At 64.2% G+C, this 48353-nt stretch carries 32 protein-coding genes (1 of these 32 only partly in view); 11 read left to right on the top strand and 21 right to left on the bottom strand.

Annotated elements, in window-relative coordinates:
• Nucleotides 1-59: the 5' end (the start) of an amino acid permease gene (locus ABDW57_RS24770; RefSeq protein WP_343732803.1), read on the bottom strand. 1333 nt of this gene lie to the left of the window's left edge; the window shows 59 of its 1392 coding nt (coding positions 1-59); it begins with the start codon at nt 57-59; its stop codon lies beyond the left edge, outside the window.
• 108 nt (nt 60-167) lie between these two features.
• Nucleotides 168-1328: a sugar diacid recognition domain-containing protein gene (locus ABDW57_RS24775; RefSeq protein ID WP_343732804.1), complete on the bottom strand. Its 1161-nt coding sequence runs from the start codon at nt 1326-1328 to the stop codon at nt 168-170.
• A gap of 127 nt (nt 1329-1455) precedes the next feature.
• Here ABDW57_RS24775 and ABDW57_RS24780 point away from each other — a divergent pair, with 127 nt between their 5' ends.
• The 3 genes from ABDW57_RS24780 to ABDW57_RS24790 are packed head-to-tail and all read left to right on the top strand — an operon-like array spanning nt 1456 to nt 6369.
• Nucleotides 1456-2748: an MFS transporter gene (locus tag ABDW57_RS24780; protein WP_343732805.1), complete on the top strand. Its 1293-nt coding sequence runs from the start codon at nt 1456-1458 to the stop codon at nt 2746-2748.
• 9 nt (nt 2749-2757) lie between these two features.
• Nucleotides 2758-3903, top strand: a complete 1146-nt coding sequence (locus ABDW57_RS24785) for a glycerate kinase (protein ID WP_343732806.1) — start codon at nt 2758-2760, stop codon at nt 3901-3903.
• Nucleotides 3904-3939: 36 nt separating this feature from the next.
• Entirely contained in the window at nt 3940-6369 is a 2430-nt protein-coding gene (locus ABDW57_RS24790; protein WP_343732807.1) for a response regulator, read from the top strand.
• Here the strand turns inward: ABDW57_RS24790 and ABDW57_RS24795 are convergent.
• The 4 genes from ABDW57_RS24795 to ABDW57_RS24810 all read right to left on the bottom strand — a co-directional run bounded on the left by ABDW57_RS24795 (nt 6358) and on the right by ABDW57_RS24810 (nt 11414).
• Nucleotides 6358-8415, bottom strand: a complete 2058-nt coding sequence (locus ABDW57_RS24795) for a beta-galactosidase (RefSeq protein WP_343732808.1) — start codon at nt 8413-8415, stop codon at nt 6358-6360. The two genes, ABDW57_RS24790 and ABDW57_RS24795, sit on opposite strands and share 12 nt — an antisense overlap.
• A 147-nt stretch (nt 8416-8562) precedes the next feature.
• Nucleotides 8563-9699, bottom strand: coding sequence for an AraC family transcriptional regulator (locus ABDW57_RS24800; protein ID WP_343732809.1), 1137 nt, complete (start codon nt 9697-9699; stop codon nt 8563-8565).
• Nucleotides 9689-9814: a hypothetical protein gene (locus tag ABDW57_RS24805; RefSeq protein ID WP_343732810.1), complete on the bottom strand. Its 126-nt coding sequence runs from the start codon at nt 9812-9814 to the stop codon at nt 9689-9691. Before ABDW57_RS24805 ends, ABDW57_RS24800 begins: the two co-directional genes overlap by 11 nt.
• A 49-nt stretch (nt 9815-9863) precedes the next feature.
• Complete coding sequence (locus ABDW57_RS24810) at nt 9864-11414, bottom strand: alpha-L-fucosidase (protein WP_343732811.1); 1551 nt, start codon at nt 11412-11414, stop codon at nt 9864-9866.
• 223 nt (nt 11415-11637) lie between these two features.
• On the opposite strand from ABDW57_RS24810, the gene ABDW57_RS24815 reads away from it, so the two are divergent.
• The 4 genes from ABDW57_RS24815 to ABDW57_RS24830 all read left to right on the top strand — a co-directional run bounded on the left by ABDW57_RS24815 (nt 11638) and on the right by ABDW57_RS24830 (nt 19143).
• A complete protein-coding gene (locus ABDW57_RS24815) occupies nt 11638-12150 on the top strand; it encodes a sigma-70 family RNA polymerase sigma factor (RefSeq protein WP_343732812.1) in 513 nt (170 codons plus the stop codon).
• Nucleotides 12147-13085 (top strand): DUF4880 domain-containing protein, encoded by a 939-nt coding sequence (locus tag ABDW57_RS24820; RefSeq protein WP_343732813.1) that lies wholly within the window; start codon nt 12147-12149, stop codon nt 13083-13085. The genes ABDW57_RS24815 and ABDW57_RS24820 overlap by 4 nt, the downstream gene beginning before the upstream one ends.
• A 95-nt stretch (nt 13086-13180) precedes the next feature.
• Nucleotides 13181-15769 carry a TonB-dependent receptor gene (locus ABDW57_RS24825; RefSeq protein WP_343732814.1) on the top strand — a complete coding sequence of 863 codons (2589 nt, stop codon included), beginning with the start codon at nt 13181-13183 and terminating at the stop codon, nt 15767-15769.
• An 11-nt stretch (nt 15770-15780) separates the two neighbouring features.
• Nucleotides 15781-19143 carry a DUF6250 domain-containing protein gene (locus ABDW57_RS24830; protein ID WP_343732815.1) on the top strand — a complete coding sequence of 1121 codons (3363 nt, stop codon included), beginning with the start codon at nt 15781-15783 and terminating at the stop codon, nt 19141-19143.
• Here the strand turns inward: ABDW57_RS24830 and ABDW57_RS24835 are convergent.
• The 10 genes from ABDW57_RS24835 to ABDW57_RS24880 all read right to left on the bottom strand — a co-directional run bounded on the left by ABDW57_RS24835 (nt 19140) and on the right by ABDW57_RS24880 (nt 36468).
• Complete coding sequence (locus ABDW57_RS24835) at nt 19140-20054, bottom strand: diguanylate cyclase (RefSeq protein WP_343732816.1); 915 nt, start codon at nt 20052-20054, stop codon at nt 19140-19142. The two genes, ABDW57_RS24830 and ABDW57_RS24835, sit on opposite strands and share 4 nt — an antisense overlap.
• The gene (locus tag ABDW57_RS24840) at nt 20051-23122 is read right to left on the bottom strand and encodes an ATP-binding protein (RefSeq protein WP_343732817.1); all 3072 of its coding nucleotides are present in this window, start codon (nt 23120-23122) and stop codon (nt 20051-20053) included. Before ABDW57_RS24840 ends, ABDW57_RS24835 begins: the two co-directional genes overlap by 4 nt.
• 4 nt (nt 23123-23126) lie before the next feature.
• Nucleotides 23127-25343, bottom strand: coding sequence for a TonB-dependent receptor (locus ABDW57_RS24845; protein ID WP_343732818.1), 2217 nt, complete (start codon nt 25341-25343; stop codon nt 23127-23129).
• A 110-nt stretch (nt 25344-25453) separates the two neighbouring features.
• Nucleotides 25454-26020 (bottom strand): TspO/MBR family protein, encoded by a 567-nt coding sequence (locus tag ABDW57_RS24850; RefSeq protein WP_343732819.1) that lies wholly within the window; start codon nt 26018-26020, stop codon nt 25454-25456.
• Between the two features lie 22 nt (nt 26021-26042).
• On the bottom strand, nt 26043-29066 hold the full coding sequence (locus ABDW57_RS24855; protein WP_343732820.1) for a two-component regulator propeller domain-containing protein: 3024 nt from the start codon (nt 29064-29066) through the stop codon (nt 26043-26045).
• A 1-nt stretch (nt 29067) separates the two neighbouring features.
• The gene (locus ABDW57_RS24860; protein WP_343732821.1) at nt 29068-32073 is read right to left on the bottom strand and encodes a triple tyrosine motif-containing protein; all 3006 of its coding nucleotides are present in this window, start codon (nt 32071-32073) and stop codon (nt 29068-29070) included.
• 68 nt (nt 32074-32141) lie between these two features.
• Nucleotides 32142-33476 carry an amino acid permease gene (locus ABDW57_RS24865; protein ID WP_343732822.1) on the bottom strand — a complete coding sequence of 445 codons (1335 nt, stop codon included), beginning with the start codon at nt 33474-33476 and terminating at the stop codon, nt 32142-32144.
• Between the two features lie 41 nt (nt 33477-33517).
• Complete coding sequence (locus tag ABDW57_RS24870) at nt 33518-34873, bottom strand: amidohydrolase family protein (protein ID WP_343732823.1); 1356 nt, start codon at nt 34871-34873, stop codon at nt 33518-33520.
• 1 nt (nt 34874) lies between these two features.
• Nucleotides 34875-36011, bottom strand: coding sequence for a membrane dipeptidase (locus ABDW57_RS24875; RefSeq protein ID WP_343732824.1), 1137 nt, complete (start codon nt 36009-36011; stop codon nt 34875-34877).
• Nucleotides 36012-36021: 10 nt separating this feature from the next.
• Nucleotides 36022-36468, bottom strand: a complete 447-nt coding sequence (locus ABDW57_RS24880) for a RidA family protein (RefSeq protein WP_343732825.1) — start codon at nt 36466-36468, stop codon at nt 36022-36024.
• Between the two features lie 87 nt (nt 36469-36555).
• Here ABDW57_RS24880 and ABDW57_RS24885 point away from each other — a divergent pair, with 87 nt between their 5' ends.
• The 4 genes from ABDW57_RS24885 to ABDW57_RS24900 all read left to right on the top strand — a co-directional run bounded on the left by ABDW57_RS24885 (nt 36556) and on the right by ABDW57_RS24900 (nt 41886).
• The gene (locus tag ABDW57_RS24885; protein ID WP_343732826.1) at nt 36556-37251 is read left to right on the top strand and encodes a helix-turn-helix transcriptional regulator; all 696 of its coding nucleotides are present in this window, start codon (nt 36556-36558) and stop codon (nt 37249-37251) included.
• A gap of 42 nt (nt 37252-37293) precedes the next feature.
• Entirely contained in the window at nt 37294-38514 is a 1221-nt protein-coding gene (locus ABDW57_RS24890) for a cyanophycinase (RefSeq protein ID WP_343732827.1), read from the top strand.
• A gap of 70 nt (nt 38515-38584) precedes the next feature.
• Complete coding sequence (locus ABDW57_RS24895; protein WP_343732828.1) at nt 38585-39484, top strand: MurR/RpiR family transcriptional regulator; 900 nt, start codon at nt 38585-38587, stop codon at nt 39482-39484.
• A 95-nt stretch (nt 39485-39579) separates the two neighbouring features.
• Nucleotides 39580-41886 (top strand): GH92 family glycosyl hydrolase, encoded by a 2307-nt coding sequence (locus tag ABDW57_RS24900; RefSeq protein ID WP_343732829.1) that lies wholly within the window; start codon nt 39580-39582, stop codon nt 41884-41886.
• A gap of 3 nt (nt 41887-41889) precedes the next feature.
• On the opposite strand, the gene ABDW57_RS24905 is transcribed toward ABDW57_RS24900, so the two are convergent.
• The 5 genes from ABDW57_RS24905 to ABDW57_RS24925 form a co-directional block, all read right to left on the bottom strand.
• Nucleotides 41890-42267 (bottom strand): glyoxalase superfamily protein, encoded by a 378-nt coding sequence (locus tag ABDW57_RS24905; protein WP_343732830.1) that lies wholly within the window; start codon nt 42265-42267, stop codon nt 41890-41892.
• 46 nt (nt 42268-42313) lie between these two features.
• Complete coding sequence (gene ppk2, locus ABDW57_RS24910) at nt 42314-43228, bottom strand: polyphosphate kinase 2 (protein WP_343732836.1); 915 nt, start codon at nt 43226-43228, stop codon at nt 42314-42316.
• A 49-nt stretch (nt 43229-43277) separates the two neighbouring features.
• A complete protein-coding gene (locus ABDW57_RS24915; RefSeq protein WP_343732831.1) occupies nt 43278-44639 on the bottom strand; it encodes a wax ester/triacylglycerol synthase family O-acyltransferase in 1362 nt (453 codons plus the stop codon).
• Nucleotides 44636-46168, bottom strand: coding sequence for a fatty acyl-CoA reductase (locus ABDW57_RS24920; RefSeq protein WP_343732832.1), 1533 nt, complete (start codon nt 46166-46168; stop codon nt 44636-44638). The genes ABDW57_RS24915 and ABDW57_RS24920 overlap by 4 nt, the downstream gene beginning before the upstream one ends.
• A 161-nt stretch (nt 46169-46329) precedes the next feature.
• Nucleotides 46330-48114, bottom strand: a complete 1785-nt coding sequence (locus tag ABDW57_RS24925) for a thiamine pyrophosphate-requiring protein (protein WP_343732833.1) — start codon at nt 48112-48114, stop codon at nt 46330-46332.
• Nucleotides 48115-48353: the final 239 nt, after the last annotated feature.

A 48353-nucleotide genomic window follows, 5' to 3' on the forward strand; every position in this document is an offset into this window, starting at 1 on the left:
CCCGGTTTGCGGGCTGTGGCGATCATCTCATCCAGATTCTTGGTTCGAAAAATGCTCAAAATGGCTCCAATTTTATTGTGGTTATCGTGATTCCCGACAACACCTTGTGGGCGTCGAAAGTCGGGCGACCGCAAATAATACAATATGGGGCAGCCAACGTTGCCGATTTATTCCTCAAAGATGCCGGGATAGGCCGAAGGTTGTTTCGTTTTTGTCACGGAATTTTCGATCGCCAGCAACGAGGAGACGTACAGCCGGAAGCGGTCTTCCAGCCGCCCCAGGTCCAGGCCCGTGATCTCGCCGATGCGGCGCAGGCGGTAATCCAGGGTGTTGCGGTGGATGTGCAGCGCCTCGGCGGTGGCGGCGGGGTGGCCGTCGTGGGCGAACCAGACGTCCAGCGTGCGCTGCAGCAGCGCCTTGTTCTTGCCCAATTTTGCCATGGGCGCACGCAGCTGGGCCGCCTGCCAACCGGTGTTCAGGCCGGAGAGCAGTACAGGCAGGGCGTGGTCATAGTAACTGTACAGGTACTTGCCCGGTGCCCGCTGACGGCCGACGCGCGCCGCCGTCCGCGCACTGTAGTACGAAGTGGCCACACTGTCCGGGCCTTGCAGCGTGATGCCCATGGTGAGCGTATGCGGCTGCGGGCAGACCGCCCGCACCTTGGCGGCCAGTGCCTGCAGCTGTTTATCGTTGCCGGGGCCGGGGGCGTCGTAAAAGTCCAGTATGGCCAGTTCCCGCGGGCCGGTGGCCGCCGTCAGCGCCGCCGGCAGGCGCGCTTGCAGCCGCAGTTGCAAGGCATGCAGGTCGGCGCCGTCTTCCAGTTCAAGCAGATATACCGCATGCATGCGCTCAAACCGCACACCCAGGCGGTGCGCCCATGCGGCCATATCGGCTGAATTGGCTTGTCCGCTGTTGATCAGGTTAAGCACGAAAGCCTCACGGTAGCGCGAATCGCGTTGCAGCTCGCCGGCCAATTGCGCCTGTTCGAGGATCATCTCGGCGGTCAGCCGCACCAGTTCGCCGAACTGGCGCACCTCGTCCGGGGCGCCGCTCAGGCCTACCGCGCCGCACAATTGACCATGCACCGTCAGCGGCAGGTTGATCCCTGGCTGGGCACCGTGCATGTTACGGGCGCCGGCCTGGTCGATTTCGATGGTCAGCTTCTTGGCCAGCGCCAGCAGCGCGCCCGCATGCAGCTCGCCTATGCGCGCCGGATTGCCGCTGGCGATGATGCTGCCGTTGGCGTCCATGACGTTGACGTTGTAGGGAATGATGCGCATGGTCCGCGTAACGATGTCCTGCGCCAGTTCTGTGCTTAAAATGTTCATACCCGGTATTTTAGGGCATTTGCACAAGAATTGCGGCACATGAGCCGCCACATTCAGGCATCTGGCCAATGATTTTTCGGGATGGATTCCAGATAATCGCCCCATCATAAAAACACTGGAGACTTGCATGAGCACTTCCATCCTGGACGGCGCCTACAAAAAAGCCGGCTGGCACCTGATTCCCTTCATTTTCGTCTGCTACCTGTTCAACTATCTGGACCGCGTCAACGTCGGTTTTGCCAAGCTGGAGATGCTCGATGCGCTCAAATTGAGCAATACGGTCTATGGCCTGGGCGCGGGTATTTTCTTCATCGGCTATGTGCTGAGCGGCGTTCCCAGTAACCTGATCCTGCATAAAATCGGCGCGCGCCGCTGGATCTCGGTGATGATGGTCGCGTGGGGCAGCCTGTCGGCCTGCATGCTGTTCGTGACCACGCCGACCTCGTTCTACGCGCTGCGCTTCTTCACCGGCGTGGCGGAAGCGGGCTTCTTCCCCGGCATGGTGCTGTACTTTACGCACTGGTTCCCGACCCAGAAGCGCGGCCAGGTGATGGCGCTGTTCATGTCGGCGATTCCCATCTCCGGCCTGATTGGCGGCCCGCTGTCCGGCTGGATGCTGTCGCACTTCTCGGCCGGGCAAGGCGGCATGGCCGGCTGGCAGTGGCTGTTCCTGCTGCAAGGCCTGCCGACCGTGCTGCTGGGCGTGGGCGTGTACTTTTACCTGAATGACGGCATTGCCCAGGCCCGGTGGCTGAGCAGTGATGAAAAATCCGCCATGCAGGCCGCGTTGGCAGCCGACGAGCAGCAGCGCGCCGCCACCAGCACCGCCGGTGATTCCTTTGGCGCCGTGCTGCGCAACGGCAGCGTATGGATGCTGGGCGTGATCTACTTCTGCATCCAGATGGGCGTGTACGCGATCAATTTCTGGCTGCCGTCCATCATCAAGTCGCTCGGCTTCGAGAGCGCGGTGACGGTGGGCTGGCTGAGCGCCGTGCCCTATCTGCTGGCAGCTGTGTTCATGGTGTGGGCCGGCCGCTCGGCCGACCAGCGCAGCGAGCGCCGCTTCCACGTGTCGCTGCCGATGGTGATGGGCCTGGTGGGTCTGCTGATGGCGGCCAACTTCTCCAGCAATGCGCTGGTCGTGATGGTCGGCTTGAGCATGGCGACCATGGGGGCATTGGCGGCGCTGGCGCAATTCTGGTCGCTGCCGGCGGCCTTCCTTGGCAGCGCGGCGGCGGCTGGCGGCCTGGCGCTGATTAACTCGCTGGGCCAGATCGCCGGTTTCGTCAGCCCCTTCCTGGTCGGCTGGATCAAGGACGCGACGCAAAGCACCGACATGGCGCTGTATATTTTGTCCAGCGTACTGCTGCTTGGTGCGATACTGGTGCTGCGCATTCCCGCCAAACTGGTCAACCGATAAGAGCAAGCGATGAAAATAGTCATAGCGCCCGATTCGTTCAAGGAGAGCCTGACGGCGATGGCCGTCGCCGACGAGATCGAAGCCGGCTTCCGCGAAATCTTCCCGCACGCCGAATACCGCAAGCTGCCGGTGGCGGATGGCGGTGAAGGCACGGTGCAAGCCATGGTCGACGCCAGCTGCGGCAAGCTGGTGGCGCTGGAGGTGAGCGGCCCGCTGGGCGAGCCGGCAGCGGCCTTCTACGGCCTGATGGGCGACGGCCAGACCGCGGTGATCGAGATGGCCGCGGCCAGCGGGTTGGAACTGGTGGCGCCTTCGCAGCGCAATCCGCTGCGCACCACCAGCTACGGCACCGGACAGCTGATACGCAATGCGCTGGATGCCGGCGCACGCCGCTTCGTGCTGGGCGTGGGCGGCAGCGCCACCAACGACGGCGGCGCCGGCATGCTGCAGGCGCTGGGCGGACGCCTGCTCGATGCCGCCGGCGCGGACCTGCCGGCGGGTGGGGGCGCGCTGGACAAGCTGGCGCGCATCGACTTGTCCGGCCTCGACGTGCGCATCGCGGATTGTGTGTTCGATGTCGCCTGCGATGTCAGCAACCCGCTGGTCGGGCCGCAGGGCGCTTCCGCCATCTTCGGTCCGCAGAAAGGCGCGACGCCGCGGATGGTGGCGCAACTGGACGACAACCTGCGCCGCTATGCCGACGTCATTGCCCGTGATCTGGGCAGGCAGGTGGCGGACGTGCCGGGCGCCGGTGCCGGTGGCGGCATCGGCGCGGCCATGATGGTGTTCCTGGGCGGCCGCCTGCGGCCGGGCAGCGAGATCGTCGCCGACGCCGTCGGCCTGGATGCGGCGGTGGCCGATGCGGATCTGGTCATCACCGGCGAGGGCCGCATTGATGGTCAGACCGTCCATGGCAAAACTCCGGTCGGCGTGGCGCGCGTGGCGCAACGCCACGGCAAGCCGGTGATCGCCATCGGCGGCTCGCTGGGTACGGCCGCCGCCGAGGTGCATGCGCATGGCATTGCCGCGGTCTTCGGCTCGGTCAGCCGTCCCTGCACGGTGGACGAGGCGCTGGCGGCGGCGGCGGTCAATGTGCGCAACGCCGCGCGCAACATCGCCGCCACATTAAGGTTGGGGGCCGGACTGGGCTTGTGATAGAGTTGTTTCCGATGTAACTACGGGACCGACTTCATGGCGCGACGCAGTATGCCGTCGATTAAGGTGCAAATCTATACCCTGGTGTGGGCTTGCGCCTTGCCGTCCATCGTGGGATTCTCGCTGCTCACTGCCCATTTCATCGATCGCGAACGCGAGCAGATCAAGCTTGATACGCTGATTACCGCCCGTGCGCTGATCCAGGCGGTGGACCGCGATCTCAATACTGGCATCAGCGTGGCGCAGGCGCTGTCCCAATCGCCCAGTCTGGACAAGGGCGACTTTGCCGCCTTCCACGCCGAAGCCAGCAAGGCTCTGCGTCCCGAATTCCCCGGTTTTAATTTCGTCCTCAGCAACCGCGATTCGGTGCAATTGCTGAATACTGCGCGCCCGTATGGGCCGCTGCTGCCTGATCCCGGCAGTGCGCAGCGCATCCGCAAGGTATTCGACACCGGCAAACCGGTCATCTCCGACGTGTTCATTGGCGGCGCGCTAAAACGGCCGCTGGTGGCCATCCATGCGCCGGTGCTGCGCGACGGTAAAGTCATCTACTGCATATCGACTGCCTTCGTGCCGGAGCGGCTGGGGCAGACGCTGAAAGAACAACGCCTGCCGCCGGATCGCGTGGTGGCGGTATTTGATGCGCAGGGCGTGATCGTGGCGCGCTCGCTGGACCCGGAACACTCGGTCGGCAAAAAAGGCGCGCCGTCGCTGCTGGCGCAGATGCCGGCCCGGATGGAAGCCGCGGTGGAAGCCACCACGCTGGAGGGCTTGCCGGTGTATTCGATGTACAGCCGCTCGCCCAGCAGCGGCTGGGCGGTGGTGATCGGCGTGCCGCGCAGCGTGGTGTGGTCGGAGATGCTGGCGTCCGTCAAATGGATCGGCCTGGGCGTGATGGCGCTGCTGCTGGCCGGCTTTTGTGTGGCCTGGGTTTATGCCCGCAGCATAGGTCGTTCAGTCGAGCAGGCCAACGCCGCCAAGGACGCCTTTGTAGCCAACATGAGCCATGAGTTGCGCACGCCGATGAACGCGGTGCTGGGCATGGCGCATTTGCTGGGCACCACCAGCCTGTCGCCGGAGCAGAGCCGTTACCTGGAGATGATACGGGCTTCCGGCCAGTCGCTGCTGGGTATTCTGAACGACATCCTGGACTTCTCCAAGATGCAGGCAGGGAAGGTGGAACTGCACCCGGTGCGCTTCCGGCTCGATGAGGTCATGCATTCGCTGGCGGCCATCATGAGCGTCAGCGCCGGTGAGAAGGAGCTGGAGTTGTGCATGGCGGTGGAACCCGACGTGCCGCGCGTGCTGATAGGCGACGCCTTGCGGCTGCAGCAGATTCTGGTCAACCTGGCCGGCAATGCGATTAAATTCACCGAGAAGGGCGAGGTGTCGGTGCTGGTACAGCGCATGACCAGCGCGCCGCTCACCTTGCGCTTCTGCGTGCGCGATACCGGCATAGGCATGAGTGAAGACCAGCTGGCGCGGTTGTTCAGTCCCTTCACGCAGGGCGATCTGTCGTTCACGCGCCGCTTCGGCGGCACCGGGCTGGGATTGACCATCTCGAAAAACCTGATCGAGATGCTGGGCGGCGCCATCCAGGTGCAGAGCGAGCCTGGCAAAGGCAGTGAGTTTCGCTTTACGCTGGCATTCACGGCGGCCGAGGAGGGCGACGTGCCGCACGCCAGCAACGCGCTGCACGTGCTGGTGGTGGACGACAACCGCACCAGCCGCACCTTTATCAGCAAGACGGTGCGCTCGTGGAACTGGACCAGCGACCGCGCCGCGTCCGGAGAGGAAGCGCTGGCCCGGCTGCGCACCGGCACCCGCTACGATGTGGTGCTGGTCGACAGTCTGATGCCGGGCATGGACGGCATGGCCACCATGCGCGCCATCCGCGAGCTGGCCGACGTGCCGGTGATCTTCCTGGTCAACGCCTACGCGCGCGGAAAGCTGATGCAGGAAATGGCCGAGGCCAGCGCCGCCGCCTTTCTTACCAAGCCAGTCACCGCATCCAGCCTGTTCGACGCGGTGCAAACCGCGCTGGCGCCAATTGCGAAGGACGAGGGCGGAGCTGCCGCGCTGGCCGCGCCGGCGCTTGGCGGCGTGCGCGTCCTGCTGGTGGAGGACAATCCGATCAATCAGAATGTCGCGCGCGGCATACTGGAACAGGCGCAGGCCGTGGTCACCGTGGCCGACAATGGCCAGGTGGCGCTCGACCTGCTGCGCAACCAGCGCTACGACCTGGTGCTGATGGACGTGCAGATGCCGGTGATGGACGGCTTCACCGCCACTCGCAAGATCCGCACCGAGCTGGGACTGACGCTGCCCATCATCGCCATGACGGCCGGTGTGATGGAGTCTGAGCGCGAACAGTGCACCAGCGCCGGCATGAACGATTTCATCGCCAAGCCGATCGACGTGGAGCAGATGTTCGCCACTCTGGCGCGCTACATATCAAGGCTGTAGCAGCTCCACACCGTAAGGTTCCAGCACCAGCGTATCCTGCCAGGTTTTGCCGCCAATGACGCCGTTGCTCTTGCCCGCCAGCGGGATCTGCTGCTGCCTGGTGGTGGTGTTGACATACAAGGTGCGGCCCTGCACCTGGCGCGCATACACCCCTTCCGGCGTGACCGGGCCCGGTGTGATACCGAGTTGCTGGTACAGCTGGCGGTACAGCGCCTGCATCACCGGGCGCTGCGGCGCCGTGGCCACGTAGATGGCCTGACCGCGGCCATAACGGTTCAGCGTGATGGCGGGCGGCGCACCATCGGCATTGCTCAGCCGGGCCAGCACCGAGGCGGTGGATGGCTCCAGCACTTCGTAGAAATTGGTGCTGGTGGCCAGCTTCTGACCGTTGAACGCCACTTCCAGCGGCGCGGCGGCGTTATAGAATTCGCTGGTGCGCAGGCCGAACACGTCACTCAGGCCGCCGGGCAGGGCGGTGTTGAACCACTGGCCATGTTCATTGATCTTGGCCGAGAATGCCGACATCACGACAGTGCCGCCGCCTTCAACATAGCGGCGCAGGGCGCTGGCGCTGCGCGGATCCATCACCAGCCCGGCGGGCACCACGACCAGTTTGTAGCGCTGCAGGTCTTCCTGGCCGATATTGATGACGGCGGCGTCGATATTGTCGTTGAAGACCGGCGCGAACGCGTTGTGCAACTGGTCCATGTACGGGATGGTGAAGTAGGCACGCATGGTGTTGGACGGGCCGGGCGGGGTCGAGGCGTTGCGGCTGTCGAACGAGTACGCGAACGCGACTTCCGGCTTGGTGTAACGCGGGAAGCCCATGTCCTGCAGGCGCTGGAATTCCTTGGCGATGGTACCGAACTCGCCCAGCTTCCAGGATGGCTTGTCATCATGGTCCAGCAGGCCCATCAGCATTTGCTCTTCGCCGCCGAGATGGGAGTTGAAGGTCCAGGCCATCACCGCCTGTGATCCCAGCAGCAGCCCCAGGTGGGCCCACATGCGCGCGCGCCCTTTGGTGCCGTAGTAGCCGCCGCCGCCGGCGGTAAATTCGTTAAACCAGATCGGCGTCTCCAGCGCGCCCTTCATCATCAGGGCTTCAAAGCCGGAGCCTACCGGTTCCGCCGGGTAAAAGCCCATGGCGCCGTAGTTGGTGTACTGGCGATAGCTGGACAGGTAATCAAAACCCTTGCGCGGCGCGCTGTCCCACAGGTTGGAAATGGCCGGCTTGTCGGGCGCGTAGCGGGCGCGCACCCGCTCCAGGTCCTTCAGCACGGCGATGGTGTTGTCCGACCAGAAGCGGCGCAGGTCGAGGTTGCGCTCGGCCGGGCCGGGGCCGTCGGCGTACGGCAGTTCCACTTCGTCCCAATTGCTCAGACGACGTGACCAGCGCTGCGTGGCCCAGGCCTGGTTGAGTGCGTCCAGGCTGCCATATTTGCGTTTCAGCCAGTTGATGAAGCGGCTGCGGTCGGCCTTGGAGTAGGACATGAAGGTGTTGCCGATTTCGTTATCGAAACCGATCGCGAATACGGCAGGATGGTGGGCATAGCGCTTGACCAGCTGCTCGGCCAGGCGCACGGCCAGACGGCGGTAGTCGGGATCGCTGATGTCCAGCATGTAGCGTTCGGCCGGCTGCACCACCGCGCCCTGGGCATTCACCAGATTGACGCCGGGGTATTTGCGATGCAGCCACAGCGGCGCCGGCGCGCCGGGAATATCGACAATCACCTTGATGCCGTTCTCGTGCATCTGGTCGAGGATGCGCTCGAACGGCGCCAGCGAGAACTTGCCGTCCTCCGGCTCAAAATAATCCCACGACAGGTCGCCCATGCGCACCACGTTAAAGCCGGCCTGCTTCATCAGGGCGATATCGTTGCGGATCTGCTCGGGCGTGCGGTCGACCGGCTGGTAGCAGGTGCCGACGAACAGCTGGCCGGGGCCAGGCCAGGCGCGTTGCACAGGGTTGGGATCGGCGGCGGCCGGCAGCGGGCCGGCGCTGGACAGCAGGGCCAGGGCGCAAGCCACGGCAGCTGGAATTCTCATAGATTGACTCCTTTGTATGTTTTATACGCGTTATGCGTCATCCCGTTGGATGTGCGTAAGCGTATGCGGGTGACATACGGAGCAGTAGCCTCGGTGGGGCAATTTTTATCAAAATGCCTGAAAATGGCATGATTTTGCCTGGAATTGTTAGTCCGTGGTGGCCGTTTCCGGCGCCGGTTCCGCGCCGTCGCCCGGCGGCACGGTCAGGCTGCGGAAGGCCTTCGGCGTGCAGCCATATTCATCCTTGAACAGCTTGTTGAAGTAGGAGACGTTGGCATAGCCGACCGAATAGGCGATTTCCGCCACCGTGGCGCTGCCGCGATCGGCCAACAGCCGCGCGGCCTCGGTCAGGCGCAATTTGTTCAGATAGGTGCTGAAGGTCAGGCCCAGCTCCGCCTTGAGCAATTCGTTGACTTTCTTGCGGTTGACCCCGGTTTCGGCCACAACTGCTTCAAGATCCAGTTCGGTATTGGCGTAGTTGGTGGCGATAAACCGCAGCACGGCGGCTTTTTCCTTGTCGCGGTAAGGTTCCAGCGTCAGCTGGCGGTAAGCCATGAAGGGCAGATCCTGTTTGAGCTGACTATTCAGGCTGGCCACCAGCGCGCGCGAATGGGCGATGAACAGCCAGACGGCAAAGCCCAGGCCGCTGGCCATCAGCCAGACCGCCAGCGCGGCGATATAGCGATAATCGCGGCCGTTCAGCGACAATTCGGTGATTTCCGCGTACGAGTCGACATTGCGCGGGCTCTGGGAACTGGTGCCGAAGCCGATTTTCGGCACGTGGTCCAGCTTGAAGGTCTGACGGGCGATATCCCGCTTCAGCAGGTCAAACCACCATTGCGGAATGCTCAGGTGGGCCAGGCTCAGCTTGTTGCGCACGCCTTGCTCGGTACAGGCGAAGTAGGTCACCGGGGTGGGATAGGTCAGCAGATTGCCGCGCTGGGAGAATTGCTCGTCCAGGGTGGGGATGTTCATGGTCAGGGAATTGGCCGGTTTGCACTTGGCCACCAGTTCGACCGAACTGTATCGGGTCAGGTCCACCAGGGTGGGGGCGCCGGCGCTGTCGACGAAATGCAGGTCGGTGGAGGCGTAACTGTCGCGGTCGGCCAGGTTGAAATCAAAGCGCAGGCGGTCGTCCGCCACCTGCACCTTGGTGTGCGGGTTGCGGCCCTCCGCCGTGGTGGGTAGGCGCCAGGGCAGCGGTTCGGCCTGCGCCGGCAGCAGCGGTGTACGCAGATTGCTTTGGTAAATGCAAATACACGCGACCAGGGCATCAACAAGCAATAACAGTATCAAAGCCGTCAAGGCTTTCTTGTAAAACTTTTGCATAACGCGGATCGGTAAATTGTTTTGCTGCAACGCAGCGCAGACGCACATGCATACCGTGCGTTGGCATCATAACAGCTAGCCGCGTCTTCCCAGCACAACAATTACCGTGCGGCGTCCCTTCAGGGATTGGCGGCGCGGACAGGCGGTGACAATTCGATTTTGAAGGCAGCCGCCTGCGTGGCCGGCAGGGGCTGGGGCAGCTTGACCACCAGCGCGTCGTCGCGCTGGGTCCAGGTCAGCGCCGCCTTGTGGCCCAGCAGCCGGACCGACTGGATCGGCGCGCCGGCGTACCTCGCTTTTTTGCCAAGCGACTGGATCACCACTTCGGCGCTTGGCTGGCCCAGGGTGATGGCGTACACCGCGTTGCCCTTGGCGGTGAAGCGGATGTCCTGCGCCGTGTATGCACCGTTCTCGTTCATGGCGCCGCCGGCGTGCTGGGTCGGCCCCTCACCGTACACCTTCCACGGCCGGGTGCCATAGATCGCCTCGCCATTGACACCGATCCAGACCGCCATCTCGTCCAGGAATTTGCGCGATTCTGGCGGCAGGCTGCCATCCGCATACTGCACCACGTTGAGCAGCAGATTGCCATTCTTGCTGACGATATCGGCCAGCATGTAAATCACCTCGGCGGTGGACTTGTACTTGTAGCCATCGCTGTAGAACCAGTCGCCGATCGAGGTATCGGTCTGCCATGGCTGCGGGTGAATGCCGCTCAACACGCCGCGTTCCACGTCGAGGACGCCGGCATCGGAGAAGTCACCGGAGCCCTGGCTCTTGTGCGTGTAGACGGCGTTCAGGCGGCCGTTGTGGGCAGCCAGATTGCCGTTGTAGTAGTTGGCGATCAGCGTGCGGCCGACGGCGCCGAACGGCAGGCCGCCGTCGGTGTATAGCAGGTCGGGCTGGTAGCTATCGAGCAGGTCGCTGATGCGCTTGAACCATTCCTCATGCCAGGCCGGGCTGGTGGCGTACCAGTTATCCAGGTTGTCATGCAGGCCCTCGTCATGGGCCGGATGGTACAGTTCCTGATAGGCGGGATTGGCGCCGTCATACGGCACACCGGCCAGCGGCCCGCTCTTGTCCTGGCCATGGCTGGTGGCCAGCCAGCCGTAGCTGGCGCCCAGGTGCTCGGACACGCCAAACGCCAGGCCGCGCTTGCGCGCCGCCTGCTGCCAGACGCCGACGATGTCGCGGTGCGGTCCCATATTGACCGCGTTCCAGCTGTGATAGCGAGAATTCCACAGGTCGAAGTTATCGTGGTGGACCGCCATGCTGACGAAGTATTTCGCGCCCGCCTTGGCGTACAACGCCATCAGCGCATCCGGATCGAAACGCTCCGCATGCCACAAGGGGATGATGTCCTTGTAGCCGGTTTGGGATGGGTGGCCATAGTGCTGCAGATGGTGCTGATATTGCGGATGTCCCTCGATATACATGTTGCGCGCATACCAGTCGCCGGCGCGCGGCACCGCCTGCGGCCCCCAATGCGACCAGATGCCGAATTTGGCATCACGGAACCATTCTGGCACCTGGTACTGCTTGAACGACGCGGTCTCGCTGGTGAAAGGACCCGGCCGCAAAGGCGCGACATAAGCGTCTGCGGAGAATGCGGGCGGCGTGCAGGTCAGCAGGGCAGTGAATATCCAGCGTCGAAGGGGACGAGGCGCCATCGGTCGGTCTCCGTTATCGGTATGGGCAACCAGACGATGATAACGCGGGCAGCGCGCTTCGCGACGGGCTTGAGAAATACTGTTCGCGCACTCGGTAAATTTCATAAGCAGCGATAACCTGCGCACGGCGATTGATATCGCTTCCGATATGGCGGTTTTTTCTAACAAGCTTATTTGGAATTGTTCGTTTTATTGCGCGGTCGGCCAGCTTATATTGGCGGCCATGCGTACCGTATCTTTTGCCACCTCAGCGCGCGACCAGTTACTCGGCAGCGAATTCCGCCGCAGTTACGGCTGGCTGACGACCAGCGTCCATCGCCTGGTTGGCTCGCGCTGCGACGCGGAAGATCTGGCCGCATCGGCGTTCACCGAGCTGGCGGGCATGGAGGATGTCAGCCATGTCCGGCAGCCACGTGCGCTGCTGACCACTATCGCACGCCGCCTGACGTATGAATTCTGGCGCCGCCGCGACCTGGAACGCGCCTATCTTGAACAGTTGGCGCTGGCGCCGGAGTTTTACGACGCGTCGGCGGAAGAGATCTGTGTCGCCGTCGACGAATTGATGCGCATCGACGCCGCGCTGCAAGGCTTGAGCGCCAAGGCACGTGAAGCCTTCATTCTCAGCCAGTTCGAGGAACTGACCTACGCGGAGATCGCTCAGCGCCTGGGCGTTTCGGTCAGCATGGTGCGCAAGTATCTGACGCAGGCGCTGACTGCCTGTTATGCAATTGCATGAAGCTGGGCGCAGCCGAGCAGCAGGCGATCATGTGGGAAGTGCGCCTGCGTGAAGGAGATGTCGGCGCCAAGATGCTGAATGAGTTCGACCGCTGGCGCTTGGCGGAAGCAGCCAATGAACAGGCGTGGAACGCTCTGCAGCAGCGCCTGTCGCGCATCGGCGGCGCCCGAGTGCGTGACGTCTCGGCTGTGGTGCACGCCTTGCGAACGCCGGCCATTGAGCGCCGTCGCGCGTTGCGGGCCGCCTTCGGTCTGCTGGCGCTGGGATGCGGAACTTGGGGCTTGCGCGAAGGCGTGCATGGCCTGGGCCTGGATGCGGATTGGCGCAGCGCTGTCGGCCAACGTGGTGCGGGCGCGCTGGCCGACGGCACGCCATTGGTGTATGACGCCAATAGCCGCATTTATCTGGCGGGGAGCAGTGCCGTGCCCGTGCTGGACCTGCAGCAGGGACAATTGCTGGTGAAGTCATGGCCGCAGCGCCAGGGCGTGCTAGGCGTGACAACCGCGCACGGCACGGTGGTCACGGAGGGCGCGGAGTTCAGCGTTGGCCGGCTGCTGAAGCGCAGCGTGATTGCGGTCAGTTCCGGCGTGGCGCTGTTGCGGCCCAACTATGGCCCCGCAGTGCGGGTGCCCGCCGGCGAGACATTCTACTTCGGTCCGCGCGGAGCGCAGGCTTGTGAACTGTCGTTTAACGCCGTCAGCGCCTGGACGCGCGGCGTTTGTGTGGCCGACCGCATGCCGCTGGCGGAACTGCTGGAGATCTTCGGCCGTTATCGCAAGGGATTGTTGCGGGTGAGCGGAGCGGCGGCGGCCATGGAGGTCAGCGGTGTGTTTCGCCTGGACGATATCGAGCGCGCCCTGTTGCAGGTGGTGGATATTTTGCCGCTGCGTGTGCAGCGCTACGGCGGCTATCTGACCGTCTTGAGCGCCATCTAAAAAAATTCTCGGTTTGTGGTGACGCTTTTCGATTCTCGCTGCACATGGGTAGTGAAGCGCCTTGATCGAGGCGCCATAACCTTGTGAGGCACGTTTTGCAAAAACCACAGCACATCCTGGCCATCCTGGCCGTAACACAGTTACTCGCCTTGCCGGCAGCGCTGGCGCAGGACGCCACCCGTCATCAATACCAGCTGGCCGGAGCGCCACTCGACAAGACTTTGCTGCGCATTGCCGCCGAGAGCGGCGTGGCGCTAGCCTATGATCCCAAGCTGCTGGAATCGGTGCGCTCGGCGCCGGTCAATGGCAATTACAGCGCCACCGAGGCGATTACCCGCGCGCTGGAAGGCACGGGCTTTGAGCTGGTGAGTGCGGGCGGCGGGCGCACATTGACCGTACGGCGCGCCCTGACCGTGCCTGCCGTGGCACGTCCCGCCGTGCAGGCGGTGATGACACCGGCGGCGCTGCGCACGCCGGCGCTTGCCGTTGCCGCCGCCGAGGCGCCGAACAACGAGGTCCTGGCGCGCGTGACTGTCAGTGCCGCCAAGCGTGCAGCACCGGGACAGGATACCGATGACGTGCAGCGCGCGCCGACGGCTTCGTATCGTGTCAGCGGCGAGCAGTTGGAACAACAGAACCTGACCACGCTGGAAGATCTGCAGCAACTGGTACCAGGGCTGGTTATCCAGAGCACCGATCCTTCCGATACGCAGATTACCATCCGTGGCATTGGCGACGGAGGCGGTCAGGCCAGCGGCGACCAGAATATCGGCATGCCCAGCAGCGTGGCGATTTATGTCGACAACGTATATCTGCCGCGCGCCGGCATGTTGAGCAGCGGCTTGGGCGATATCGAGTATGCGGAAGTATTGAGCGGCGCGCAGGGCACGACCTTTGGCGCCAACGCCACCGGCGGCGTGGTGAATATCCACACCCGCGCCCCCAGCTTTACGCCAGAGGCTTCAGCCTCGCTGTCGTATGGCCAGCACGGGTACACGCGCGGCCGCGCCCTGTTGTCTGGCGCCTTGTCCGGGAGCTGGGCTGGCCGTCTTAACCTCGTGTACACCAATAACGATGGCCCGGTGACCAATCTCCGTAACGGCAACAAGGTTGCCGGTGTCACCAGCACCGGCGCGCGTGGCCAGCTGTTGTGCAAGCGCGGCGATCATTTTGACTTGCGCCTGAGCGCCGACATTAACGTCACCAATAGCGAGCCGACGCCGGTGCTGTTGGCCACCAATGTGTTCAGTGGCGTGGACGGCTTCCTCAAGCATTCGGCGGGGGTCGGCAACCACGTTGTGTACGGGCCGAACGTGGACCTGGATGACGAAAACAATGTGCACGTGAAGCAGGGCGGCGTATCGGCGGAGGCCAACTGGCGTTTCGACAGCGGCTACAAACTGCGTTCCGTGACCTCGTATCGCTTCTTCCGCTCGGACCCGAGCGTGGCCGATGGCCTGAGCGTGGGCGTGTATAACAATACCGGTACACGCGTGATCGACCGCAGCTGGTCGCAGGACCTGCGGCTGGATTCGCCGGTTGGGGAGGTCTTTGATTACGCGATTGGCCTGACGTATCTGGGCCAGCATCTGGATACGCTGGCACATACGCGCTACACCAACAACAAGCTGGCTGGCATTTATCTTGATTCGGCCAGCTACAACGGCCTGGATGTGATCCGTGTCGGCCAGGTGCACGACTATATGGCGTCGCCGTATGCGCAGGGCACCTGGCACTTTGCGCCGACCTGGGATGTAACGGCCGGGGTGCGCGCCAACTACCAGGAGAAGGGCGGCTGGTTCGTGCGCTATAACCGCGCGGCTTTCAATTCGGGTTATCTGCAGGAATATCACGTCCTGCCGTCGGCAACGCTGGTGCTGAAGCACGAACTGTCAAGCGCCTGGAATGCCTATCTGGCCGGTTCGTACGGCGAAAAGTCTGGCGGCCTGAATATTTCGGCCGGCGCGGCCAAGGCAGCCGGCTACGACACACTGCTGATCAAACCTGAAAAGACCAAGAGTGTGGAGCTGGGGATCAAGGGGGCGCTGCTGGATAACAAGGTCCGGCTTGCCGCTGATCTGTTCCAGACCGAGATTACCGACTTCCAGACGCAAGGCTACAACCCGGACGACCAGCAGACTTACCTGATGAATGCCGGCAGCTTCCGTTCGCGCGGCGCCGAGGCGACCGTCGCGGCGACCCTGGCCAAAGGTTGGGACCTGAACCTGGCGGGCATCTACAATGCGGCGAATTACACCGACTACGAGAATGCGCGCTGCCCGGCGGAGGTGACTTTGTCGCCAAAGCCGCCGGCATCGTGCAATCTGACCGGCCAGCGCGTGTTCAATGCGCCGCGCACCACCTGGAACGTCAGCACCCGTTATGCGTGGCGCAGCGACAGCGGTCTGGAAAACTTTGTCAGCGCCCGGTATTCGTATCGCGGCTGGATGTACGGCACGGTGGACAACTCGCGCCTGACGCGAGTGGAGGGCTATGGCCTGGCTTCTTTCTCGGCCGGCACTGGCGGGCGACTGGCTCAGGGCGATTGGACCGCGTCACTGTGGGTGAACAACGCTTTTGACAAGCAGTATTACCGTCGCGTGGGCGCCGGCGACTACGGTTCGGTGTGGGCATGGCTGGGCGAGGCGCGCACCGTCGGCGCAACGCTGGCGTACAAATACTAAGGAGCGGGGCGATGAGTGGAACGCTCGACAGGCGGCAGTTCTTCAAGCTGGCGGCGCTGCTGACGGGCGGTGTGGCGTCGGCTTCTGCGGATGCCGGCAACGCGCCGGCCAAAAGCGGCTTGCAGGAAGATGCCGGTGCTGGCGGAACGCGCTTGCATTGGCTGGATGGCCTGCCCGCGGATTTCAAGGGCACGACCTGGGGCGTGCCGTGGTCACAGGGGCGCGTTCCGGCGGACGCCGCGTTTGAATTGCTGCCAGTGGACCCGGGGCAGGGTGGTGCACTGGAAGTGCAGTCATGGCCGCTGGCGTACTGGCCGGACGGCACGCTGAAATGGTCCGCCCATGCGCTGCCGCCGGCCTTCCCCGGAGCCGCTCCTGCGACCGGCTACGAACTCCAGCCGCGCATCAAGGACGTTCCTCCACGGGCGCCCATTACCGGAGCCGGCAACGCCGCGGCAACCGAGGCGACCCGACGCGGGCTGCTGGCGGAGCTGCGGGCGGACGCTATCGTCGTCGATACGGGGCCGATGCGGTGCACGCTGGCGCGCACGGGGGGGATTCTGGTCAGCGCCGCCCTGCGCGATGGCAAACCGCTATTGAAAGACGGTAGCCTGGTACTGCTGGTCGATGGCGCGGCCGACGCTGAAAGCAGCGCCGCTACCCGCCGCGCCTATCAAAGCGTCATCGAATCAAGCACGCTGGAGCAAAATGGCACGCAGCGCGCGGTCGTGCGGGTCACCGGCACGCATCGCCATGTAGACGGCCAGACCCTGCTGCCGTTTACCGTACGCCTGTACTTCTACCAGAACTCTGATGCGATCCGCATCGTCCATACGCTGGTTTATGATGCCGATCCGGCCCAGGCGTTCATACGAGGCGTCGGACTGCGTTTTGGCGTGCCGTTGACGGCGCCATTGTACGACCGCCACATCCGCTTTGCCGGCGCCAACGGCGGCGTGTTCGCGGAAGCCGTGCAGGGCTTGACCGGTCTGCGGCGGGATGCCGGCGCCGCCGCCGGGGCGCAACTGCAGGGCAAAGCCGTCCAAGCTGCCGCCATTCCCGCCAACGTCAGCAAAAATCTGCGCTACGTGCCGACCTTCGGCAGCTACACCCTGCTGCAGGCGCACCCGGACGGCTACAGCATCAGCAAACGCACCGGCAAGAGGCAAGGCGCCGTCCATGCGGCCAGCGGCCAGCGCGCCGCAGGCACGGGCTACCTGGGCACGCCGGAAGGCGGCGTCGCCTTCGGCATCCGCAACTTCTGGCAAAGCTATCCCGGCCAGATCGACATTCTGGACGCCGAGACCAGCCAGGCCACCGTGACGCTGTGGTTGTGGGCGCCCAAGGCACAGGCCATGGATCTGCGCTTCTACCACGACGGCCTGGGCGAGACCGATCACGCCAGACAGCGCGATGCGCTGGATATCACCTACGAGGACTATGAGCCGGAATTCGGCACACCGTACGGCGTCGCCCGCACCAGCGAACTGGAACTGCAGCTGATGCCGGCCACGCCCAGCCACGTGCAGATGGCGGCGATCAGCCAGCGCATGCAAACCCCGCCACTGCTGACCGCATCGCCTCAGCGTCTTTACAGCGCCGGCATCTTCAGCGAATACTGGCATCCAGCGGCCAGCCAATCTACCAAGATCGATAAACAACTGGCATGGGTGTTCGACTTCTATCGCAATCAGGTGGAGGAGCGCCGCTGGTACGGCTATTGGGATTACGGTGATGTGATGCACACCTACGACGCACAGCGTCACATGTGGCGCTACGACGTCGGCGGCTACGCGTGGGATAACTCGGAACTGAGCACCGAGATCTGGCTTTGGCACTACTACCTGCGCAGCGGCCGCGCCGATGCCTACCGCATGGCCGAAGCCATGACGCGCCATACCGGCGAAGTTGATGTCCACCACATCGGCCCATACAGCCCGCTGGGCACGCGCCACGGCGTGCAGCACTGGGGCGACAGCGCCAAGCAGCTGCGCGTATCCACCGCCATTAACCGCCGCTTCCTTTACTACCTGAGTGCGGATGAGCGTGTGGGTGATCTGCTGCGCGAACAGGTGGATGCTGTTGATCGTCTGCGCACCGTGATCCCGGGCCGCAAGATCGGCCAGAAGCCGCCCGCCACCGAAGCGGACACCCACGCCAGCGTGGCATTCGGCACGGACTGGGGCGCCGTGGCAGCCGCGTGGTATACGGAATGGGAACGCACTGGCCAGGCGCAGTACCGCGACAAGCTGTTGAACAGCATGGCCAGCATCGCCGCCCAGCCGCTTGGCTTCTTCGCCGGAGGCGGCATCATGGATCTGCGCAGCGGCGCCTACCTGCCCAACCCCGATGCAAAGATCAATGTCTCGCACCTGAGCGCTGTCTTTGGCCTGCCGGAAATCGCCAGCGAGTTGATACGCACCGTGCCGCAACCGGCCTTCCGCGAAGCGTGGCTGCGTTACTGCCGGCTGTACAACGCCACGCCGGAGCAGCACAAGGCGGAGCTGGGCCAGGATCTGGGCAAACTCAATCTGGGCCAAGGCCACGCGCGTCTGCTGGCTTACGATGCGCTTCAGCAGATGGACGGTGACGGGCTGGCGCGCGCATGGCGGCAGTTCCGGGAAGGCGGCGCAGGCTTGCGCGACAAGGATCTGGCAGCGCGTCGCGTCAAGCCGCCGCTGGTGCTGAACGAGGTGGAGGAAGCGCCATCCCTATCGACCAACGCGGTAGCGCAATGGGGACTGGGTGCGATCGGCATGCTGGCCCTGGAGGCCCAGGCTGCGGACAAAGCGCTGGTCAGTGACAATTTCGCGCGCTTTGATCCGCGCGTGTGGGCGGTGGAGGCGGAAGCCGGCAGCGCGGCCGGCGCCGCATACGTGGATCACGGCGCGCTGGTGCTGGACGCCAGGCGTGGGCTTACCGTCTGGCTGCGGCGTCAATTGATCGGCCATTACGAGATCAGCTTCACCCGCACCGTGCTGGCGGATGCGCGCTTGTCGGACCTGAACTTCTTCTGGGAGGCGCAACTGCCGGCTGGCTTCACGCAGTCCGGCAAGCTGGAAGACTACGACAGGCTGCGCCTGTTCTATGCCGGCATCGGCGGCAATACCAACAGCACCACGCGCTTCCGCTACTACGATGGGAGCGGCGAACGCAAACTACTGCAGGAGTACACTGCGTCGGCATACCTGCTGAAGGCCGGGCGCCCGTACCGCATCCGCATCGCGGTCGATGCGCGCGGCACACGCCTGTATGTGGACGACCGGGAGATTTTCACTGCGCCCGGTCCGCTGCTGGGCGGTGGTTACTTCGGCTTCCGCACCACTCAGTCTCGCCACAAGGTGGAGCGTTTCATGGTGCAACGCCTGGCTTAAGCCACCAGGCGCCACTCCACGCGGTTGCGGCCGGACTTCTTGGCGTGATACAGCAGGTTGTCGGCCGCGGTGAACAGCTCGGCGCTGGATTCGGCCGCCGCGCTGTTCAGCGTTGCGCCGCCGGCACTGACCGTGAGCATCGGCGCCACGGCGGAGGCTTCGTGCGGAATCTGCAGGTCGGCTATCGCGCCGCAGATGCAGGCCACTACCTGCTGCGCCTGCGCCGCCTCGGTATCCGGAAGCAGCAGCACCATTTCCTCGCCGCCGTAGCGCGCGGCCAGGTCGGCCGGGCGCCGCAGGCCGGAAGCGGCGGTGCGGGCCACGGCGCGCAAGGCGCGGTCGCCGGCCGGGTGGCCATAGTGGTCGTTGTACTGCTTGAAGGCGTCGATATCCAGCAATGCCAGCGACAGTGGACGCCCGCTGCGGCGGCTGCGCTGCCATTCGGCCTCGTAGACTTCGTCGAATCGGCGGCGGTTGGCCAGCTCGGTCAGTCCGTCCACGTGCGCCAGATGTTCCAGCATGCGGCGCTGGCGCACCATCTGCAGGTGCATGGCCACGCGCGCCATCACCACCGTTTCGTTGAACGGTTTGGAGATGTAGTCGGCCGCGCCCATCTTCAGGCCATTGGCTTCATCTTCCGGGCGCCCCAGGCCGGAGATGAAGATGACGGTGATGTGCGCAGTTTGCGCATCGGCGCGCAGGCGGCGCAGCACTTCATAGCCATCCATGTCCGGCATTACCACATCCAGCAGGATCAGATCGGGCAGGTGGCGCAGCGCGCGTTCCAGGGTTTGCTCGCCGTTCCTGGCCAGCAGTACGGTGTGCTCGGGCTTGAGCAGTTCGGCCAGCACCTGCCGGTTGACGATGTCGTCGTCGGCCACGAGCACTTTTTGGGTTCCGGCGAAGTTCATGAGCTTATTTCCAGTTCGTTGTTCAGCGCCCGCGCCAGCGCGCCCAGCGGCGCCAGCGCGGCCTGATATTCGATGTCGTCGACGGCGCGCTGGATCTGTGCCAGCAGGTCGGCATGGCGTAAGACCGCCGGCAGCGCGCGCAGTTCCGTCAGCACGTCTTCGGCGCGGGCGTCGTCGCTGCGCAGGTAGGCTTCCAGGCGTGTGATCAGCAGGCGGGCGTCGCTGTCGCGGTAGCGCACCGGCGCCGGTGGCTCGCCCAGTTGCGCCAGTCCGTTGACCACCACCTCCAGGCCGTCGGCCAGCTCGCCGGCCAGCAGGGCGATCCGGTCCAGGCGGTCGTTGCGCATGGCGTGTTCCAGCGCCTGCGCCTGCGACGCCAGATGGAAGGCGCCGATGTAGGCGGCAGTCGATTTCAGGTTGTGGGTCAGGCTGTACAGCACCTCGTGCCTGCCGCTGGCGACAGCGTCGCGCACGATCCGCACCGCCGGCTTGTACTCCTGCAGGAAGCCGCGGATGCGTTTGTCCAGGCGGCCGCGCTGGCGGTCCACGCTGTCCAGCGCCAGTTGCCAGTCGACGCCAGGTATCGACGGCAGCGGCGAGGTATGGCCGGCATAATCGATCGGCGGCGGCGCCATCTGCAGGGCAGCGCTGGCCTGCGCGCGGCGCGCGGCCAGGCGCGATGGCGGTATCCATTTGATCAGGGTGCGGAACAGCTGCTCCGGCACGATCGGCTTGGTGACATGATCGTTCATGCCGGCCGCGATGCTCTTGTCGCGGTCACCGGCCATGGCATAGGCTGTCATGGCGACGATCGGCAGGTGCTTGCAGCGCTCCATGGCGCGGATGCGGCGGGTGGCGGTGAGGCCATCCATTTCGCGCATCTGCACATCCATCAGCACCAGATCGTAGTCGGTTTCCTCGACCATGCGCAGCGCTTCGCCGCCATGCTCCGCCACATCGATCTGCATGCGCGCGGCGGCCAGGAAGTCCAGCGCCACTTCGCGGTTGTTGGCGTTGTCCTCCACCAGCAGGATGCGGGCGCCGTCCAGCGCCGACAGGTCGCGCATGGCCAGGCCGGCGTTGTCCGAGCGGCGCAGTTCGCGCGCCGGCTGCTGCGGCGTCAGCGGCCAGTCGACCGGCGCGGCGCCATACTCCGCGATGCCAAGGCGGACGATGAAGCTGAAGCGGCTGCCAATGCCTGGTGTGCTCATCACCTGGATGTCGCCGCCCATCAGCTCCACCAGCTGGCGCGAGATGCTCAGCCCCAGTCCTGTGCCGCCGTATTTGCGGGTGGTGGTGGCGCCAGCCTGGTGGAACGACTGGAACAGGCTCGCCACCTGCGACGGCCGCATGCCGATGCCGGTGTCGCTGACCGAGAAGCGCAGCGCCACAGTGTCCGCGGTCTTGTCCATCAGCTCGACCGCGACGATGATTTCGCCGCGCTCGGTGAACTTGACGGCATTGCTGGTCAGGTTGATCAGCACCTGGCTCAGTCGCAAGGGGTCGCCGATCAGGCGCGCCGGCACGTTGCCGTCCACCCGCATCTTCAGCTCCACCCGCGCCGCATCGGACTTGATGACGGTAAGGCTGGATAAATGGTCCAGCATTTCCTGCAGGTCGAACGGCGCCGATTCCAGCCGCAGCTTGCCCGCCTCGATCTTGGAAAAGTCCAGGATGTCGTTGATGACCGCCAGCAGGTGCTCGCCGGCCCCCAGGATCTTGCCCAGGTAGTTTTGCAGCTTGGGGCTGGGCTCGGTCATCAGCGCCAGGCGGCTCATGCCGATGATGGCGTTCATCGGCGTGCGGATTTCGTGGCTCATGTGGGCCAGGAATTCGGATTTGGTACGGGTGGCTTCTTCCGCGCGCAGCATGGCGGTTTGCATGGCCTTGGTGCGCAGGCCGAGAATGCGGGTGAACAGCAGCATGTCGATCATGTTCCCGAACTGCAGCGCATGCATGGTCCAGAAGTTGGCATCGACTTTGCCGCTGATAACCTGGCTGAGGATCGCCGACGAGGTGAAGCTGATGCCCCAGCCGGCCAGGAAGTAGATGCCGACCGCGTCGCCGCGGCGGGTGCGGAAGTAAGCGCCCGGCAGGCCAAGCAGCATCGGCATCACGCCCAGCGTGCTGACGATGACGACCAGCGTGTCCACGCTCATGATGTCGCAGGCGTAGGCCAGCGCGCTGACCACGCACAGCGCGGCGCCGCCTTTCATCAGGCGGCTGAAGATCAGGTCCTTGCCGGTGCGGGCCAGGGCCTGTTCGACAAACAGATAGGCGCCGCAGGAAGCGGCCAGCGCAAAAATGCCGCCGGCATGGATGCTCATCCAGGCATTGGCCTTCCACAGATACTGATTACCGAGCCCGAAAAACTCGACCGAAAACAACGTCGTGCCCAGCACCATCAAGGCGAACTTGCCGAACAGCGGTTCGCGCAGCGTGATCCATTGCGCAAGGCTGTACAGCAGCAGGCACAGACTGAGGCCGGTGAGCACACCTTGCAGTGTTTGCTCATTGAGGGCGGCGCCATGGAAGTTGGCCGGGCGCGCCAGCTTGATCGGCAGGATCATGGCGCCGATGTTTTCCACGCGTAGCAGGATCACATGCTCGGCGCCGGGCGTCAGGTGCAGCAGCGCCGCCGGCACGCGGCTGCGCGCCGCGCCGTCGGCATCGGGCTGCAGGTTGCCGATCACCTGGTGCTGGGCGAGCTTGCCGTCGGTGGCGACGTAAACGTCGACCCGGTTCAGCACCGCGTAGTCGATGCTCAGTATCCATTCGCCGTCGCTGTCGGACGACACCGCAACCGGGATGCGCAGCCACATCACGTCCTTGTGCACGCCCAGCGTGGCATAGGCGGAGTTGGGCACGCTGTAATGCTCCACCGCGGCCAGCGCCGTTTCCGGCGGCAGCTTGCCGTCGGCGTCGGCCATGACCCTGACCGCCGGCCACACTTCGACATCCTGCTGCTGCGCGCCCAGCACCAGCGGTCCGGCGCTGGCGCCAGCCCAACCCGGCGCCAGCAGCAGTGCAAGAATGAATAACAGGTAGCGGGTCAGGTGGCTCAGCATGGCGTCAGAAGCGGTAGTCCAGTCGCAGGTCCACGGTGCGCGGATCGCTCGGCGCCAGCATGCCGAAGCTGTCAATATTGACCGGATGGACCTTGTTTTCAATATTCGTCACGCGCGCGGTCAGGCTCCATGCGGCACCCTGCGGGCGATAGCGCAAGGTGGCGTCGGTCTGGGTGTAGGCCGGCACGCGATATTGCAGCAGCTGCGCCGGCACGGCAATGATGTAGGAAGCGCTGCGGCGCGCGCTGACGCCGGCCGCCAACGGGCCAAAGCTGCGCTCATAACCCAGCGTCAGCGTGCTGGCTGGCGCGCGGTCCAGCTTATTGCCGGCCCAGTCATGCACGCTATCCGGGCTGTAACGCACGTAGTGCGCGTCCAGCAGCGACAGCGCGTAGTGGATGCGGTCGCGCGTGGTCGGCGCGAACTGGCCCTCCGCCTCCAGGCCCTTGACGCTGGCCTCACCGGCATTGCTGGTGACGAAGCGCGGGGCGCCGGCCACAATGGCAACGCTGGACAGCTGCAGGTTGTTGTAGTCGTATTTGAATACGGCCAGGTTCAGGTTGGCCTTGTTGTCCCAGAAGCGGGTCTTTACGCCAGCCTCGTAGGAACGCACCGTTTCCGGCTGATAGATCAGGGCGGCCGCCGGCACTGCCAGCGCGGCCGGGCAGCTCAGGCCCAGTTGCGTCGAGCCTTCACGGCAGCCGTCGTTGAAGCCGCCGGCCTTGTAGCCGGTCGATACGGAACCATATGCCAGCGTGGCCGGTGCCAGATCGTAGTCGAGACCCAGACGCCAGGTGGTCTGGTGGGTGCGCATGGCGGCGTCGTTCAGCAGCTTGAAATCGGTGGCCGGATTGAAGGCTGCCGCCTGCTGGAAGTTGGTGGAGCCGATGCGCGACTTGTCGTCGTTGGTCGCGCGTGCGCCGGCGGTGGCGCGCAGCTTGTCGCTGACGCGGTAAGTGGCCTGGCCAAACACCGCTTTGCTGGTGGAGATGGTCGGACCGTGGTCGAACACATAGTACGGCGGCAGGCCAAGCAGGTCCAGGTCGCGGAAGGCGTACAACTGCTTCGACTCTTCGCGGAAGTAGTACAGGCCCGCCTGGGCGCTGAGCGGACCGTCGCCGTTGGTGGCAAGCCGCAGCTCATGCGAACTCTGCGTGTAATCGCCAAGGAAGCTTTCACGTACGTTCAGTGCCAGCGTGGGCTGCACGCGATAGTAGAAGTTGGCTAGCTGGTCGTGGTCGTAGTTGCGGTGCGAGCCGAGGTAGTACAGCGTGGCCGCGCCGACATCCAGCGTCAGGTCGGCGCTGATGCCGGAGGTGTTCTTGTAGCTATGGGCCTGCACCGGCGGCGCGATGGCGGCGTTCGGCGCGACAAAGCTGTAGGTCAGCTGCGCGTTCGTGCTGCTGCCGTAAGGTACCGGACTGCCGTTGGCGACGCCGCGGTAGAAATTGGTGTCCGGGACGTAGCTGTCGTTGTTGTCATCCACCTTGCTGCGGTCGTAGCGCAGCACCAGCGTGGCGTCGCGCGTGATCTTCAGCTTGGCCGACAGGCGGGCCGATACATCGTCGCGGTCCTTGCCCAGTGCACGGCCGTTGTGCAGGCCATTGATCAGGTAACTGTCATGCTGATTCCACGACATGGCGGCGCGCAGCGACAGCATGTCGCTCACCGGCAGATTGACCATGCCGCTGACTTTGCGGCTATTGTAGTTGCCGATTTCGGCGGCGATCCACGCTTCGAAGCGGTTGACCGGCGCTTTCGAAATCACGCTCACCACGCCGGCGGTGGTGTTACGGCCGTACAGCGTACCTTGCGGACCGCGCAGCACTTCCACCCGCTCCAGATCGTAGAAGCTGAGGTTTTGCGTTTGCGGCCGGGCGATGTAGATCCCGTCCAGCAGGAAGGCGGCGGAAGGGTCGCCTTTTTCCGTTGTGTCGGCATTCGAGATGCCGCGCACGGTGATGCGCAGGCCGTCGGTGGCGTAATCCAGCTCCACGTTGGGCACGCGCGCGCCGATGGCGCCCGGCGTGTCGATGCCGGCGGTGGTCAGCTGATCGCCGGTCAGGGTGGTCATGGAGACCGGGGTTTTCGATTCCAGCGACGGCGAGCGCTGGGCCGTGACTGTAACTTCCTGTAGCTGTGCGCGTGCCGCTTCAGTGAACAGCAGCGACATCAACAGGACCAGCAGTTTTGGAGTGGCGGAAGCCGGAGCTTTCATCATTGTTATTTTTAAAACGACAGTTGCGTTTAAGATGCAAAGCCAAAGAGTGTAGCAGGTTGGCCCGCATCTTAGTAGTTGATAAAGCAACTACCTGTCTAAAAACATCACACTCAGAGCAGCGCCGGATTCCTTTGCCAGATGGCGTAGCAGAGGCAGGTGGCAAACGTCACCCAGCCTATGTAGGGAAGCAACAACAGTCCGGCCCAGCGGTCGCGCCGCCAGAACGCGCGGATGGTGGCCGCGATCAGGACCCACAGCAGCACAATCTCGGCAAACGACCAGGCGCCGAGGTGCCAGGCAAAGAACAACCAGGTCCACAAGGCGTTGACTGCCAGTTGCACGACGTAGAGCGTGAGCTCGGCGCGCGCCGGCCCGGCGACGCGCTGCACGCGCCATGCTGCCACCGCCATCAGCAGATACAGCGCGGTCCAGGCGGGACCGAACAGCCATGCGGGCGGCGCCCAGTCCGGGCGATCGAGCTGCTGGTAGAACTCCGGCGCCTGCGAGGAGGCGTAGCCGCCGATGGCGGCAAAGATAAACGTCAGCACCAGCCAGCCGGCGAGGGCCGGAAGCTGCAGCGGGCGATGCGGGGTGGTGGCGTGCGCGGTCATGGCGTGCTCTCCTGGGCAATGGTGGCTCCATGATGTAGTGGTCGCCGGAGCGGGTCTGTGCGGCACGCCACCCAGCGAGCCGCGCTGATTATGGCTTGCGACGTTGCCACCAGCGGCGGGTGTCCGCGTAGGCCACGCGCGCCGGCACGCTGAGCGTGATGGACACGCCGCCGGACGCCGCCGCGCCGATTTCCAGCTTGCCGCCGGCGCGTGCGGCGCGTTCGCGCATGCCGGTCAGGCCGTAATGCTTTTGCCTTGGCGCGGCGTCCGCTGCAATGCCGATGCCATCGTCCTCGATCTGCAGCGTGAACTGTTCGACGTCGTAGATCACGCGGGTTTGCACCTGGGTGGCGCTGGCGTGGTGGAAGGCGTTGCGCAGCGCTTCGCGGGCGATTTCGCAGGCTTCTTCCGCCACCGTCGGCTGCAGCTTGCGGCGCTGGCCGGAAACGGCGATGCTGAAACCGATGGCGGGATGTTCCGCCTTCAGCTGGCGGCCTGCTTCGGCGGCCGCGCTTTCCAGGTCGTCGACGCGGCCGGTGCGCAATTCATACACCTGGTCGCGGCCTTCGACAATCGTCTCGTTGGCCTGGTCGAGGATGGGCGCCAGCTTGTCGCGCGCATCTGGCGGCAGCTTGTGCGAGACGGTGTCCAGCCGCAGGATCAGCGCCTGCACGCTTTGCAGGAAGGTGTCGTGCAAGGTGCGGGCGATGCGTTCGCGTTCGGCCATGCGCACCGTTAGCTGTTCGGCCACGCGCCGGGTCGCAACCCGCATGCGGTAGAGGTACAGCAGGTAAAGCAGGGCGGCGGCGGCCAGCGCGCACAAGGCCTTGAACCAGATGGTCTGCACGAATTTGGGCGCGATCTCGAACTCCAGCATGGCTTCCTGCTGGCCAGGCACGCCGTCTTCGTTGAAGGCGCGTACGCGGAAGGTATAACTGCCTGGCGCCACGTTGGTGTAATACGCCTCGCGCCGGCCGCCGGCTTCCTGCCAGTCCTCATTCAGGTCGGATAGCTGGTACTGAAAGCGCATGGCTTCCGGCTTGCGCAGACCGGGAGCGGTGAAGTGGATGCTGAAGTTTTGCGAGCCGGGCGCCAGGCGCAGGCCGGGCGCGGCCTTGTGGTGCTGGTCGCCGATATCCAGACTGAGGATTTGCGGCGTCGGCGCGATGCGGTTGCGGCGGATCTGGCTGGGCACCAGACGCAGCACGGCGGAGGTGGTCATGAACCACATCTGGCCGGAGGGATCGGTGTAGACGCTGGGCAGGCGATTGTCCAGCATGGCCTGGCCTTCGTAACCGTCCAGTTTCCCCAGCAGCTCGTACGCCAGCGGGGTATCCGGCCGCTCAAGCGCTGCCTGCCAGGCGGCGCGCCGCACATGCACCACGCCTTGGGCGCCGTTCAGCCAGCGGTCGCCATCGGCGCTGACCGCAACGCCGGAGATATTGTGCAGCACCTCCGCCGGTTGCGCTTTGAGCTTGCGGAAGCCCTGACCGGTGGATACCGCCAGCCCCTGATCGCCGCCCGCCAGCACGTCTTCGCCGGCATGGATCATGGAGGCGAGGCCGATGGCGGCGGCATCATAGGTGGTCAGCTTGCCGTTGTCGTTGAAGACGATGGTGCCATCGCCGGTCGCATGCCAGCGCTCACCGGGCAGCCTGCCGGCGGTGCCGGCGAAAATCCGCGGCGGCAGGCTGAAGGCGCTGCGCGGTTGCCAGCGCCCGTCCAGGTAGCCGATCAAGCCGGTCTGCGGGCTGGCGGTCCACAGCACTTTGCCGTCGTCGATGATGCCGCCCAGGTAGATGTCAACCATCTTGCCATCGCGTCCCGGCGGCAGCGCAATGCGCGAGACCTGGCCTTGATGGCGCCTTTCTATATAGCGCTTGCCGCCCAGCAGCAGCGCGCCATCGCGGCCATTGGCGACAATGCGGTAATACTGCGGCCACTGCTCCGGCTCGGCGCCGGGGCGCAGGCGCCAGGTGGTGACGTTGACGGCGTCGGACAGCCAGACATTACCCTCGCTGTCGCCAGCCATGCTGAAATTGCCGCTGGCTTGTGGCAGGCGCACCGGAATCAGGCTGTTCTCGCGAAAGCGGTCCAGCCCATTCTGGGTAGCGATCCAGATATTGCCTTCCCTGTCTTCCAGCACCGCGTTGGTGGCGCGCGATGTCAGCGGCAGCAGCTGATCGACGCGGTCGGTGGCATCGCTGGCGGGGTGAATGCGCTGGTCCGTCCGGCTGGCGGCGCGCGCCACAAGACATAGCCGTTGCGGGCAGTCGCGCGTCCACAGGTTGCCCTCACGGTCAAACTGGCCGTAGTCGCGTGCCTCCATCGGCGCCAGGGCGGCATCGCGCGGCAGGGCGTGCTGGCGTCCCGCGGGGAGGGTGGTTTTCAGCGGTACTGGCCACAGCTGGTCCTGTGCGGCGAGCCACAGACGGCCGTCCGGCGACTGCAGCAGGAAACCCTGGTTGCGCTGGGCGTGCGCCAGTGTGAAGCGCCCGCTGGCGCGATCCCGCAGATACAGCCCGTCCGCCGCCACGGCCCACAACTGGTCGTACTGATCAAGCATCGCATAGTAGATGCTCCCCTGCGGGAATCCTTGTTCCGCGCCTTGCTTGCGTAACTGTCCGTTGCTGTACCAATACAGGCCGGTGCCGGCGGCGATCCACGCACCGCCGTCGCGCTCCGGGACGATGGCATAAACGCCGCCTACCTGCGAGTCCAGCGGCACCGGCGTCTCGAACCGCCCGTTCTTGCGCAGCACGGATACACCACCGACGGAAAAGCTCATCCACAGGTCGCCGTTGGGCGCCGCCCGCAAGTTGGCCACGCGCTGCTTGGCGGGTTCGCTGCCGGGCGGCAGGGCGTAGCGCTCGAAGCGCATGCCGTCAAAGCGATACAAGCCGCTGGAGCTGCCCAGCCACAGCCAGCCATCCGGCGTCTGCGCCATGGTTTTGATTTCGGACGGGGCGCCGTCGCGCGAACGCCAGGCGGCGTGATGATAGTCGCGCAGGCGGATCTCGGGATTGAGCGCGAGGGCCGGGCCGCATGCGCACTGCGCGAGAAGCAGGATGGCCAGCGCGCATTGCCGCCAGCCTTGTAACGTGAAAAGCATCTTAAAGTCCGAACAGGCCGCGCCACCAGGATCGTTTGCGGCCGGCATAGGCCCTGCGGGCCGAAAGCGTGATTGTAATGGTTGTGCCGGAATTCTGCGTGCTGTCGATCTGCAGTGCGGCGCCGACGCGGGCGGCGCGCTCGCGCATGCCCACCAGCCCCCAGTGGCCGGCGGCCGGCGCCGGCGACATGCCTTTGCCGTCGTCGCGCACCTGCAGTGTGAATTGCTCCGCGCCGTACGTCAGCTGCACGTCGATGCGCGCGGCCTGAGCGTGCTGGTAGGCGTTGCGCACCGCCTCGCGGCCGATTTCGCTGATCTCGTCCACCACGCCGGCGCGCAATGTGCAGCGGGTGCCGCTGACCTCCAGCACGAACTGCACGCCGGGGTAGCTTGCCGCCAGCAGCGCGGCAACGTCGCGCAGACGGCACTCGATTTCGTCGGCCTCCGAGGAGCGCAGCTCCTGCACCTGGGCGCGGCCTTCGTTGATGCCGTCGCGCGCGCTGTGCAGGATGGTTGTCAGCGATGTGCGGGCGGCGCTGTCATCGGGCAGCGTGTCGACCGCCGCGTCGAGCCTCAGCACCACGCCCTGTACTGTTTGCAGGAAGGTGTCGTGCAGCGTGCGGGCGATGCGTTCGCGTTCGGCCAGCCGCACCTCCATGCGCTCCTCCAGCCGCGCCGTCACTACGCGCAAGCGGTACAGATAGAGCAGGTAGAGCGCCAGCGCCACCGCAAGCGCACACGCGGCTTTGAACCACGGGGTTTGCGTGAAGGTGGCGGGAATCTCAAAGTCGACGCTGGCCGGCTGCTCGCTCCACACGCCATCCTCGTTGGCGGCGCGCACGCGGAAGCGGTAGGCGCCCGGTTCCATATTGGTGTAGTAGGCGGCGCGGCGCGGCCCGGCATCCTGCCAGTCGCCGTCGGCGCCATCCAGGCGGTACTGGAAGCGCACGGCCTCCGGCTGGCGCAAGCTGGCGGCGGTGTAGGTGATGTTGAGATTTTTGGAGCCGGGCGGCAGCGTCAGTCCGGGTTCCACCTTGTAGCTGGCGGTGCCGGTGTGCACGCCGTCCACGTCCGCCACCGGCGCCACCGCGTTGCGCGGAATTTCACGCGTATTGAAGCGCAGCAGACCGCCGGTGCTGACCAGCCAGAGGTGGCCATCCTTGTCGACTTTGGCGCTGGGGTGGCGGTTGTACAGCATGGCCTTGCCGACGTAGCCGTCCTTCAGCCCGAACAGCTCATACCGCAGCGGCAGTTCCGGATTGGCCACGCTGGCTTTCCAATCGTCGCGGCGCACATGCACCAGCCCTTTGCCGCCGTTCAGCCAGCGGTCCCCATCCGGCGTGACGGCGTAGCCGGAGATATCCTGCAGCGCTTCGGGATCGGCGCCGCGCAGCTGGCGAAAAGCGCCCTTGACGAGCACCGCCAACCCTTGATCGCCGCTGGCGACGATGTCCTCGCCGGTGTAGATGCCGGTGGCCAGGCCGATCATGGGCGCCGGGTAGCTGGTCAATTTATCGTTTTCGTCCAGCAGTACGATGCTGCCGTCGCCGCAGGCGATCCATAGCTGGCCGGCCTTGACGCCGGGGACGCCGAGCACGATGTTGGGCGGCAGGTTGAATTTTGCGCGCGGCTCCCACGGGCCGTCGCCGCGCCGTCCTATCAGGCCGGTCTGCGCGGTCACCAGCCATAGGCGCTTGCCGTCATCGGTGACGCCCATGATCATCAGGTCTCTGGGCTTGCCGTCCGGGCCGGGGATCTCAGGTAGCGCTATCTTGTCCACTCTGCCTTGCTTGCGGCGCTCGATATCGCGCGGTCCGGCGACCAGCAAGGCGCCGCTGAAATCCCTGCTGACCAGCTGTGCGCTGACAGGATCGCGTTCCGGCTGGCTGCCTGCTTGCAGGCGCCAGAGCGAACGCGAGGCATTATCCACCGTCCACACCTGGCCGTTTTCATCGGTGACCATGGTGAAGTTGGCCGGGCTGCTTTCCACCGGCAGACGATGGCGGTGGAGGCGATTGTCGCGATAGCGGTCCAGTCCCTCCAGCGTGGCCACCCAGATATTGTGCTCGCGGTCCTCGATCAGCGTATTGCCCGCGACGTTGGCCGGGCCGGCAGGCCGGGGTTGAGCGCTGCCGGACTGCGGAACGGTGATGACATCGGTGGCCGCGACCACGTGGGCCGGCGTCACGCACAAATCGGTCGGGCACTTGAGCTGCCACAGATTGCCATCACGATCGAAGCGTGCTATCCAGTCGGAGCCGACGCCGGGCTGGTTGACCATATTCGGCTTGCCCATGCGCGCCGCTGAGCCGGCGGGGGCGGGCAGGGCCCTGACTTCCAGCGGGCTGGCGGTCCATACGCGGCCGTCCGGCGATTCAATCAGCGAGGCCGGCACGGTCAGCGGACGTACCTGATCGAACTTGCCGCTGGCGCGGTCATACTGGTACAGCGCGGTGAGCGTGGTGACCCACAGCCTGCCGTACCGGTCGATGCGGATATCGGCAACCTCCTTGGCCAGCGATTGCCCCACCTGCACCGGTTGCGCCTTGCGGTCACGGACGCGGAATAGGCCGCCCGCGGTCAGCGCCCAGATGTCGCCATTGTCGTCAAAGGCCAGTTGCGACAGGGGCGGTATCTTCAGCAGCGGGATCAGGTCCTCCAACCGGCCGTCGGGGTGCAGTACCGACAGGCCGCCAGCCATGGCGTAGGACAGATACAGGTCGCCGTTCGGATGCGCGCGCGCCAGTGACACGCGGCGTCGCGCCATCTCCTCATTGCCCGGCAGGCGTTGTTTTTCGAAGCGCAGACCGTCGAAGCGATACAGCCCATTGGGGCTGGTCATCCACAGCCGGCCGTCGCGGGTCTGGGCCATGCTGTGGATTTCCGGGGGCGCGCCGTCGCGGGTGGACCAGCTGGCGCGGTTGTATTCGGAAAGCGGCGTGAGTGGATTAAGTGCCTGCGCGGCGTGCGGCAGCAGGGCAAGCAGCAGGAGGAAACGAGCTAGCATGATCAATCCCGGAAGACCGGCACGCGCCGGAGCATCCGGAATTGTAGCTTGGATGTGAAGCTAAAAAATTAAACCTGTTTAACTCCCAACTTGTAACCTACGGCCAGTATCGCCAGCCAGGCCGGGATCAGATATACCGACAGTTGCAAGTCCGGTGTCAGATACATCACCGCCAGGATGCCGGCCAGGAAGGCCAGGCACAGGTAGTTGGTCAGCGGGTAGCCCAGACTCCGGAACTGCGTCAGCTGGCCGGCCGCTTTCTTCTGCGCCCGGAAGCGCAGGTGGATCCAGCTGATCAGGCCCCAGTTGATAATCAGGGCCGACACCACAAGGCCCATCAGGAAGCCGAAGGCCTTGGCGGGCATGAAGTAGTTGACCGCCACGCAGATGCCGGTGGCCAGTGCGGACACCCCCAGCGCCGTCAGCGGCACGCCGCGCGCGTTGACTTTCAGTAGCGCCCTTGGTGCGTTGCCTTGTCTGGCCAGGCCATACAACATGCGGGTGTTTGAGTACACGCCACTGTTGTACACAGACAGCGCCGCCGTCAATACCACCACGTTCAGCGCATGCGCGACCATATTGCTGTTCAGGGCATGGAAGATCAGCACAAACGGGCTACCGCTGGTCACCACCTTCTGCCATGGGTAGAGCGACAGCAGGATGCCCAGCGCGCCGATGTAGAAGATCAGGATGCGGTAGATGGCCTGGTTGGTGGCCTTGGGGATGGTGTGCGATGGATTGTCCGCTTCGGCAGCGGTGATGCCGATCAGTTCCAGTCCGCCGAAGGAGAACATGATCACCGCCATGGCCATCACCAGCCCATTGACGCCGTTGGGGAAGAAGCCGCCATGCTGCCACAGGTTGGCCACCGTGGCTTGCGGGCCGGCGTCGCCGGAGATCAGCAGCCAGGCGCCAAAGGCGATCATGCCGACAATCGCCAGCACCTTGATAATCGCGAACCAGAATTCCATCTCGCCGAAGGCCTTGACGTTAAACAGGCTGATGGCGTTGATGATGACGAAGAAAACCAGCGCCGACACCCAGGTCGGCACCGCCGGCCACCAGTACTGGACGTAGATGCCCACCGCCGACAATTCGGCCATGCTGACCAGCACATACAGCACCCAGTAGTTCCAGCCCGCCATGAAGCCGGCCCAGTGGCCGCAGTATTTATCGGCGAAGTAGCTGAATGAGCCGGCCACCGGTTCATCCACCACCATCTCGCCCAGCTGGCGCATGATGAAGAAGGCGATCAGGCCGGCCACGCCGTAACCCAGCAGCACCGACGGACCGGCCATCTGGATGGTTTGTGCGATCCCGAGAAACAGGCCGGTGCCGATCGCGCCGCCCAGCGCGATCAACTGAATATGCCGGCTTTTCAGGCCGCGCTTAAGTTCACTCATCTGCTTACCCATGCGAGATTAAAAGTTGATTCTCGCATAACTCAGTCTTCGTGCACAGGCAAAGGGGTGAACTTGTAGTCGGCGCGCGCAAACTCGTGGCCGCGCTTGACGGTCAGCACCACGGAACGCAGGTTGCCGATATCCTGCAGCGGGTTTTGCTTCAGGAAGACCATGTTGGCGTACTTGCCGGCTTCCAGTGTGCCGAATTCCTTTTGCTTGCCGAGCGCCTGGGCGGCGTTGGCGGTAGCGGTGATGATGGCTTCCTGCGGCGTGAGGCCGGCATACTTCACCAACTTTTCCAGTTCGTGGTCCACCACTGGAAACGGGTCATCGCCGGTGTTGTCGGTATCGGTGCCGGCGATGATCTTGACGCCCGCCTTGTGCATGGCGCGCGTGATGTCGCCAGCCAGGTCGATGTGGCAGTGCGGGCCGTCGGACTTGTAGACGCTCAGCGTGGCATCCATGATGGTGCCGGATCTGGCTAGCGCGGCGATGTACTGGCGGATGCCCGGGTCGTCCGCTGTCAGTCCTTCATACGATGGCTCGCCGCCATGGCCGTAGGCGGATTTTCCGGCCTCGCGCACGTGGCGAGCGATCATGCAGGCGTGGGAGACCGCCGTCGCGCCCAGCGAGTCGTAAGGCGAGGCGGGATAGACCTGCATGTGCGTCCACACCGGGAAATCCTGGGCCCTGGCTTCCGCGATCAACTGGCGCACCAGCGTGCCGGGCAGGTTGGCGTAGATCTTTATGCCGGTGGCGCCGGTGCCGCGCGCTTGCGCTACCGCCAGCGGCAGTTTGGTCTGGTCGTCCACCGCGTACAGCCAGGGCACGCTGCCGGGCTGCGCACCCAGTGCAGCCACCACCGTGCGCGGGTCTTTGAAGAAGCTCGGGCCGGCCACCAGCGATGCATAGAAAATGTCCGGCGACGGGATACGGTTCAGCAGCGCATCGCGCGACAGGCCCGCCAGTTCACGCGCATCGCCGGCCATGTCGCGCACGCCGGTCACGCCGCCGTAGATGTTGCGCTTCAGTTCAGCTTCGGCGTAAGGGCGGTCAGGATTGGTGGCGTAGTGGACATGCGAGTCGATCAACCCTGGCAGCAGGTATTGGCCCGACACATCGACAACACGGGCGCCGCCGGTGTGCTGCGCTGTCAGATGGGCGGCCGGCAGCACGGCTTCGATGCGGTCGTCCTGGATGATAATGGCCATGTCGGCGCGTGGTGCGGCGGCGGTGCCGTCGATCAGGGTGGCGCCGCGATAGATCACGCGGCCCAGGGCCTTGCCATTCAATTTATCGATACGCTGCTGCTGGACGTTGGCTTTCGGTTTCTCTTCCGCCGCGTGGGCGCTTGCGCATAGCGCGGCGATGACGATCGCTGCGTATTTCAATTTCATATCAGCTCCATACCCCATCAGCCACGCGCAGGAAGTTCGTGCCGAGGATTTTTTCAATGCGGCTGCTGCTGTGGCCACGCTTGGCCAGCAGATCGGCCAGTTTCCAGAATTTGTCCTTGCCCATCAGGTCCGGCAGGAAGGGCACGATGTCCGGGCGCTCGCCTGGCGCGCTGATGCCGGCGGCGCGGCGCTGGCGCACTTCGTCTTCCAGTCCCTTCATGTAGATCTTCATGTCGTCGATCTGCGGCACGGTGCCGTCGGTGCCGATGCCGACGTGGTCTTCGCCGCAGATGTTGATGGCGTGCTCGATGTGGGTAATCAGATCGGCGGCTATGGGCTGGCGGCCAACCGCCAGGAAGGGCATGAAGTAGATGCCGACAAAACCGCCTTTCTCTGCTACCAGGCGTAGTTCCTTATCGGTCTTGTTGCGCGGCAGGTCAGCCACGGCGCGGCAGCCGGTGTGGCTGATGATGATGGGCGACTTTGATGCTGCTGCCGCGTCCAGGCAGATTTGTTCACCGCTGTGGCTCAGGTCTACAAGAATGCGATGGCGATTCAGCTCCGCCACCACTTCGCGGCCGAATGGCGTCAGGCCTTTGTTGGTCGGGACCATGGAGCCGTCGCCCAGCTGGTTGGGACCGTTGTAGGTCAGCTGGATCACGCGTACACCGCCTTTGGCAAAGACTTCCACGCGGCGCGCATCCTTGCCCATCATGGCGGCGTTCTGGAAGCCGAGGATCACGCCGATGCGGTTGCCGGCTTGGGCCTGGCGGATGTCGGCGGCGCTGCGCACCAGCAGCAGGTCGCTGGATCTGCGCTGGATGAAGGCATTCCACGCCTGCACATCGGCCAGGGTTTTTTCATATGGATCGCCATCGCCAAACACATAACCGATAGTCATATTGAAGGCGGTGAGGCCGGATGCCCTGGCGTCCGCCAGCGCGCGCGCATCGATGCCGAAATCGGTGGCGGCGTTTTCGCGGCGCGAGACCGGCAGGTTGATGTTGTCGATGCCGCCCAGCGCGTCGATGATGAGTGGACGCTTGTCGCGCAGGGAGGGCGCGGCGGTGGCGGGCACGCCCAGCGAGGCCAGAGTGGCGGCGGCTGCGCTGTGCAGGAAGGTGCGGCGGTCGGTCATGCGGTCTCCGTTATTTGCTGGACGGCGCGTAGGCGACGCATTCCACCTCCACCTCGCCGCCCAGGGCCAGGCCGTTGACACCCATGGCGCTGCGCGCGGGCAGGCGGCCAGGCTTGAAGTAGCCGGCGTAGATTTTGTTGAAGTCTCCCCACTTGCTCATATCCGCCAGCATGATGGTGCACTTGACCACATCGTTCATGCCGAGGCCCATGCCTTTCAGGATGTCCGCCACATTGTCCATGGCCTTGCGCGACTGTGCCTCAAAGCCGCCCGGCACCAGGCCTTTGTCGTCGGTGCCCATCTGGCCTGACAACAGGACCATGTCGCCGGCGCGCACCGCCAGCGAAAACGGACGCCCCGGCGGATTGCCCTTGTTGTAGAACTCCGCATCGGCGGCGTTGGCGGTGCCTGCACAGGTGAGCAGGGCCAGTAATGCGGTGAGGTGTTTAAGTGTCATGGCGGTCTCCTTGGTCAAAAATTATAAACAGTTTGTTTAAAAAAGATGTGAAAATAAACGAATGGATCAACAAATTGTTGGGATGCGATGAAAGCAGTTTCATTGGCCGCGGAACGCGCGGCGGTCATTAACGCGCTGCGCCCGGTGGTGCCGATGCTCGCGGCGATGGCCGGGCCGCATCTGGAAGTGGTGCTGCATGATGTGAGCAAGCCGGAAAACTCGGTGATCGCCATCGCCAACGGCCATATTTCGGGCCGCAGCATCGGCAGCTCGGTGCTGGAAGGGCCGCAGAATGACAAGGGCTTTGCCGCGGCTACGCGGATCAAAGCCAAGGGCGGGGCGGTGCATAGCATGGTCGAGGACTATGTCACAGTGACCGCCGATGGGCGCGAATTGCGCTCGGCGTCCGCCATTTTTCGTGACGCCAGCGGCGAGCCATTCGCCACCTTGTGCCTGAATGCCGACCTGTCTGGCTTTCAGGCGGCGCATGGCTGGCTGTCGCAGATGCTCAAGCCGATGGTGCAGGCGGCGGCGCCTGTCGCGGCGGCCGCGCCGGCCGAGGCGCAGATGGACACGCTGATGCAGAATATTATCAACGAAGCTGTCGGTCCCGGCGGCAGCGCTGAGTCCCTGACGCGCGAACAAAGGATAGCGGCCGTCGGCGCCATGCAGCGGCGCGGCCTGTTCATCGTCAAGGGCGGCGTGGAGCGCGCGGCTGCTGCGCTGCGCGTGTCGCGTTTCACCATTTATAATTACATGGAACAGTTGCGCCGCCGCGAATGACATCCGGCGTGCTGGCGCCTTATCTACGACAAGGAACAAAGTATGACGAGTTTTGTTAAAGCGATGCGCATGGTGTGCGTGTCGTTGCTGGCACTGTGCATGCAGATTTCAACCGCGGCCGAGGCGCCGCCGCAAGGCAACCTGCTGATCGCCGGCGGCGCGGTCCGTCCGGATAACACCATCATCTGGGAGCGCCTGGTGCAGCTGGCCGGCGGCAAGGGCGCGCGCATCGCGGTGATGCCCAGCGCGGCCGGCAATCCTGAGCGTTCCGGCACCAATCTGGTCGCCACGTTGACCAGATTCGGTGCCTCGGCGTTCGCGGTACCGGTGGCGGTGCGGCTCAAGAATACTGATTACAAGGTCGCCGCCGAAGACCAAAATCTGGCGCGCATGATTCGTGAAGCTGGCGGCGTCTACTTCGCCGGCGGCGATCAGGGCCTGATCACCAAGGCGCTGGTGCGGCCGGACGGCACGCGCACCGCCGTGCTGCAGGCCATCTGGGACGTCTACAACAAGGGTGGTGTAATCGGCGGCAGCAGCGCCGGCGCCGCCATCATGAGCAGCACCATGTATTACGAGGCCAAGACGGTGATCGGCACGCTGGCCGCCGGCGTCAATGATGGCCGTGAGCTGGCGCCAGGCCTGGGCTTCGTCGGCACCGACGTCTTCGTCGACCAGCACCTGCTGGCGCGTGGGCGCTTCGCCCGCATGCTGCCAGCGATGTTGAAGAAGAATTACAAGCTGGGTCTGGGCATCGACGAAAATACGGCCATGGTCATCAACGCCAGGCGGGAAGTGGAGATCATCGGCTACCAGGGCGCGCTGCTGCTGGACCTGACCCAGGCCAAGACCAATGGCGACATCAAGGAATTCAACCTGACCAACGCCCGCATCAGCTACCTGGATCGCGGCGACCGCTATAACCTGGTCACCGGCCAATACACGCCGTCCGCCGACAAGGTGAATGGCAAGCTCGATCCAGCCAGTCCGTTCCTGAATGAGCAGGTGTATTCGGCCGACGCGCTGGGCCACAACACCATCCTGGTGATGATGGAAAAACTGATCAACAACGCCCGCAGCGAGGCGATCGGCATCGCCACCGCGGCGCCGGGCGAGCCGCGCGAGGAGCTGGGCTTCGAATTCAAGCTGACCCGCGACGCCAGCAGCGTTGGTTATGAATCCGCCACCACGGACGCCTACACCATCCTGAACCTACGCCTGGACGTGCGTCCGCTGCAGATTACCCGGCCCTGGTATCGTTAAGGGAAAATACTAGGTTCACAGTTGCCTGAAATGTACGTATGCTTACACCTTTTTAAGAACTTGGTGCAGCATGACAGTAGGTAGATCGGTTCCGGCGGACGTCGCGTTTGTACAATCGGCCCTGGGGAAACTGCTGAGCAGCGTCCGCGCCGAGGGCTCCGCCTCCCACCGCAGCATCGCGGATTACCTGATGCGCAACCCGATGCGCGGCGCAGCGCTCAAGATCGAGGAGATGGCTGAAGGCTGCCAGGTCTCGACCGCCACCATCAGCCGCTTTGCGCGCGACATCGGCTTCCCCAACTATGCGGGCATGCGCAGCGCCCTGGCCGAAACCCTGCACATGGCCATGCAGCCGGTGGAGAAGCTGCGCACCTCCATCGCCCACCGCAGGGCCGCGGTGGTGGCCGGGGACGCGAGCATGGAACAGGCCAAGGCCAACCTCTCGGCCGCGCACGACGCCCAATCGCAGCAGGTGCTGGACCAGGTGGCGCGCATGATCAGCGGCGCCCGCACGGTGTACGTGCTGGGGCTGGGCATGTCCTCCTGCTTCTCGTCGATGCTGGCTTTGCACCTGCAGCCGTTCTGCCAGCACGTGGTGGACATGGCGGGGGCGGGCGGCAACGAGGTCGCGGCCGGCCATCTGGTGCACATTGGCCGTGGCGACGTGCTGGTGGCCATGTCCTTCCCGCGCTACGCTAGCGATGTGGTGCGTTTCGCGCAGTTCGCCCGCAATCACAAGGCCTGCGTGGTGTCGATTACCGATACGCCGTCCGCGCCGATGGTGCCGCTGTCGGACCATGTGCTGTATGCGGGCAGCGCCCATGGCGTACTGCCGAGCAGTTACGTGGCCACCGTGGCGGTGATCGAGGCGCTGGTGACGTCGCTGATGGTGTCGAATAAATCCAATGTCCGCAAGGCGGCGCGTCTCAACGAAGTGATTGCGGATTACATGGTGCAGCCGCCTGTTTAGCGAATTTACTAAACAAAGCCCCTTATGCGGTGGATGATTTGACCACCGCCTGCGCACGCGCTATAAAGTCGGATCGTCTTGATAGCGGGTGATAAATGGCTAAACTTTTCGTGGGCGGCGCACTGGCGCTGTTCCTGGCATTCCCGGCGATGTCCATCGCGCAGACCACGCCCGCGGCGGCAGTGGATGTCTTTATCGGTACCGGTGGCGATGGCCACACCTTCCCCGGCGCCACGCGCCCGTTCGGCATGGTGCAGCTGAGTCCCGACACGCAGGTGCGGCCGTTCCGCCAGAGCTACCCGTGGGCGTCCGGCTATCGCTACGACGACGATTCCATCCTCGGCTTCTCGCATACCCACTTCTCCGGCAGCGGCCACTCCGATCTGGGCGATGTGCTGCTGATGCCGTACAGCGCCGAGACCAAGTGGGAACCGGGCTACCCTGAGCGGCCGTTCAGCGGCTATCGTTCACGCTTCAGCCACAAGGAAGAACGCGCGGAACCGGGCTATTACGCGGTACGGCTGTCGGACAATGAAGTCAACGTGGAGCTGACCGCCAGCGAGCGCGTTGGCCTGCATCGCTATCGCTACGCCAAGGGCGCCGAGGCCAAGGTTATGCTGGACCTGCGCGCCAGTATTTATGACTACGCCGCCAAGAACCTGTGGTCACGCCTGCGTGTGCGTGACAATACGCTGATCACTGGCATGCGCGAAACGCGCGGCTGGGCGGCGGGGCGTCAGCTGTACTTCGCCATTCAGTTCTCGCAGCCGCTGAAGTCGCGCACCTTGCGCAATATGGAGCGCGACGTGGAATACAAGGGCTTCGCCGGTCCGGCTGACAAGATCCTTGTCGAGGGCAAAGCGCTGGTTGGCTCGCTGGAATTCGGCGTGCCGGCCGATGGTCAGTTGCAGGTCAAGGTGGCCATCTCCGGCGTGAGCGAGGAGGGCGCGATCGCCAACCTGGCCGAGATGCCGGGCTGGGATTTTGAGGCGGAACGTACCAAGGCTTCAACCGCGTGGAACGAGGCGCTGGGCGCGGTGGCGATCGAGGCTGCGCCGGAGATGCGCAAGATGGCGTACACCGCGCTGTATCACAGCATGCTGGCGCCTAGCCTGTTCATGGACCGCGACGGCCGTTATCGCGGGCCGGACAACGAGGTTCATCAGGCCGCCGGTTTCCGCTATCACTCCACCTTCTCGCTGTGGGACACCTACCGCGCGCTGCATCCTTTGCTGACGCTGATCCAACCGGAGCAGCGCAACGTTGACTTTGTGCGCTCGCTGATCGAGTCGCAGAAGACCAGTCCCTACGGCATCCTGCCGGTATGGGCATTCCAAGGCCTGGAAACCTGGTGCATGATCGGCTATCACGCCGTGCCGGTCATCGCGGACGCCTACATGAAAGGGCTCAAAGGCTTTGATGCCGAAGAAGCCCTGAAAGCCATGACTGCCAGCGCGGAATACGGCCCTTACGGCGGCCTCGAACACTATATGAAGCTGGGCTATGTGCCGATCGATCTGGAACCGGAGGCGGCATCGAAGACGGTGGAATACGCGTTCGACGACTGGACCATCGCACGCATGGCTGAGAAGATGGGCAAGAAGGATATCGCCGCGCGCTACTACAAACGTGCGCAGAACTACCGCAACTCGTTTGATGTAAAGACCGGCTTCCTGCGCGCGAAGAAATCGGATGGCACTTTCCGCGAGCCATTCAACCCGGTGCAGTCGAACTTCGGCAGCGATTACACTGAAGGCAGCGCGTGGCAGTACTCCTGGTATATGCCGCACGATAACGCAGGCCTGATCAAGATGCTAGGCGGGGACAAAGCCCTGCAGGACAAGATCGACCAGGTGTTTGACGCCAAGGTGGACGATAACGTCTACGCGCACATGGAAGACATCTCGGGCCTGATCGGACACTACGCGCACGGCAACGAGCCATCGCACCACGTGGCGTATCTGTACAACTACGCCGGCGCGCCATGGAAAACCCAGCAGCGGCTGACCCAGGTGGTGGCATCGCAGTACAACACCACGCCTGCTGGCCTCTCGGGCAATGACGATCTGGGACAGATGTCGGCCTGGCTGGCCTTCACCGCACTGGGTTTCTACCCGGTGGCGCCGGGCAGCAACGAGTACGTGATCGGCCGCCCGTTCCTGGACAAAGCCGTGATGAACCTCCCGAACGGCAAACGCTTCACCATCCGCGCGGAAGGCCTGAGCAAGGAAAACGTGTATGTGGCCGGCGTCACGCTGAACGGCAAGCCACTTACCCAAACCTACCTGCGCCACGAGCAGATCACGGCAGGCGGCGAACTGGTATTCACCATGTCCAGCCAGCCGAACAAGGAATGGGGCAAAGCCGCTACCGCCCGCCCTTACACGCAAACGCCATATTGATCATCAGGCGGAGATCTCCGGCTCGCGGTTGTAGAAGGTGAGGCGGTTGCCGGCGGGGTCTTTGATCGACATTTCGCGCCCGCCCCAGGGAACGTCTTCGACGCCGGGGCGGGCGTGCTTGTACTCCTTGGCGATTAACTCGGCCTGGTAGGCGTCGACGTCGGTGGTGGCGATGCGGATGGCGGCGCCGGGCGAGCAGTCGCCAAAGTGGCCGGAGAGGTGCAGCAGGCAGCCGTCCTTGGATACCTGCATGTACAGCGGGAAGTTGTCTTCGAAGCGATGTTCCCAGTCGACCTTGAAGCCCAAAAAATCGACGTAGAATTCGCGCGCCATCGCTTCGTCAAAGATGCGCAGGATAGGTGTGACGGTGCCCAGACTCATGGCTGCTCCTTGGTTGTTCAGACAACTCTAGCACAGCCACCGCAGCTTAGTACACCTCAGGTACGATGATTTCCGGCGGCACCGGACGGCGCACATAATCGTCGTGATACTCGCGCTCCGGCAGTTCAATTGCCGGATGCGTCACTTCTTCATACGGCATCTGCTCCAGCAGGTGGTGGATGCAGTTCAGGCGTGCCTTTTTCTTGTCCACGCCTTGCACCACCCACCACGGCGCTTCGGGAATGTGCGTCCGCTCCAGCATGATTTCCTTGGCCTTGGTGTATTCTTCCCAGCGGCGGCGCGACTCCAGATCCATCGGGCTGAGTTTCCACTGCTTGAGCGGGTCGTGTATCCGGCCGAGGAAGCGCGCATTCTGCTCTTCGTCCGAAATCGAGAACCAGTATTTGATGACCTGGATGCCGGAGCGGACCAGCATGCGCTCGAATTCGGGTACGGTCTGGAAGAATTCCTCGTACTGGTCGTCGGTGCAGAAGCCCATCACGCGCTCGACGCCGGCGCGGTTGTACCAGCTGCGGTCGAACAGCACGATTTCGCCGGCGGCCGGCAGATGCGAGACGTAGCGCTGGAAGTACCACTGCGTGCGTTCGCGGTTGTTCGGCGCCGGCAGCGCCGCCACGCGGCAGACGCGCGGATTCAGGCGTTGGACGATCCGCTTGATGACGCCACCCTTGCCGGCGGCATCGCGGCCTTCGAAGATGATCACGACCTTGTGGCCGGTATGGACCACCCAGTCCTGCAGCTTGACCAGCTCCGCCTGCAGGCGGAATAACTCGCGGAAGTAAAGCCGGCGCGCTTCCTTGGCTTCTGCGCTGCGCTCACGCTCCACCACCTGGCGGGTGACCGGATCGATCTCGCGGTCTTCCAGCTCCATTTCCAGTTCTTCGTCGTAGCTGTCGGTCAGCTCGCGCTGGACGCGGTCCAGCAGCTCGTGCTCGTTCAAGTTCACGCAATACTCCTCATTTTGCAATGAGGAGCACCATACGTGACGATTATGACGCCGTGATGACGATGCCCGGCAGCGCCGGCTCGGCCGGCTGCGGCGCGTGCACACCCTGCGTGGCCTGCTCCAGCTCTTCAAAAGCGTCGTAGGTCAGCTGCATCAGGCGGTCCGGATCGGGCACCAGGTCGGTATCCACGAACAGCGCCAGCTGGATCTGGCCGGCGTAGGAGATGAAGGCCAGGCCCACGCCCAGTTTGCCCGCCTGCGGCACCCAGCAGATCAGGTCCGTCAGGCGCGAACCGGCCAGGTAGCGGCGGCTGGAGGGGCCTTCGATATTGGTCAGCACCACCGAGCCCTTGGAGGTGAACAGGTTGAGCGCAAAGTGCTGCAGGGCGGTCGGCAGGCAGCCGGCGATCGACAGGAAGGCCATGGTGGCGCGCGGCTGGTGCGAGCGCTTGATGGCCGTCATGCGGCTGCTGGACTGACGCAGGCGCAGCGTGGGATCGTCCACATTGGTGGGCAGGTCCACCGCCACCAGTCCGAACTCGTTCCCCAGCTGGAAAGCATTGGCCTTCTCGCGCAGATTGAAGGTGACGGCGGCGCGCAGCGCGCGGCCATCCGGACGTTGTCCGCGCTCGCCCAGATACTGTCGCAGCGCGCCGGAGACGGCGGCAACCCACACATCATTCAGCGTCACGCCCATGCGCTTGGACATGGCGCGCACGCGGTCCATCTCCAACGGCGGCAGCCAGACCAGCTGTTTGGTCCCGGTCATGGGCGCCTTGAACTGGGTGCGGGCGTCGGGCCACAAGATGGACAGCCGCGCCACATGGAAGCCGATCTTCAGCCACGACAAGCCCTGTACCACCGCCGAGCAGACCTTGTTCTGTGCGATGGCGCGGTGTGGATGGCCGACCGGCGAGGGCGTTTTGCCATGCAGGCCGTTGTCGTCGGTGAGGTGATTCAGCACGTGCACCAGTCCCAGGCCATCCGTGATGCAATGGTGGACGCGGAACACGATGGCATGGCCGCCGTTGACGCGGTCCAGCACCGTCATGTGCCACATGGGGCGATCTCGCTCCAGCGGCAAGTGGGCCAGACGGGTCAGATGATCCTGCAACTCGGCGCGGTCGACGTCATGCTCCATGCGCTCCAGCTCGATGTGCTGGCGGATGTCGAACTGATCGTCCTCCACCCAGTGCGGGCGGCCGCGCAAGTGCACCACTTTCTGCGTGAAGCGCGGATAGTTGGGCAGGCGATGGGCGATGGTGGACACCAGCCGTTCCATATTCACCGGGCCTTCAAACAGCAGGATGCTGTTGATGACCATGAGGTTCATGTCAGTGTCCATGCGGTGCCACGCATAGTCGCGGCGCGTCATTGCCGCTGGAGGGGCTGGTTTTTTACTCATGCTTGCTGTCTCGCTTGTATTGTTATGGGCGTTGCGGCGACTTCTTCCTGCGCTGCCTTGGCCGCGCGCGGTCGCAGGGCGTAGCGGTTCAGGCCTGTCATGTGGATGCGGCACAGGTATTCGCTCCAGTCGATGGCGCCTGCATCCACGCTGTAGCGCGCGCGGTCTTCGCTGCTGAAGCGTTGTGCCAGCGCTTGCAAGCGGTCGTTGTGGAACACGTAGCGCGGCGCCGTGTAGAAGGAAAACGTCAGTGCCAGCAATTGCGTGGTGCGCAGCGCCTCTAGCCTGGGCGACTCGCCGGCGCCCAGCAGCCTGCGCACCGCGTTCCAGCTGCCCGCGCAGATGCGCATGGCGCGCAGCATCAGCAGGAATAGAGGACGGCTGACCACGCGGAAGTCGTGCTTCGGCTGGTGGTAGAACAAGCGCTCGTACTGGCGCCAGTTGCGTTGTGATTCGCCCTGTATCAGGTCGATCACGCGGCGCAAGGTAACTGGATTGCTGGAGCCCGTGCAGGCCTGATAAATTCGCGTGGCCGCCGGCGCCTGCAGCGCTTCGGCGGATGCCAGTACGATGCTGTTTGCCACCAGATCGGCCGGCACAATGTCCACCACCTCGTTCGGCCGGGCCGGGAAGACGCTGGTCTTGCCGCGCGCGTAGGCCAGGATGATGGCGTCTGCCACCTTCACGCCTTCGATCCAGCCGGGCGCCGGTTCCTGCAGCGTGCTCTCGATGATCGATGGCCGCACGATGGTGAGCGGGCGGCCGCGCATGGCCGCCATGGCCAGCTGTTCGCCCATCCACTTAGTGAAGGTATAGGTGTCGTTCCAGCCGTGGTAATTGGCTTCGGCGATGCCGAGGTCTGTCAGGCGGCGCGTCAGTTCCTCGGGATCGCGCACCTCGGCGCGCAATGCGGCGATGCGGTGCTTCAGATGCTGCAGCAAACCGTATAAATCATAATGGCCGTCGGCGTGGCGCGGGATCGCGGCGCGGGCCGGCGTGACGTTTTGTTCGTACATCATCCCGCGGTTGTAGCCGTTGACGTAGCAGGTGGAAACCTGGATCAGCGGCGCATGGCCGGCGCGTGCCAGCTCGGTGATGTTTTGTACGCTGATGGTGTTGATGGCCAGCGCTTCGTCCAGCGCCTCGCGGAAATTGACACTGGCGGCAGCGTTGATAATCAGATCGACACGGCGTGCCAGGGCGTTGAACGCCGTGATGGGCAGGCCGAATCCGGGCTCCGTCACTTCGCCGGTGATGCATTCGATCCGCTCGGCGAAGAACCGGGCCAAATAGGCCGGGCGTTCCGCGCGCAGGCGGTCGAAGATCGATGAAGTGGCGATGTCGCGCTCAAAGCGCTGGCGCGCGTCGGCGCCGTTGTGGCCGGCGCGGATCAGCAGTACGATGCGGCCGATATCCGGCACACTGCGGATCAGCTTTTCCAGCACCACCTTGGCCAGGAAGCCGGTGCTGCCGGTAATCAGGACGCGCTTGCCTGAGAGTGCAGCTTGCACATTCAATGCTGGAGTCATAGGTTTCTCAGAAACGGTGTCAGAACTGCAATGAACCGATCTTAGAGCGAAACCGTGGAGTGACTAGCTATTTTGCACTGGCTTGGGAAGCCAAACGCATGGCGTGAGGAGTCAGCACCGGGGGCGCCGCGCGCGGGCGCCTGCGGCATTTGTACAACGGATCAGCGGCCCGGGCGCAGGCTATCCCACACCTCCTTGATGGTGGCGGTGACGATGCCGGTGGCGTCAGGATCGCCGCGCAGCAGGGCGCGCAGATAGTGCACCGCCTGCTTGGCGGAGACGTGCGGCGGCAGCGGCGGCACGTCCGGATCGGTCACCATTTCCAGCAGCGTCGGCACCGGCGAGGCCAGCGCCTGCTTCCACGCTTCCGCCACCTGGTCGGGATGATCGACCCGGATGCCGCGCAGCCCCAGCAGTTCGGCGTAGGCGGCGTAGGGGAAGGGGGGCAGGTTTTGCGACGCTTCCAGCTTGGCGTCGCCCTCGGTGATGCGCTGCTCCCAGGTCACCATATTGAGGTCGCCATTGTTGAGCACCATGATGACCATGCGCGGATCGCTCCATTCGCGCCACAGATGGGCCAGCGTGATCAGCGCGTTCACACCCAGCATCTGCATGGCGCCGTCGCCCAGCATGGCGACCACCGGGCGCTCGGGATGGACGCATTTGGCGGCCAGCGCGTAGGGCAGGGCCGAACCCATCGTCGCCAGGCCGCCGGACAAGGAAGCCGTCATGCCGCTGCGGATTTTCAGATCGCGCGCGTACCAGCTGGCGCAGGAGCCGGAATCACAGGTCAGGATGACGTTGTCCGGCAAGCGCGGCGACAGTTCCCAGAACACGCGTTGCGGATTGAGCGGCTTGGCCTCATTCATGGCACGCGCCTCCAGCACCTGCCACCAGTCGGCCACATTGCTCTCGATGCGCTTGCGCCAGCTGCGGTCGGTCTGTTCTTCCAGCAGCGGCAGCAGGGCTTCCAGCGTGGCGGCGCTGTCGCCGGTCAGGCAGACTTCCATCGGATAGCGCAGGTTGAGCATGCGCGCATCGATATCGATCTGCACGCCGCGCGCCTTGCCTTCCTTGGGCAGGAATTCGGAGTAGGGAAAGGCCGAGCCGACCATCAGCAGCGTGTCGCACTCGTTCATCAGATCCCAGCTGGGCTTGGTGCCGAGCAGGCCAATGGCGCCGGTCACGTAAGGCAGTCCGTCCGGTACGGCGGCCTTGCCCAGCAGGGCCTTGGCGATGCCGGCGCCCAGCTTGTCGGCCACGGCGATCAGGGCATCGGTAGCGTGCAGTGCGCCAGCGCCGGCCAGGATGGCAACCTTCTTGCCGGCATTGAGTACGGCTGCGGCGCGTTGCAAATCCTCTTGGCGCGGCTGGACCGCGTGGCCGGTGTAACCGATGCCACTGTGCACCGTGCCATGCTCGCGCGGCGGGGTTTCCACGGCTTTCAGTTCCTGCAAATCGTTGGGCAGGATCACGCAGGTGACGGTGCGGCGCTCGATGGCAATGCGCATGGCGCGGTCGATCAGATGGCGCACTTGTTCCGGCGTAGTGGCCATCTGCACAAACTCGTGTGCCACATCCTTAAACAGCGACAGCAGATCCACTTCCTGCTGATAGTCGCCGCCGAGTGCCATGCGGCTCTGCTGGCCGACGATGGCCACCACGGGCTGATGATCCATCTTGGCGTCGTACAAACCGTTGAGCAGGTGGATGGCGCCGGGGCCGGAGGTGGCGAGGCAAACGCCGACCTCGCCGCTGAACTTGGCGTGCGCACAGGCCATGAATGCAGCCAGTTCCTCATGTCGCGCCTGTACGAACTCGACGCCGGTGTCGCCGTGGCCAAACGCGCCGATGACGCCATTGATGCCATCGCCCGGATAACCGTAGATCCGCTTGACGCCCCACGCCGCCAGCCGCTTGAGTACAAAGTCGCCCACAGTCGCCATGACCCACCTCGCTTGTAATCGGATGAGGCCCGATTCTAGCGAGGAAGTTCACAATTGCGCAGCGATAACGTGCGCGGGTTCGTGTGAGTGAGAAGCAGGTGTGCGAACAGCCAGCGATTCGGGGTCAGATACCGTCTTGAATAGCAAGGCCTTTTGACAGGTAATTGGGATCAAAAGGCTTGCCGGTATGGATCACGCCATAAATGAGGTGTGCGAGTTTATGCATGACGGCGCTGATC

The organism is Duganella sp. (assembly GCF_039595735.1).
Taxonomy (GTDB): Bacteria; Pseudomonadota; Gammaproteobacteria; order Burkholderiales; family Burkholderiaceae_D; genus Rugamonas.

Bases quoted from the DNA above. Each gene is read 5' to 3' on its own strand.
- ABDW57_RS24870 (WP_343732823.1), bottom strand. From the start codon at position 34,873: ATGAAATTGAAATACGCAGCGATCGTCATCGCCGCGCTATGCGCAAGC.
- ABDW57_RS24895 (WP_343732828.1), top strand. From the start codon at position 38,585: ATGACAGTAGGTAGATCGGTTCCGGCGGACGTCGCGTTTGTACAATCG.
- ABDW57_RS24775 (WP_343732804.1), bottom strand. From the start codon at position 1,328: ATGAACATTTTAAGCACAGAACTGGCGCAGGACATCGTTACGCGGACC.
- ABDW57_RS24860 (WP_343732821.1), bottom strand. From the start codon at position 32,073: ATGCTAGCTCGTTTCCTCCTGCTGCTTGCCCTGCTGCCGCACGCCGCG.
- ABDW57_RS24845 (WP_343732818.1), bottom strand. From the start codon at position 25,343: ATGATGAAAGCTCCGGCTTCCGCCACTCCAAAACTGCTGGTCCTGTTG.
- ABDW57_RS24885 (WP_343732826.1), top strand. From the start codon at position 36,556: ATGAAAGCAGTTTCATTGGCCGCGGAACGCGCGGCGGTCATTAACGCG.
- ABDW57_RS24915 (WP_343732831.1), bottom strand. From the start codon at position 44,639: ATGAGTAAAAAACCAGCCCCTCCAGCGGCAATGACGCGCCGCGACTAT.
- ABDW57_RS24830 (WP_343732815.1), top strand. From the start codon at position 15,781: ATGAGTGGAACGCTCGACAGGCGGCAGTTCTTCAAGCTGGCGGCGCTG.
- ABDW57_RS24875 (WP_343732824.1), bottom strand. From the start codon at position 36,011: ATGACCGACCGCCGCACCTTCCTGCACAGCGCAGCCGCCGCCACTCTG.
- ABDW57_RS24840 (WP_343732817.1), bottom strand. From the start codon at position 23,122: ATGCTGAGCCACCTGACCCGCTACCTGTTATTCATTCTTGCACTGCTG.
- ABDW57_RS24900 (WP_343732829.1), top strand. From the start codon at position 39,580: ATGGCTAAACTTTTCGTGGGCGGCGCACTGGCGCTGTTCCTGGCATTC.
- ABDW57_RS24815 (WP_343732812.1), top strand. From the start codon at position 11,638: ATGCGTACCGTATCTTTTGCCACCTCAGCGCGCGACCAGTTACTCGGC.
- ABDW57_RS24925 (WP_343732833.1), bottom strand. From the start codon at position 48,114: ATGGCGACTGTGGGCGACTTTGTACTCAAGCGGCTGGCGGCGTGGGGC.
- ABDW57_RS24880 (WP_343732825.1), bottom strand. From the start codon at position 36,468: ATGACACTTAAACACCTCACCGCATTACTGGCCCTGCTCACCTGTGCA.
- ABDW57_RS24780 (WP_343732805.1), top strand. From the start codon at position 1,456: ATGAGCACTTCCATCCTGGACGGCGCCTACAAAAAAGCCGGCTGGCAC.
- ABDW57_RS24890 (WP_343732827.1), top strand. From the start codon at position 37,294: ATGACGAGTTTTGTTAAAGCGATGCGCATGGTGTGCGTGTCGTTGCTG.
- ABDW57_RS24820 (WP_343732813.1), top strand. From the start codon at position 12,147: ATGAAGCTGGGCGCAGCCGAGCAGCAGGCGATCATGTGGGAAGTGCGC.
- ABDW57_RS24790 (WP_343732807.1), top strand. From the start codon at position 3,940: ATGGCGCGACGCAGTATGCCGTCGATTAAGGTGCAAATCTATACCCTG.
- ABDW57_RS24920 (WP_343732832.1), bottom strand. From the start codon at position 46,168: ATGACTCCAGCATTGAATGTGCAAGCTGCACTCTCAGGCAAGCGCGTC.
- ABDW57_RS24865 (WP_343732822.1), bottom strand. From the start codon at position 33,476: ATGAGTGAACTTAAGCGCGGCCTGAAAAGCCGGCATATTCAGTTGATC.
- ABDW57_RS24835 (WP_343732816.1), bottom strand. From the start codon at position 20,054: ATGAACTTCGCCGGAACCCAAAAAGTGCTCGTGGCCGACGACGACATC.
- ABDW57_RS24795 (WP_343732808.1), bottom strand. From the start codon at position 8,415: ATGAGAATTCCAGCTGCCGTGGCTTGCGCCCTGGCCCTGCTGTCCAGC.
- ABDW57_RS24810 (WP_343732811.1), bottom strand. From the start codon at position 11,414: ATGGCGCCTCGTCCCCTTCGACGCTGGATATTCACTGCCCTGCTGACC.
- ABDW57_RS24785 (WP_343732806.1), top strand. From the start codon at position 2,758: ATGAAAATAGTCATAGCGCCCGATTCGTTCAAGGAGAGCCTGACGGCG.
- ABDW57_RS24905 (WP_343732830.1), bottom strand. From the start codon at position 42,267: ATGAGTCTGGGCACCGTCACACCTATCCTGCGCATCTTTGACGAAGCG.
- ABDW57_RS24855 (WP_343732820.1), bottom strand. From the start codon at position 29,066: ATGCTTTTCACGTTACAAGGCTGGCGGCAATGCGCGCTGGCCATCCTG.
- ABDW57_RS24805 (WP_343732810.1), bottom strand. From the start codon at position 9,814: ATGATGCCAACGCACGGTATGCATGTGCGTCTGCGCTGCGTTGCAGCA.